At 74.0% G+C, this 55,640-nt stretch carries 50 protein-coding genes, 2 tRNA genes and 1 other RNA gene (2 of these 53 cut by a window edge); 37 read left to right on the forward strand and 16 right to left on the reverse strand.

The genetic code is table 11. The features are described 5' to 3' along the window. From ACH4SE_RS09365 to ACH4SE_RS09405, 9 genes are all read left to right on the forward strand, one after another. Positions 1-921 carry the 3' portion of a S41 family peptidase gene (locus tag ACH4SE_RS09365; protein ID WP_398542727.1) on the forward strand. Its footprint begins 336 nt before the window's first position, so only the last 921 of its 1,257 coding nucleotides appear in the window; the start codon falls outside the window, past its left edge; its stop codon occupies positions 919-921. Between the two features lie 18 nt (positions 922-939). Continuing rightward, positions 940-1,416 carry an SsrA-binding protein SmpB gene (smpB, locus tag ACH4SE_RS09370; protein WP_398542728.1) on the forward strand — a complete coding sequence of 159 codons (477 nt, stop codon included), beginning with the start codon at positions 940-942 and terminating at the stop codon, positions 1,414-1,416. 105 nt (positions 1,417-1,521) lie between these two features. Continuing rightward, positions 1,522-1,891, forward strand: a transfer-messenger RNA (tmRNA) gene (gene ssrA, locus ACH4SE_RS09375). Positions 1,892-2,077: 186 nt separating this feature from the next. Next, a complete protein-coding gene (locus ACH4SE_RS09380) occupies positions 2,078-3,442 on the forward strand; it encodes a nitrate/nitrite transporter (protein WP_398542729.1) in 1,365 nt (454 codons plus the stop codon). A gap of 130 nt (positions 3,443-3,572) precedes the next feature. Next, entirely contained in the window at positions 3,573-4,721 is a 1,149-nt protein-coding gene (locus ACH4SE_RS09385; protein ID WP_398542730.1) for a uroporphyrinogen-III synthase, read from the forward strand. 926 nt (positions 4,722-5,647) lie between these two features. Beyond that, positions 5,648-6,235, forward strand: coding sequence for a CGNR zinc finger domain-containing protein (locus tag ACH4SE_RS09390; RefSeq protein ID WP_398542731.1), 588 nt, complete (start codon positions 5,648-5,650; stop codon positions 6,233-6,235). Positions 6,236-6,865: 630 nt separating this feature from the next. Continuing rightward, the gene (locus ACH4SE_RS09395) at positions 6,866-9,145 is read left to right on the forward strand and encodes a HelD family protein (protein WP_398542732.1); all 2,280 of its coding nucleotides are present in this window, start codon (positions 6,866-6,868) and stop codon (positions 9,143-9,145) included. Positions 9,146-9,685: 540 nt separating this feature from the next. Then, a complete protein-coding gene (locus tag ACH4SE_RS09400; protein WP_398542733.1) occupies positions 9,686-11,137 on the forward strand; it encodes an NAD-dependent malic enzyme in 1,452 nt (483 codons plus the stop codon). A gap of 213 nt (positions 11,138-11,350) precedes the next feature. Next, the gene (locus tag ACH4SE_RS09405) at positions 11,351-11,632 is read left to right on the forward strand and encodes an HU family DNA-binding protein (protein ID WP_398181029.1); all 282 of its coding nucleotides are present in this window, start codon (positions 11,351-11,353) and stop codon (positions 11,630-11,632) included. A 100-nt stretch (positions 11,633-11,732) separates the two neighbouring features. Here the strand turns inward: ACH4SE_RS09405 and murA are convergent, their stop codons facing one another. Continuing rightward, positions 11,733-13,106: a UDP-N-acetylglucosamine 1-carboxyvinyltransferase gene (gene murA, locus ACH4SE_RS09410; protein ID WP_398542734.1), complete on the reverse strand. Its 1,374-nt coding sequence runs from the start codon at positions 13,104-13,106 to the stop codon at positions 11,733-11,735. A 294-nt stretch (positions 13,107-13,400) separates the two neighbouring features. On the opposite strand from murA, the gene ACH4SE_RS09415 reads away from it, so the two are divergent. From ACH4SE_RS09415 to ACH4SE_RS09445, 7 genes are all read left to right on the forward strand, one after another. After that, positions 13,401-13,979, forward strand: a complete 579-nt coding sequence (locus ACH4SE_RS09415; protein ID WP_398542735.1) for a YqgE/AlgH family protein — start codon at positions 13,401-13,403, stop codon at positions 13,977-13,979. Positions 13,980-13,990: 11 nt separating this feature from the next. Further along, a complete protein-coding gene (locus ACH4SE_RS09420) occupies positions 13,991-14,290 on the forward strand; it encodes a DUF3039 domain-containing protein (protein ID WP_327290932.1) in 300 nt (99 codons plus the stop codon). 27 nt (positions 14,291-14,317) lie between these two features. Beyond that, positions 14,318-15,568 carry a hypothetical protein gene (locus ACH4SE_RS09425; protein ID WP_398542736.1) on the forward strand — a complete coding sequence of 417 codons (1,251 nt, stop codon included), beginning with the start codon at positions 14,318-14,320 and terminating at the stop codon, positions 15,566-15,568. A gap of 611 nt (positions 15,569-16,179) precedes the next feature. Continuing rightward, the gene (locus ACH4SE_RS09430; protein ID WP_398542737.1) at positions 16,180-17,799 is read left to right on the forward strand and encodes a beta-N-acetylhexosaminidase; all 1,620 of its coding nucleotides are present in this window, start codon (positions 16,180-16,182) and stop codon (positions 17,797-17,799) included. 284 nt (positions 17,800-18,083) lie between these two features. Then, entirely contained in the window at positions 18,084-18,956 is an 873-nt protein-coding gene (locus ACH4SE_RS09435; RefSeq protein WP_398542738.1) for an FAD binding domain-containing protein, read from the forward strand. Next, the gene (locus ACH4SE_RS09440; RefSeq protein WP_398542739.1) at positions 18,953-20,509 is read left to right on the forward strand and encodes a 2Fe-2S iron-sulfur cluster-binding protein; all 1,557 of its coding nucleotides are present in this window, start codon (positions 18,953-18,955) and stop codon (positions 20,507-20,509) included. The genes ACH4SE_RS09435 and ACH4SE_RS09440 overlap by 4 nt, the downstream gene beginning before the upstream one ends. Before the next feature lie 76 nt (positions 20,510-20,585). Then, on the forward strand, positions 20,586-22,904 hold the full coding sequence (locus ACH4SE_RS09445) for a xanthine dehydrogenase family protein molybdopterin-binding subunit (protein ID WP_398542740.1): 2,319 nt from the start codon (positions 20,586-20,588) through the stop codon (positions 22,902-22,904). A gap of 41 nt (positions 22,905-22,945) precedes the next feature. Here the strand turns inward: ACH4SE_RS09445 and ACH4SE_RS09450 are convergent, their stop codons facing one another. Together ACH4SE_RS09450 and ACH4SE_RS09455 are read right to left on the reverse strand one after the other, a co-directional pair. Next, positions 22,946-23,725 carry an isocitrate lyase/phosphoenolpyruvate mutase family protein gene (locus tag ACH4SE_RS09450; protein WP_398542741.1) on the reverse strand — a complete coding sequence of 260 codons (780 nt, stop codon included), beginning with the start codon at positions 23,723-23,725 and terminating at the stop codon, positions 22,946-22,948. A gap of 107 nt (positions 23,726-23,832) precedes the next feature. Continuing rightward, positions 23,833-23,904, reverse strand: a tRNA-Cys gene (locus tag ACH4SE_RS09455). A gap of 205 nt (positions 23,905-24,109) precedes the next feature. Here ACH4SE_RS09455 and ACH4SE_RS09460 point away from each other — a divergent pair. Further along, positions 24,110-25,597 carry an MFS transporter gene (locus ACH4SE_RS09460; protein WP_398542742.1) on the forward strand — a complete coding sequence of 496 codons (1,488 nt, stop codon included), beginning with the start codon at positions 24,110-24,112 and terminating at the stop codon, positions 25,595-25,597. A gap of 19 nt (positions 25,598-25,616) precedes the next feature. Here the strand turns inward: ACH4SE_RS09460 and ACH4SE_RS09465 are convergent, their stop codons facing one another. Next, entirely contained in the window at positions 25,617-26,042 is a 426-nt protein-coding gene (locus ACH4SE_RS09465; protein WP_398542743.1) for a MarR family winged helix-turn-helix transcriptional regulator, read from the reverse strand. Positions 26,043-26,139: 97 nt separating this feature from the next. Here ACH4SE_RS09465 and ACH4SE_RS09470 point away from each other — a divergent pair, with 97 nt between their 5' ends. Further along, entirely contained in the window at positions 26,140-26,784 is a 645-nt protein-coding gene (locus tag ACH4SE_RS09470) for an MBL fold metallo-hydrolase (protein ID WP_398542744.1), read from the forward strand. A 69-nt stretch (positions 26,785-26,853) separates the two neighbouring features. Here the strand turns inward: ACH4SE_RS09470 and hppD are convergent, their stop codons facing one another. Further along, on the reverse strand, positions 26,854-27,969 hold the full coding sequence (gene hppD / locus ACH4SE_RS09475; RefSeq protein ID WP_398542745.1) for a 4-hydroxyphenylpyruvate dioxygenase: 1,116 nt from the start codon (positions 27,967-27,969) through the stop codon (positions 26,854-26,856). A 130-nt stretch (positions 27,970-28,099) separates the two neighbouring features. Between hppD and ACH4SE_RS09480 the strand changes: the two genes are divergently transcribed. From ACH4SE_RS09480 to ACH4SE_RS09490, 3 genes are all read left to right on the forward strand, one after another. Continuing rightward, positions 28,100-28,576, forward strand: a complete 477-nt coding sequence (locus tag ACH4SE_RS09480) for an Lrp/AsnC family transcriptional regulator (RefSeq protein ID WP_398542746.1) — start codon at positions 28,100-28,102, stop codon at positions 28,574-28,576. 69 nt (positions 28,577-28,645) lie between these two features. Further along, positions 28,646-29,254, forward strand: a complete 609-nt coding sequence (locus tag ACH4SE_RS09485; RefSeq protein ID WP_398542747.1) for an ArsR/SmtB family transcription factor — start codon at positions 28,646-28,648, stop codon at positions 29,252-29,254. A 120-nt stretch (positions 29,255-29,374) separates the two neighbouring features. Next, positions 29,375-30,658: an MFS transporter gene (locus ACH4SE_RS09490; RefSeq protein ID WP_398542748.1), complete on the forward strand. Its 1,284-nt coding sequence runs from the start codon at positions 29,375-29,377 to the stop codon at positions 30,656-30,658. Between the two features lie 6 nt (positions 30,659-30,664). Here ACH4SE_RS09490 and ACH4SE_RS09495 read toward each other — a convergent pair whose 3' ends face one another. The 3 genes from ACH4SE_RS09495 to ACH4SE_RS09505 form a co-directional block, all read right to left on the reverse strand. Beyond that, complete coding sequence (locus tag ACH4SE_RS09495; RefSeq protein WP_398542749.1) at positions 30,665-31,453, reverse strand: S16 family serine protease; 789 nt, start codon at positions 31,451-31,453, stop codon at positions 30,665-30,667. 57 nt (positions 31,454-31,510) lie between these two features. Next, complete coding sequence (locus ACH4SE_RS09500; protein ID WP_398542750.1) at positions 31,511-32,296, reverse strand: IclR family transcriptional regulator; 786 nt, start codon at positions 32,294-32,296, stop codon at positions 31,511-31,513. Between the two features lie 241 nt (positions 32,297-32,537). Further along, positions 32,538-34,319, reverse strand: coding sequence for a DEAD/DEAH box helicase (locus ACH4SE_RS09505; protein WP_398542751.1), 1,782 nt, complete (start codon positions 34,317-34,319; stop codon positions 32,538-32,540). 269 nt (positions 34,320-34,588) lie between these two features. On the opposite strand from ACH4SE_RS09505, the gene ACH4SE_RS09510 reads away from it, so the two are divergent. After that, a complete protein-coding gene (locus ACH4SE_RS09510) occupies positions 34,589-35,956 on the forward strand; it encodes an FAD-binding oxidoreductase (protein ID WP_398542752.1) in 1,368 nt (455 codons plus the stop codon). A 36-nt stretch (positions 35,957-35,992) separates the two neighbouring features. Here ACH4SE_RS09510 and ACH4SE_RS09515 read toward each other — a convergent pair whose 3' ends face one another. Further along, complete coding sequence (locus tag ACH4SE_RS09515) at positions 35,993-36,475, reverse strand: SsgA family sporulation/cell division regulator (protein ID WP_398542753.1); 483 nt, start codon at positions 36,473-36,475, stop codon at positions 35,993-35,995. A gap of 270 nt (positions 36,476-36,745) precedes the next feature. On the opposite strand from ACH4SE_RS09515, the gene ACH4SE_RS09520 reads away from it, so the two are divergent. Both ACH4SE_RS09520 and ACH4SE_RS09525 read left to right on the forward strand, forming a co-directional pair. Next, positions 36,746-37,966, forward strand: a complete 1,221-nt coding sequence (locus ACH4SE_RS09520) for an RDD family protein (RefSeq protein WP_398542754.1) — start codon at positions 36,746-36,748, stop codon at positions 37,964-37,966. Between the two features lie 86 nt (positions 37,967-38,052). After that, positions 38,053-38,736, forward strand: coding sequence for an RDD family protein (locus ACH4SE_RS09525; RefSeq protein WP_398542755.1), 684 nt, complete (start codon positions 38,053-38,055; stop codon positions 38,734-38,736). 38 nt (positions 38,737-38,774) lie between these two features. Here ACH4SE_RS09525 and ACH4SE_RS09530 read toward each other — a convergent pair whose 3' ends face one another. Further along, complete coding sequence (locus ACH4SE_RS09530; RefSeq protein ID WP_398542756.1) at positions 38,775-39,071, reverse strand: MMPL family transporter; 297 nt, start codon at positions 39,069-39,071, stop codon at positions 38,775-38,777. Between the two features lie 353 nt (positions 39,072-39,424). Here ACH4SE_RS09530 and ACH4SE_RS09535 point away from each other — a divergent pair, with 353 nt between their 5' ends. Together ACH4SE_RS09535 and ACH4SE_RS09540 are read left to right on the forward strand one after the other, a co-directional pair. After that, a complete protein-coding gene (locus ACH4SE_RS09535; RefSeq protein ID WP_398542757.1) occupies positions 39,425-41,854 on the forward strand; it encodes an immune inhibitor A domain-containing protein in 2,430 nt (809 codons plus the stop codon). Between the two features lie 88 nt (positions 41,855-41,942). Then, on the forward strand, positions 41,943-42,245 hold the full coding sequence (locus ACH4SE_RS09540) for a hypothetical protein (RefSeq protein ID WP_398542758.1): 303 nt from the start codon (positions 41,943-41,945) through the stop codon (positions 42,243-42,245). Positions 42,246-42,259: 14 nt separating this feature from the next. Here ACH4SE_RS09540 and ACH4SE_RS09545 read toward each other — a convergent pair whose 3' ends face one another. Next, positions 42,260-42,835: an isochorismatase family protein gene (locus tag ACH4SE_RS09545; RefSeq protein ID WP_398542759.1), complete on the reverse strand. Its 576-nt coding sequence runs from the start codon at positions 42,833-42,835 to the stop codon at positions 42,260-42,262. Positions 42,836-42,997: 162 nt separating this feature from the next. Further along, a complete protein-coding gene (locus ACH4SE_RS09550) occupies positions 42,998-44,320 on the reverse strand; it encodes a nicotinate phosphoribosyltransferase (RefSeq protein ID WP_398542760.1) in 1,323 nt (440 codons plus the stop codon). 167 nt (positions 44,321-44,487) lie between these two features. Here ACH4SE_RS09550 and clpS point away from each other — a divergent pair, with 167 nt between their 5' ends. The 8 genes from clpS to ACH4SE_RS09590 all read left to right on the forward strand — a co-directional run bounded on the left by clpS (position 44,488) and on the right by ACH4SE_RS09590 (position 50,015). After that, positions 44,488-44,796: an ATP-dependent Clp protease adapter ClpS gene (gene clpS / locus ACH4SE_RS09555; protein ID WP_398542761.1), complete on the forward strand. Its 309-nt coding sequence runs from the start codon at positions 44,488-44,490 to the stop codon at positions 44,794-44,796. After that, positions 44,796-45,359, forward strand: a complete 564-nt coding sequence (locus ACH4SE_RS09560; RefSeq protein WP_398542762.1) for a DUF2017 domain-containing protein — start codon at positions 44,796-44,798, stop codon at positions 45,357-45,359. The genes clpS and ACH4SE_RS09560 overlap by 1 nt, the downstream gene beginning before the upstream one ends. Before the next feature lie 80 nt (positions 45,360-45,439). After that, entirely contained in the window at positions 45,440-46,957 is a 1,518-nt protein-coding gene (locus ACH4SE_RS09565; RefSeq protein WP_398542763.1) for an amino acid permease, read from the forward strand. Positions 46,958-47,030: 73 nt separating this feature from the next. Continuing rightward, entirely contained in the window at positions 47,031-47,450 is a 420-nt protein-coding gene (locus ACH4SE_RS09570) for a Mov34/MPN/PAD-1 family protein (RefSeq protein ID WP_398542764.1), read from the forward strand. 59 nt (positions 47,451-47,509) lie between these two features. Then, positions 47,510-47,623: a putative leader peptide gene (locus ACH4SE_RS09575; protein WP_398181125.1), complete on the forward strand. Its 114-nt coding sequence runs from the start codon at positions 47,510-47,512 to the stop codon at positions 47,621-47,623. Positions 47,624-47,776: 153 nt separating this feature from the next. Next, positions 47,777-48,055 (forward strand): MoaD/ThiS family protein, encoded by a 279-nt coding sequence (locus tag ACH4SE_RS09580; RefSeq protein ID WP_398542765.1) that lies wholly within the window; start codon positions 47,777-47,779, stop codon positions 48,053-48,055. Continuing rightward, a complete protein-coding gene (locus ACH4SE_RS09585) occupies positions 48,055-49,005 on the forward strand; it encodes a PLP-dependent cysteine synthase family protein (protein ID WP_398542766.1) in 951 nt (316 codons plus the stop codon). The genes ACH4SE_RS09580 and ACH4SE_RS09585 overlap by 1 nt, the downstream gene beginning before the upstream one ends. Positions 49,006-49,262: 257 nt before the next feature. Further along, positions 49,263-50,015, forward strand: a complete 753-nt coding sequence (locus tag ACH4SE_RS09590; RefSeq protein WP_398542767.1) for an MBL fold metallo-hydrolase — start codon at positions 49,263-49,265, stop codon at positions 50,013-50,015. A 114-nt stretch (positions 50,016-50,129) separates the two neighbouring features. Here the strand turns inward: ACH4SE_RS09590 and ACH4SE_RS09595 are convergent, their stop codons facing one another. Further along, positions 50,130-51,401 carry a PTS transporter subunit EIIC gene (locus tag ACH4SE_RS09595; RefSeq protein WP_398542768.1) on the reverse strand — a complete coding sequence of 424 codons (1,272 nt, stop codon included), beginning with the start codon at positions 51,399-51,401 and terminating at the stop codon, positions 50,130-50,132. 182 nt (positions 51,402-51,583) lie between these two features. Then, positions 51,584-52,825, reverse strand: coding sequence for a PTS transporter subunit EIIC (locus ACH4SE_RS09600; RefSeq protein WP_398543181.1), 1,242 nt, complete (start codon positions 52,823-52,825; stop codon positions 51,584-51,586). Between the two features lie 261 nt (positions 52,826-53,086). Between ACH4SE_RS09600 and ACH4SE_RS09605 the strand changes: the two genes are divergently transcribed. The 3 genes from ACH4SE_RS09605 to rdgB all read left to right on the forward strand — a co-directional run bounded on the left by ACH4SE_RS09605 (position 53,087) and on the right by rdgB (position 55,011). Further along, positions 53,087-53,320: a glucose PTS transporter subunit EIIB gene (locus tag ACH4SE_RS09605; RefSeq protein ID WP_398542769.1), complete on the forward strand. Its 234-nt coding sequence runs from the start codon at positions 53,087-53,089 to the stop codon at positions 53,318-53,320. A 274-nt stretch (positions 53,321-53,594) separates the two neighbouring features. Continuing rightward, the gene (rph, locus tag ACH4SE_RS09610; protein ID WP_398542770.1) at positions 53,595-54,332 is read left to right on the forward strand and encodes a ribonuclease PH; all 738 of its coding nucleotides are present in this window, start codon (positions 53,595-53,597) and stop codon (positions 54,330-54,332) included. A gap of 73 nt (positions 54,333-54,405) precedes the next feature. Beyond that, the gene (rdgB, locus tag ACH4SE_RS09615) at positions 54,406-55,011 is read left to right on the forward strand and encodes an RdgB/HAM1 family non-canonical purine NTP pyrophosphatase (RefSeq protein ID WP_398542771.1); all 606 of its coding nucleotides are present in this window, start codon (positions 54,406-54,408) and stop codon (positions 55,009-55,011) included. A 49-nt stretch (positions 55,012-55,060) separates the two neighbouring features. Here the strand turns inward: rdgB and ACH4SE_RS09620 are convergent. Both ACH4SE_RS09620 and ACH4SE_RS09625 read right to left on the reverse strand, forming a co-directional pair. Further along, a tRNA-Leu gene (locus ACH4SE_RS09620) sits at positions 55,061-55,144 on the reverse strand. A 44-nt stretch (positions 55,145-55,188) separates the two neighbouring features. Then, positions 55,189-55,640, reverse strand: partial view of an HNH endonuclease gene (locus tag ACH4SE_RS09625; RefSeq protein ID WP_398542772.1) — the 3' portion only. It continues 1 nt past the right edge of the window; 452 of the gene's 453 nt are visible here — the last part of the coding sequence; its start codon straddles the right edge of the window (only 2 of its three bases are visible, at positions 55,639-55,640); the stop codon is at positions 55,189-55,191.

A 55,640-nucleotide genomic window follows, 5' to 3' on the forward strand; every position in this document is an offset into this window, starting at 1 on the left:
AGCCGCAGCGGCGACCGCTGGTCGTCGTACTACACCGCGGAGGAGTACGCGGGCCTCCAGGAGGCGCTGAACGGCCGCTACGTGGGCGTGGGGCTGTGGGTGCGGCAGGTCGACGGCGGGCGGATCGAGATCGCCCGCGTCCAGCAGGCCAGCCCCGCCGCCTCGGCCGGCATCCGGGTCGGCGACGTGCTGGAGTCGATCGACGCCACCGCGTGCACGGGACTTGCGGTCACCGAGGTCGTCGCCGACCTGCGCGGCGACAACGTCCCGGGCAGCGCCGTGACCCTCGTGCTGCTGCGCGGCGACCGCCGGCTGTCCGTGACCGTCCAGCGGGCCACGCTGCCCACCGAGGCCGTCACCGTGAGCCACCCCGACGGACCGGAGGGCCCCGCCCTCGTCGCCGTCGGCGCCTTCTCGCTCGGCACCGGCAAGCAGGTGCGCGACGCCGTCCGGGCCGCCCGGCACGGCGTCCTGCTGGACCTGCGGGGCAATTCCGGCGGTCTGGTCGAGGAGGCCGTCGCCACCGCCTCCGCCGTCCTCGACGGCGGCCTGGTCGCCACCTACGACGTCCACGGCAAGCAGCAGGCGCTCTACGCCGACCCCGGCGGCGACACCGCGGTGCCGCTCGTGGTGCTCGTCGACGGCGGCACGATGAGTGCCGCCGAGATGCTGGCCGGCGCCCTCCAGGACCGCGGCCGCGCGGTCGTCGTCGGCTCGCGCACCTTCGGCAAGGGGTCGGTGCAGATGCCCAGCACCCTGCCGGACGGCTCCGTCGCCGAGCTCACGGTCGGCCACTACCGGCTGCCGGACGGCCGCAGCGTGGACGGCCAGGGCATCGAGCCGGACGTCCTGGTCACCGGAGGCGGCGACGCCCTCGCCGAGGCCCGCTCGGTAATGACTGGCCTCGGCACCCCCTCGTAGTGCGAGAATGGGCCCGCTATGGCAAAAGAGACCGGTCGCAAGCTGATCGCGCAGAACAAGAAGGCGCGGCACGATTACCACATCCTCGACACGTACGAGGCGGGCCTGGTGCTCACCGGCACCGAGGTGAAGTCGCTGCGCCAGGGCCGCGCGTCCCTCGTCGACGGCTTCGCGCAGCTCGACGGCGGCGAGGCGTGGCTGCACAACGTGCACATCCCGGAATACACCCAGGGCACGTGGACCAACCACAGCGCCCGCCGCAAGCGCAAGATGCTGCTGCACCGCGCGGAGATCGACAAGCTCCAGCAGAAGTACGACGAGACCGGCCACACCATCGTGCCGCTCGCCCTGTACTTCAAGGACGGGCGCGCCAAGGTGGAGATCGCGGTCGCGAAGGGCAAGAAGGAGTACGACAAGCGGCAGACCCTGCGCGAGAAGCAGGACCGCCGCGAGGCCGACCGTGCCGTCTCCGCCGCCCGCCGCCGCCGGCGCTGAGCCCTCCGGGGGAATACGCTGGCCGCGCCCGGCGCTGATCACGTACGATGGGGACAGCGCCACCGGGCCATGGTGAGTCCGGTGTGCACCTTGAAAACACCACATGGGGATGATCGGTTTCGACTGGGGATGTCGAAGCAGGGGAAGCGAGCCGAGGAAGCGGCAATGATCTCGTTAACCATATGTCGCAACCAATAATCGCCAACACCAAGCGCGATTCCTTCGCCCTCGCTGCCTAAGTAGCGACTTGCGAAGTGTCAGCCCGGGCGTGATCCCGACCCGGATCCTGGCATCATCTAGGGATCTAAACTTCTAGGACCGGTCACGGGTCCTGGAAGGAAATCAAACAGTGACTGGGCCCGTCGGCGGCTTGTCCGCGTGACCGCCGGGGCCGAGAAAAGCACAGCGGACTGCGCTCGGAGAAGCCCTGGTTCCGCACCACAGGACGCGGGTTCGATTCCCGCCATCTCCACTCATCCCATGCGCCGGACGGCGCCTCCCGCGAGCCGGGGGGCGCCGTTCGGCGTTTCCGGGTGCTCACAGGGGGCGTGGCGGGGGAATGAGAGCACGGTTGCGCTCGTGTCACGTCGGGGCATCAGGGGGTAACGCGGCGTTCCTATCGTCGGGAGCGACTACCCGGCGGAGCACACAGGGAGGCGCCATGAGTCGGTTGACGGGCCGGTGGATCGAGACCTGGGATCCCGAGGACGAGCGGTTCTGGAACGAGGGCGGGGGGCGGCGCACCGCGTTGCGCAACCTGGTCTTCTCCGTGCTCTCCGAGCACATCGGCTTCTCGATCTGGAGCCTGTGGTCGGTGATGGTGCTCTTCATGGGGCCCGAGTACCACGTCGACCCGGCCGGGAAGTTCTTCCTGGTCGCCCTGCCGACGCTGGTCGGCGGGGTGCTGCGGGTGCCGTACACCTTCGCCGTCGCCGTCTTCGGCGGGCGGAACTGGACGATCGTGAGCGCGCTCCTGCTGCTCGTGCCGACCGTCACGGCGGCCGCCGTCATGCACCCGGGGGTGTCGTACGGGACGCTCATGCTGGTCGCCGCGCTCACCGGCGTCGGAGGCGGCAACTTCGCCTCCTCCATGACCAACATCAACGCCTTCTTCCCGCTGCGCGAGAAGGGCTGGGCACTCGGCCTCAACGCCGGCGGCGGCAACATCGGCGTCGCCGCCATCCAGCTCGTCGGGCTGCTGGTCATCGCGACCGCGGGCGCCGGGCACCCCCGCACCGTGCTCGCCGTCTACATCCCCCTCATCGTGGTGGCCGCGCTGCTGTCCGCGCTGTTCATGGACAACCTCGCGCCCGTGCGCAACGACACCGGCGCCGCCGTGGACGCCGCCAGGGACCGGCACACCTGGATCATGGCGCTGCTCTACATCGGCACCTTCGGCTCCTTCATCGGCTACAGCTTCGCCTTCGGCCTCGTGCTCCAGAACCAGTTCGGCCGCACCCCGCTGCACGCCGCCTACCTCACCTTCATCGGGCCGCTGCTCGGCTCGCTGATCCGGCCGTTCGGCGGGCGGCTCGCCGACCGCTTCGGCGGCGCACGCATCACGCTGTGGAACTTCCTGGCCATGGCCGCCGCCACCGGCGTCGTCATCGCCGCCTCCGCGCGCGAGTCGCTCGGCCTCTTCCTGCCCGGCTTCATCGCCCTCTTCGTGCTCAGCGGCCTCGGCAACGGCTCGGTGTACAAGATGATCCCCGGCATCTTCCAGAAGAAAGCGGAAGCCGCAGGGCTCACCGGTGAGGCCGCCGCCGCGCACGCCCGCCGGCTGTCCGGCGCCTCCATGGGCCTCATCGGGGCGGTCGGGGCCCTCGGCGGCGTCGGCATCAACCTGGCCTTCCGCGAGTCCTTCCTCGACGCGGCCGACGGCACCCCCGCCTTCGTGTCCTTCCTGGCCTACTACGCGGTGTGCTTCGCCGTCACCTGGGCCGTATACCTGCGCCGCCCCGCCCGCACCACCGCGGCCGGGGAACAGGCCACTCCGGCGACCGCCGCGGCGTACGCCGAGGTGTGAACGACACCCACCACGTAACACCCGGGAAATCCCGGCGAACCGAACCCGACACCCCGCCTTGGGACGATGCCGTTCCCGGGCGGGGTGCCGGGGCGCAACAGCAGACCGAATGGGCAAGGTGGACGAGACGATGGAGCCGACTTCCCCCACGGCGGTGCCGCCCCTCGCGGGCTTCACCGTCGGCGTGACCGCGGCCCGCCGCGCCGACGAGCTCGCCGCACTGCTCGAACGGCGCGGCGCCGCCGTGCTGCGCGCGCCCGTCCTGCGGATCGTGCCCCTGTCCGACGACGGGGAACTGCTCGACACGACCCGGCAACTGCTCGACGACGCCCCCGACATCGTCGTCGCCACCACCGCCATCGGCTTCCGCGGCTGGATCGAGGCCGCCGACGGATGGGGCCTCGGCGAAGCGCTGCTGCGGCGGCTCGGCGAGGTCGAACTCCTCGCCCGCGGCCCCAAGGTCCGCGGCGCCGTCCGCGCCGCCGGGCTCACCGAGGCGTGGTCGCCCGCCTCGGAATCCATGGCCGAAGTCCTCGAACGGCTCCTCGACGAGGGCGTCGACGGCCGCTGCGTGGCCGTCCAGCTGCACGGCGAACCCCTGCCCGGCTTCAACGAGTCCCTGCGCGCCGCCGGCGCCCGCGTCGTCGCCGTCCCCGTCTACCGCTGGATGCCCCCGGAAGACCTCGCGCCCGTCGACCGCCTCCTCGACGCCGTCACCTCCCGCGCCCTCGACGCCGTCACCTTCACCAGCGCCCCCGCCGCCGCGTCCCTCCTCGGCCGCGCCACCCAGCGCGGGCGCCTGGACGCCTTCCTCGACGCACTCCGCACCGACGTTCTTGCCGGCTGCGTCGGGCCCGTCACCGCCCTGCCCCTCCAGGCCCACGACGTCCCCACCCTCCAGCCCGAACGCTTCCGCCTCGGGCCCCTCGTCCAGCTCCTCTCCCGCGAACTCCCCGGCCGCGTCCGGCCGCTCCCCGTCGCCGGCCACGAGGTCCAGGTCCGCGGCCAGGCCGCCCTCGTCGACGGCGCCCTCCGCCCCGTCCCGCCCGCCGGCATGGCCCTCCTCCGCGCCCTCGCCCGGCGCCCCGGCTGGGTCGTCTCCCGAGCCGATCTGCTGCGCGTGCTACCGGGGGCCGGGCGGGACGAGCACGCCGTCGAGACGGCGATGGCCCGGCTCCGCGCCGCGCTCGGGGCTCCCCGCCTCATCCAGACCGTCGTGAAGCGCGGCTACCGGCTCGCTCTCGACCCCCACGCCGACAAATACGCCCCTCCCGCCTGAGCCACCCCGCCTTCCCCGCCGGACCCCTCCCCGGGGGGCCGCGCCTTCCCCGCCGCGGGGGGGGGTGCTTGCGCCTGGCGGCGCGCTGCTTCGGGCGGTGCGACGGCGGGCGGTGCCGCTTCGGGCGGTGCCCGGTTGCCGGTGCGTTGGCGGCTGACCCGCCGCCGGGGTTTCCCGCGCCTGGCGGCGCCGCGCTCGGGCGGTGCCCGCCCGGGGTGCGTGGGCGGCTTGCCCTCCGCGGGGGGTTCCCGCGCCTGGCGGCGCCGCTGCGGGCGGTGCCCGCCTGGGGTGAGTTGGCGGCTGGCCCGCCGCCGGGGTGCCCGCGCCTGGCGGCGCGGGGTGTTCCCACCCCCACCACCCGTGCAGATTCGACGTCGGCTGACGGCCTTCTCGTGGGGGCGCATTCGCCGTCGGGGGCGAACCGCAGTCCCTGAAGGACTTCACCCCCACCGGCAGGCAGCCGCCCACGAGACGCCGGGAGGGGGACGATCCGGGGGTGCCCCCGCAGGAATGCGCACCCACTCCCTCAACGCCTACGTCATGACGTCAGACGCGCATTCCGAGGAGGTACCCCCGGAGTGGCACCCGACCCCACCCCCGCACAGAGTGCGCCCGATGCCCCGCCGGGCAACCCGGGGGCGCGAGGAACTGCGCGACCAGCCCCCACCGGCAGAACGGCGAACTCCCACCGCAAGTGGCACCCCCTCAGGGGCGCGAGGAACTGCGCGAGCAACCCACCACCGGCGGAACGGCGAACCGCCACCGCAAGTGGCACCCCCTCAGGGGCGCGGGGAACTGCGCGCTCAGCCCCCACCGGGGACAGGGCCGCGCGGCCCACCGCAAGTGGCACCCCGCGGCGTCACGGATCTAGCCCCCCGGCAAGGGACGCGGCACTCTGGGGGGCGACGCAGTGGGAGGAGGGGACAGTGGGGGAACTGAGGTTCGACGGGGGGCGCGTCTGCCTGGACCTCGTCGCGACGCGCGCGGCCCGCCCGGTCGGCGAACGCCTGGACCGCGCCGACCGCGTCGTCGAGTGGCTGTACGGGACGGGCCTGGTACCGCCCGGGACCGCCCTGCCCCCGGACGCCGACTGGGCGGCCTGGACCCGCGGCCTGCGCGAGCTGCGCGCGCTCGTGGAGGACCTCGTGGAGGCCCAGCTCGCCGCCGTCTCACCCCCGCCGGAGGCGGTCTCGCGGCTGAACGTCCTCGCCCGCCAGGCCACCCCCGTGCCCCGCGCGGCCGTGGGAGCGGACGGCACCCTGACCCGCACCCTCGCCGCCCCCCTCGACGCCGGGTCGCTGCTCGCGGCGGTCGCACGGGACGCGGTGGACCTGTTCACCGACCCCCTCGCGCGCTCCCAGCTGCGCCGTTGCGAGGGCGAGAACTGCTCGCTGGTCTACCTCGACACCTCCCGCGGACGGCGCCGCCGCTGGTGCAGCAGCGAGGTGTGCGGCAACCGCGAGCGCGTCGCCCGGCACCGCCGCCGCACGGGCCCGGCGCTGCGGAACGCCTGAGCGGACCCCGCCGGCCGGGCGGCGCCCGCAACAGCCGCCCCGCCGGGTCCGGCCCCTGCGGCAGCTGACCGTCCGCCGTGGTCACCGGCACCCCCTGCCGTGGCGACCGGCAGCTGACCGCCCTGCCGTGCCCGCCGGCACCCCCCGCCGTGGCGACCGGCAGCCGACCGCCCTGCCGTGGCATCCGGCACCCCACCGCCGTGCCCACCGGCACCGCCCGCCGTGGCCACCGGCACCCCCTGCCGTGGCGACCGGCAGCTGACCGCCCTGCCGTGGCATCCGGCACCCCCCTGTCGTGGCCACCGGCACCCCCTGCCGTGCCCACCGGCACCCCACCGCCGTGGCCACTGGCACCCCTGGCGTGCCCACCGGCACCCCCGCCGTGGCCACCGGCAGCTGACCGCCCCGCCGTGGCATCCGGCACCCCCCGCCGCGGCATCCGGCACCCCCCACCGTGCCCACCGGCACCCCCGTCGCGGGCCCGCCGGGGCGAATCCGCCGGGCCGGGCGGGCCGCCGGGTGGGCAGAAGCGCGCAGGTCGCGTACGGTTGCAGGCTGTCGTTCGCGCGGGACGGGACACCGCGCGCGGCGCAGGCATGACGTACGGACGAAGGACGAAGGGGGCCCTGCGTGGCCGCGCAGACCGCAGTTCAGGACCGGCAGGGGGGCGGCGGCGTCAGGGAGCGGGAGATCGCCGTCGAGCAGGACCACCTCGACCGGGTCTACCGCCGCCTCGAGGAGAAGATCCACGAGGTGGAGTTCCTGATGAGCGACGCCGCCAAGGCCGGCCACGTGGGCACGCCGGGCGCGCTGGCCGAGCGGGACGCGCAGGTCTATCGCGCCGGGATGCACCTCAACCGCCTCAACACCGAATTCGAGGACTTCCTCTTCGGCCGGATCGACCTGCTGCGCGGCAAGGACGGCCAGAAGGGCGCGGACGGCGCGTACACCTCCGTCGAGCCCGCCGAGGACGCGATCCGTCCCGACGCGACGGCCGACATCGCCGAGACCCTGCATATCGGCCGGATCGGCGTGCTGGACGCCGACTACACCCCGCTCGTCATCGACTGGCGCGCCCCCGCGGCGGCGCCCTTCTACCGGTCGACGCCCGTCGCGCCCGGGCGTGTCGTCCGCCGCCGGGTCATCCGTTCGAAGGGCCGACGGGTGCTCGGCGTCGAGGACGACCTGCTGCGCCCGGACCTGACGACGGGCCTGCCGGTCGTCGGCGACGGCGCGCTCATGGCCGCGCTCGGCCAGGCCAGGACGCACAGCATGCGGGACATCGTCGCGAGCATCCAGGCCGAGCAGGACATGGTCATCCGGGCGCCCGCCGCGTCCGTCACCGAGGTCACCGGCGGGCCCGGCACGGGCAAGACCGCGGTCGCGCTGCATCGTGCGGCCTATCTGCTCTACCAGGACCGGCGGCGCTACGCCGGCGGCATCCTGTGTGTGAGCCCCACGCCGCTGCTGGTGGCGTACACCGAGGGCGTGCTGCCGTCGCTCGGCGAGGAGGGGCAGGTCGCGATCCGCGCGCTCGGCTCGCTCGTCGACGGCGTGACCGCCGGCCTGTACGACGAGCCGGCCGTCGCCCGTGTCAAGGGCTCGCTGCGGATGCTCAGGGTGCTGCGCAACGCCGCCCGCGGCTGCCTCGACGCCGTGCCGGGGGCCCCCGAGAGGCTGCGGGTCGTGGCTTTCGGGCGGCGTATCGAGCTGAACGCCGGGGAGCTGGCCGCCGTGCGCCGCACCGCGCTCGGCGGCACCGCGCCCGTCAACCTGCTGCGGCCGCGCGCCCGCCGCCTCCTGCTGGACGCGCTGTGGCGCAAGACGGGGCGGACCTTCGACGACGCCGAACTCGCCGCCGAGGAGCGCCAGGGCTTCGACGAGGACATCGCCACGGAGCCGGACTTCACCGACTTCCTCGACGCGTGGTGGCCGCTGCTGGAGCCGCGCACGGTGCTCGCGGCGCTCGCCGACGACAAGCGGCTCGGCCGGTGGGCGCGCCGCACCCTCACGCCGCCCGACGTCCGGCGGGTCGCCCGCTCGCTGCGCCGCGAGGGCGTCAGCACGCACGACGTCGCGCTGCTCGACGAGCTGGCCGCGATCCTGGGGCCGCTGCCCCGGCCCGTGCGGCGCGAGGCCGACCCGCTCGACGAGCTGACCGGCCTGGAGGAGGTCACCACCTACGCCGACCGGATGTCCGGCGGGCGGCGCGGGCGCGCGGAGCGGCTGGAGGAGGAGCGCGCGGAGTACGCGCACGTCATCGTCGACGAGGCGCAGGACCTCACGCCCATGCAGTGGCGGATGGTCGGCCGCCGTGGCCGCGCCGCCACCTGGACGATCGTCGGCGACCCCGCGCAGAGTTCGTGGTCGGACGTCGACGAGGCCGCGCAGGCGCGGGACGAGGCGCTCGGGGCGCGTCCGCGGCGCCGTTTCACCCTCACCGTCAACTACCGGAACCCGGCGGAGATCGCCGAGGTCGCCTCGACGGTGCTCGCGCTCGCCATGCCGGGCACGCAGCCGCCGCGGGCGGTCCGCTCCACCGGGATCGCGCCGCGTTTCACCGTCGCGGGCGACGACCTCGGCGCGGACGTGCGGGCCGAGGTCGGGCGCCTGCTCGGCGAGGTGGAGGGTACGGTCGGGGTCGTCGTCGCCATGCACCGCCGTGAGGCGGCCCGCGCCTGGCTGGAGGGGCTGGGCGACCGTGCGGTGGCGCTCGGCAGCCTTGAGGCCAAGGGGCTGGAGTACGACGCGACGCTCGTCGTGAGCCCGGCGGAGATCGCGGAGGAGTCCCCCGCGGGCCTGCGCGTCCTGTACGTCGCCCTCACACGGGCGACCCAGCGGCTCTCCGTGCTGTCGACGCCCCTCGACTCCCCGGACCCGGCGGGTGTCCCGGACCTCCTCCTCCCCTGAGCAGGGGCTGCGCCCGGGCTGCCCCTTCCGGCGGGTGTCGCGACCGTCCGCCGGCGGTGGGCCGGCCGCGCGGTTCCCAGCGCCCCTGAACAGCGGTCACTCTGTGCGCAGAGGGCAGCCGTCAGGGGCGCGGGGAACCGCGCGCTCAGTCACAGCGGAAGGGAACGGTCCCGCGACGGCGGGAAGAGGCAGCCCGTGGGGCAGAGGGGCCCGCACCCCGGAAGGGGGCGGCCAAGGCCGGGCCGGCCGGGAAGAGCCGCGGAAACGGGCCCGTGCCGGGGCCCGACGGGGGGACCCGGCGAAGATGGGTGGCACCGACCCGCCATGCTCGCCTCGCGGCAAGTGGGCGCTCGAAGCGCCTAAGGTTGGGCCCGGGGGCTTGGATCGGGCCGGTGCCGTACCCAGGCTAACAAACGAATGCGGGAAGCTCTTCCCCGCCGCGGGGGTGAACCCCGGCGTTGCCGGAGATTCACATCGTGGAAGTAGTGTTCCACGGGTAATCACCCTCAGCACGACAGCAGTAACCGGAAGAAGGTCGTCATGGCAACGGCGCCAAGCGTCTCGTACTCGATCACCGTGCGTCTGGAGGTGCCGGCCGGCGGGACCGCGGTCAGCGCACTGACCACCGCGGTGGAGTCCTCCGGAGGTTCGGTCACGGGTCTGGACGTCACGGCGTCGGGGCACGAGCGGCTGCGGATCGACGTCACGATCGCGGCGAGTTCGACGGACCACGCCTCGGAGATCGTCCGGAAGCTGCGCGGCATCGAGGGTGTCGCGATCGGCAAGGTGTCGGACCGTACGTTCCTGATGCACCTCGGCGGCAAGATCGAGATGCAGTCCAAGCACCCGATCCGCAACCGTGACGACCTGTCGATGGTCTACACGCCGGGCGTGGCGCGGGTGTGCATGGCGATCGCGGAGAATCCGGAGGACGCCCGGCGGCTGACGATCAAGCGCAACAGCGTCGCCGTGGTCACGGACGGCTCCGCGGTGCTGGGGCTGGGCAACATCGGGCCGAAGGCCGCGCTGCCGGTGATGGAGGGCAAGGCCGCCCTGTTCAAGCGGTTCGCGGGGATCGACGCGTGGCCGCTGTGCCTGGACACCCAGGACCCCGACAAGATCGTCGAGATCGTCAAGGCCATCGCGCCGGGCTTCGCGGGCATCAACCTGGAGGACATCTCGGCGCCGCGCTGCTTCGAGATCGAGGCGCGGCTGCGCGAGGCGCTGGACATCCCGGTCTTCCACGACGACCAGCACGGCACCGCGATCGTGGTGCTCGCGGCGCTCACGAACGCGCTGCGCGTGGTCGGCAAGGAGATCGGCGACCTGCGGGTCGTCATGTCGGGTGCGGGCGCGGCCGGGACGGCGATCCTGAAGCTGCTGATCGCGGCGGGCGTGAAGCACGCGGTGGTGGCCGACATCCACGGCGTGGTGCACGCCGGGCGCGACGACCTGGTGGACGCCCCCGAGGGCTCGGCGCTGCGCTGGATCGCCGACAACACCAACCCGGAGGGCGTGACGGGCACGCTCAAGCAGGCCGTGGCGGGCTCGGACGTCTTCATCGGGGTGTCCGCGCCCAACGTGCTCGACGGCGCGGACGTTGCCGCGATGGCGGACGGCGCGATCGTCTTCGCGCTGGCCAACCCGGATCCGGAGGTGGACCCGGCGGAGGCCCGCCGTACGGCCGCCGTGGTGGCCACCGGGCGCAGCGACTTCCCCAACCAGATCAACAACGTGCTGGTCTTCCCGGGGGTCTTCCGCGGCCTGCTGGACGCCCAGTCGCGTACGGTCAACACCGAGATGATGCTCGCCGCGGCGCGCGCGCTGGCGGACGTGGTGGGCGAGGGCGAGCTGAACGCCAACTACATCGTCCCCAGCGTCTTCAACGACCGTGTCGCGGGCGCCGTCGCCAACGCGGTACGGGCCGCGGCGCGCGCGCAGGGGCCCGCGGTCTCGGCGGCCGTTCCGGCGGAGCCGGCCGCGGGGCTGTAAGGAAAGCGCCCGGAATCGTATTCCGAGCGTCGAACACCGGACGACAATCCGTCATCCCCGCCGTGCCGCAACGCTTTTTCCGCGACTCGCGCGGGCAGGCGATTGGCTTTCGGCCCATATATGGGGGCAGGATGCACACCTGGGCAGTGAGGCACACAGCAACAGCTTCGAGCTCGCGCCCCCATGGCAGAAAGAACACGGGAGTACACAGATATGAACCGCAGTGAGCTGGTGGCCGCGCTGGCCGACCGTGCCGGGGTGACCCGCAAGGACGCCGACGCCGTCCTGGGTGCCTTTGCCGACACCGTCGGGGAGATTGTGGCCAAGGGCGACGAGAAGGTCACCATCCCCGGCTTCCTGACCTTCGAGCGCACTCACCGTGCCGCCCGGACCGCCCGTAACCCGCAGACCGGTGAGCCGATCAGCATTCCGGCCGGTTACAGCGTGAAGGTCTCCGCCGGCTCGAAGCTCAAGGAAGCCGCCAAGGGCAACTGAGCTGCGCGCCCGGCCCCATTGGCCCAGGCAACGCCGTTGAAACGCGAGGGCGGCCTCCCCGGTCCGGGGAGGCCGCCCTCGCGCACGGTGCGGGCGCGGATCAGGCGACCGCGACCGCCGGGTGCTCGCCGGACGCCGGCGCGGGCACGCCGGGCAGCTCGATGTGCGCGCCCAGGCCCTCCAGCTTGGCCAGGAAGTTCTCGTAGCCGCGGTTGATCAGGCCGATGCCGTGCACCCGCGAGGTGCCCTGCGCCGCGAGCGCCGCGATGAGGTACGAGAAGCCGCCGCGCAGGTCGGGGATGACCAGGTCGGCGCCCTGCAGCTTCGTCGGGCCGGACACCACCGCGGAGTGCAGGAAGTTGCGCTGCCCGAAGCGGCACGCGCTGCCGCCCAGGCACTCGCGGTAGAGCTGGATGTGCGCGCCCATCTGGTTGAGCGCCTCGGTGAAGCCGAGCCGCGACTCGTACACCGTCTCGTGCACGATCGACAGCCCCGACGCCTGCGTCAGCGCGACCACCAGCGGCTGCTGCCAGTCGGTCTGGAAGCCGGGGTGCACGTCGGTCTCCAGCGCGATGGCGTCCAGCGGGCCGCCCGGGTGCCAGAACCTGATGCCCTCGTCGTCGATCGCGAAGGCCCCGCCGACCCGGCGGAAGGTGTTCAGGAAGGTCATCATCGAGCGCTGCTGGGCACCGCGGACGTAGATGTTGCCCTCGGTGGCCAGCGCCGCGCTCGCCCACGACGCCGCCTCCAGCCGGTCCGGGATCGCCCGGTGGGTGTAGCCGCCCAGGGTGTCCACGCCGGTGATGCGGATGGTGCGGTCGGTGTCCATGGAAATGATCGCGCCCATTTTCTGCAGGACGCAGATCAGGTCCTCGATCTCCGGTTCGACCGCCGCGTTGGACAGCTCGGTCACGCCTTCGGCGAGCACCGCCGTCAGCAGCACCTGCTCGGTCGAGCCCACCGACGGGTACGGCAGCCGGATCTTGCAGCCGCGCAGCCGCTGCGGGGCCTCCAGGTACTGCCCGTCGGCCCGCTTCTCGATGCGCGCGCCGAACTGCCGCAGCACGTCGAAGTGGAAGTCGATCGGCCGGCCGCCGATGTCGCAGCCGCCCAGGCCCGGGATGAAGGCGTGGCCGAGGCGGTGCAGCAGCGGCCCGCAGAAGAGGATCGGGATGCGCGAGGAGCCCGCGTGGGCATCGATGTCCGCGACGTTGGCGCTCTCCACCCGGGTCGGGTCCAGCACCAGCTCGCCCGGCTCGTCACCCGCCTCGACCGTCACGCCGTGCAGCTGGAGCAGCCCGCGCACCACCTTGACGTCGCGGATCTCCGGCACGTTGCGCAGCCGGCTGGGTTCACTGCCGAGGAGGGCGGCGACCATGGCCTTCGGCACGAGGTTCTTCGCGCCTCTGACCCGGATCTCGCCTTCGAGAGGGGTTCCGCCATGGACAAGCAGTACATCGGCGATGTCGGTCATGGATCTCGCGATCGTCGGAACGGTTCGGAACGGGTGCAGCCGTGGGACGGCGGGTGGAGCCACAGAACTGAGGAACAGGGGAAATGGTAATGCGCCCCGCGCGCCCCTCCCGTTGCCCGTGCCGTGGCGTACCGCCTGGCGGCCTACCCCGCCTACCCCGCCCCCCGCACGTCACGCATGCGGCCCGGCCGCCCCCGTACGCCCGTGCGTACCACCGGCCGGCGCGCCCGGGCGCCGCTCACCGGTCCGGGGGACGACTCCCCAGCGCGGCCCGCATGCGGGATCATGTGGACCATGACCGAGGTGTCCTCGCTCACCGGACGGCTGCTCGTCGCCACCCCGAAGCTGGCCGACCCCAACTTCGACCGGGCGGTCGTGCTGCTCCTCGACCACGACGCCGAGGGGTCCCTCGGCGTGGTCCTGAACCGCCCCACCCCGGTCGGCGTCGGCGACGTCCTCCAGCCCTGGGCCGCCCTCGCGGTGCTCCCGCAGGTCGTCTTCCAGGGCGGACCGGTCTCGATGGACTCCGCCCTGGGCCTGGCCGTCGTCCCCGGCGAGCCGCGCCCCGGCGAAGGGGTCGAGCTGCTCGGCTGGCGGCGCGTGCACGGCGCGATCGGACTGGTCGACCTGGAGGCCCCGCCCGAACTTCTCGCCGCCGAGCTCGGCAGCCTGCGCATCTTCGCCGGCTACTCCGGCTGGGGGCCCGGCCAGCTGGAACGCGAACTGGTCGACGGGGCGTGGTACGTCGTCGAGTCCGAGCCGGGTGACGTGTCCTCGCCGGACCCGGAGCGGCTGTGGCGCTCCGTGCTGCGCCGGCAGCGGAACGAGCTGGCCATGGTGGCCACGTATCCCGACGATCCCTCCCTCAACTAGTCTTGTCTCTTATGAGCACTCTTGAGCCCGAGCGCGGGGCGGGCACCGGCACCCTGGTCGAGCCGACTCCGCAGCTCTCCCATGGTGACGGCGACCACGAGCGCTATGCGCACTACGTCCAGAAGGACAAGATCATGGCGAGCGCGCTGGAAGGCACGCCCGTCGTCGCCCTGTGCGGCAAGGTCTGGGTCCCCGGACGCGACCCGAAGAAGTATCCCGTCTGCCCCATGTGCAAGGAGATCTACGAGGGCATGCCGCTCGGCGGCGGGGACAAGGACAAGTCCGGCAAGGGCAGCGGCGGCAACGCCTGACGCCCTTCCGGCGGACAGGGGAGGCCCGTGGAAGACGAGGGTGACGGAGGCGTGTTCGGTACGCCGGACGCGCCCGACGACGACTCCACCAGCGGCGAGCGCGTCCACGCGCTCGTCGCCCAGGGGCGCTTCGCGGAGGCGCACGCCGTGGTCGGCGACGCCTTCGTGGAGCGCAACGGCAGCGCGGGCTACCTGCTGCGCGCCTGGGTGCTCGCCCAGGAGCGGCGCGCCGCCGAGGCCCGCGAGGCCGTCGACTGGGCGCTGGCCCTGGCCGGACCCGCCGAGGCGGCCGACGTCTTCGTCCTCGCCGGTGTGGTCCTTCTCTCACTCGACGAGGTCCACGACGCGCTGATCGTCGCACTGCGGGCCGGCGGGGCGGATCCGGACGGCTGGGAGCCCGCCGTGCTGCTCTCCGACGTCTACCGGCGCCTCGGCCGCGTCCCCGACGCGGTCGCCGCCGCCCGCCGGGCCGTCGAGCTCGCCCCGCGCGAGGCCGAGGCGCAGGTCGCGCTCGCCCGCTCGCTCAGCGCCGGGCGCGGCCTCCTCGGCCGCATCCCGCGCCGGCTGCGCGCCGAGCACCGGGGCGCCGTCGAGCGCTCGCTGCTCCTCGGGGCCGACCCCGGGCAGCTCCAGGCGCCCCGCGCCGGGATCCTCACCGGCGGGGTCGCCGTCGCCGTGCTCTGGGCGATCCAGCTCTACCGCATCGAGACCGGCGACGACTGGCAGTTCGTCGCCGCGGGCGCGGTGCTCCTCGTGACCGCCCTGCTGCTCGTCGCGCTCGTGCGCCTGCACAGCCGGCGGACCGGCACCGGGGCGGTCGCGCGGATGCGCGGCATCCGCGCGACCGTACGCACCGAGCTGGCCGCCGACGACCGGCTGTGGCGGCTGCGCGCCGCGCACGTCGGGGCCGTCATCCCCGTCGCGCCCCTGCTCACCACCGGCCTCGTCGCCGACCGCGCCTGGCGGCGCGAGCTGTGGCCGCTGTGGGCGGCCGTGCCGGTCACCGTCGCCGGTGCCGCGGGGGTCGCGCTCGCCCTCGTGGGCGTGCACTGGTGGTACGGGCCCGAGTTCACCCGGCGGGTGTTCCTCTTCTCCTGGTTCGGGCGGCTCCAGATCGTCGTACCGGCCGTCCTGCTCGGGGCGGGCCTCGCGGGGGCGGTGGCCGGGGCGGCGACGCGGGCCACCTGGCGTGACCTCGCGATCGCCCATGCGGGGTGGCTCGCGGCGATGTGGGCGGTGGCCGGCACCGCGTCCTTCCAGGCGCGCCGGGCGGTCTGACCGCGGGTCCCGGAGGGGCTGCTGCTTGCGGTGGGCGGTTCGCCGTTCGCCCGGTGGGGGGGTTGCTCGCGCCGTTCCTCGCGCCCCTGAGGGGGTGCCGCTTGGGGTGGGCGGTTCGCCGTTCGCTTGGTGGGGGCTGGTCGCGCCGTTCCTCGCGCCCCTGAGGGGGTGCCGCTTGCGGTGGGCGGTTCGCCGTTCGCTTGGTGGGGGCTGGTCGCGCAGTTCCTCGCGCCCCTGGGTTGCCCGGCGGGGCATCGCGCCTTGGCTCGGGGGGTGGGGTCGGGTGCCACTCCGGGGGTACCTCCTCGGAATGCGCGTCTGACCTCCCCCGGTAGGTGGCGGGGAGTAGGTGCGCATTCCTGCGGGGGCACCCCCGGATCGTCCCCCTCCCGGGCCGGTGTGGCGGCTGCCTGCCGGTGGGGGTGAATGCGGTTCGGGGACTGCGGTTCGCCCCCGACGGCGAATGCGCCCCACAGGTGGACCGTCAGCCGACGTCGAATCTGCACGGGTGGTGGGGGTGGGAGCACCCCGCGCCGCCAGGCGCGGGAAACCACCGCGGCGGGCAAGCCGGCCACGTACCGGCCGTGGCGCCCCCCGGCGGCGGGGGGAAGATGGGCGGCGTGGACTTGATTCCGGTGCCGCACGCCGTGCGGGCAGACGCAGGGGAAGGGCGCTTCGCGCTGGGGGACGCCGTACGGCTGGAGGTGGGGCCCGGCGCGGAGCGCGCCGCGCGGTGGGTGCGGGGGGTGCTGGGCGCGGCCACGGGCGTGGAGTTCGGGGCCGGCGGGGGCGGTGTGCTGGCCCTCGGGGTCGAGGAGGGGCTCGGGCCGGAGGCGTACCGGCTCACGGTCACCCCGCAGCGCGTGGAGCTCGCCGGCGGGGACGGGGCGGGGGTGTTCTGGGGGGCGCAGACGCTGCGTCAGCTGCTGGGGCCGGCGGCGTTCCGGCGGGCGCCGCTGCCGGGGGGCGGCGGGTGGAGCGTGCCGGTGTGCGAGATCGAGGACCGGCCGCGTTTCGGGTGGCGCGGGTTCCTGCTGGACGTGGCCCGGCACTTCATGCCGAAGGACGGGGTGCTGCGGCACCTGGACCTGATGGCGGCGCACAAGCTGAACGTCCTGCATCTGCACCTGACCGACGACCAGGGCTGGCGGATGGAGGTGAAGCGCTTTCCGCGGCTGACGGAGGTCGGGGCGTGGCGGGAGCGGACGCTGGTGGGGCTGGCGCCGTCGCAGGTGTGGGACGAGCGGCCGCACGGCGGGTTCTACACGCAGGACGACCTGCGGGAGATCGTGGCGTACGCGGCGGAGCGGTACATCACGGTGGTGCCGGAGATCGACGTGCCGGGGCATTCGCAGGCCGCCATCGCCGCGTATCCGGAGCTGGGGAACACCGACGTGGTGGACACCGCGGCGCTGGGCGTGCTGGACCGCTGGGGGGTGAACCCCAACGTGCTGGCGCCGACGGAGGCCGTGCTGCGTTTCTACGAGGGCGTGTTCGGCGAGGTGCTGGACGTCTTCCCGAGCACGTTCGTGCACGTCGGCGGTGACGAGTGCCCGAAGGAGCAGTGGCGGGAGTCGGCGACGGCGCAGGCGCGGATCGCGGAGCTGGGGGCCGGGGACGAGGACGGGCTGCAGAGCGCGTTCGTCCGGCACTTCGACCGGTGGCTGGCGGAGCGCGGGCGGCGGCTCATCGGGTGGGACGAGATCCTGGAGGGCGGCCTGGCGGAGGGCGCGGCGGTGTCGTCGTGGCAGGGCTACGCGGGCGGCATCGCGGCGGCGCGGGCCGGGCACGACGTGGTGATGTGCCCGCAGACGCAGGTCTACCTGGACTGGCGGCAGGCCGGCGGCCCGGACGAGCCGGCGCCGATCGCGCACGTGCGGACGCTGGAGGACGTCTACCGCTTCGAGCCCGTGCCCGCGGAGCTGACGGAGGAGGAGGCCGCGCGGGTCATCGGCACGCAGGCGAACGTGTGGACGGAGGTGCTGGACTCGCCGCGCGCGGTGGACTACGCCGTCTACCCGCGGCTGTCGGCGTTCGCCGAGGTCGCCTGGTCGCGGCTGCCCGCGCCGGAGGAGCGGGACTGGGCCGGTTTCGAGGCGCGGATGCGTACGCACTACGCGCGGCTGGACGCCCTCGGCGTGGAGTACCGGCCGCCGTCCGGTCCGCGGCCCTGGCAGCGGCGTCCCGGGGTCGTCGGGCGCCCGAAGGACGGCCCGCCCCCGATCGTGTGACCGGGCCGCCCGGCGGCGGGAAATCCGCGAACTTCCGTGCTCCGTCCGGGGCAACCTGGCACGGTGGACGCATAAACCGGCGCAACACCGCGAAGGACGCCAAACATGGCACTGTGCCGATTTCCCCGGGAGACGTACGATCACCGGCGTGGCGGACGGATCGGTACGTCGTGGACCTGCGCGACGGCCCCTGGGGAAGATGTGCCAGAGTTGCCACGTCCGGGCTGTCAGCACGTACGGTACGGCTACCGCGTGACCGAGGAAGGCCGGGAAGGGGCAGCTGCGTGAGCGCGTATGCACAGCAGGCGGCGGAGATCGTCACGCTGCCGTCCTCGCTCGACGAGGCGGTGGCGGCGCTCGCCGCCATGCCCACCGCCGTGCCGGTCGCGGGCGGCACCGACCTGATGGCGGCGGTGAATTCCGGGCTGCTGCGCCCGGCGGCGCTCGTGGGCCTGGGCCGGATCGCCGAGATCCGCGGCTGGCAGTACGCCGACGGCGCCGCGCTGCTCGGCGCGGGGCTGACCCACGCGCGCATGGGCCGCCCGGACTTCGCGGCGCTCATCCCCGCGCTCGCCGCCGCCGCGCGCTCCGCGGGGCCGCCGCAGATCCGCAACGCCGGCACGCTGGGCGGCAACATCGTCTCGGCCGCGCCGACCGGTGACGCGCTGCCGGTGCTGGCCGCGCTGGAGGCGAGCGTCGTCCTGGCCGGTCCGGAGTCCGACCGGGAGATCCCCGTCAGCCACCTGCTGACGGGTATGGACCCGCTGCGTCCCGGCGAGCTGGTCGCCTTCGTGCGCATCCCGCTGCTGCACGCGCCGCAGACCTTCCTGAAGGCCACCGGCCGCACCGGCCCCGGCCGGGCCGTCGCGTCGGTGGCGCTCGTCGTCGACCCGGCCAGGCGCCAGGTGCGCTGCGCGGTCGGCGCGGTCGCGCAGGTGCCGCTGCGGCCGCTGGAGGCCGAGCAGTGGGTTGCCGGGCTCATCGACTGGGACGGCGAGCGCAGCCTCGCCCCCGAGGCGTGCACCGCCTTCGGGGAGTACGTGGCCGCCGCGTGCATCCCCGACCAGCCCGGTGTGGACCTGCCTCCGGCGGCCGTCCAGCTGCGCCGTACCGTCGCCGCACTGTCCCGCCGAGCGCTCGGGAGGGCCCTGGCATGACCGACCAGCCGCAGACGCCGGGCGGCGCCGGCAACTCCGGTGCCTGGCAGCCCGTTCCGGGCGGCGGGGACTACGACCCCGACCAGACCATGCACGTCTCCTTCGCCGCGCAGCTGCCGCCCGAGCCGCGCCCCGGCGAGGACCCGCTGAGCGCGCACGGCCCCGCCGGGGAGCCGGACGCCGCCACCACCTGGGCGATCCCGGTGATCCGGGACGAGGCCGAGGGCGACTCCGGCGAGTACTCCGTGGGCGCCTTCACCTCGCCCTGGGACCAGGCGCCTTCGCCCGCCGCGCCCACCACCCAGTCCTTCCCCGCCGGGATGTTCGGGCAGGGCGCCGCCGCCGCGCAGGCCGCGCAGGCGCAGGCCCGCGCCGAGGCGGAGGCCGCCGGGGAGGGCGCAGGCTGGGCCGAGCCGCCGCAGGAGCCGGCCGAGCCCGCCGCGCAGGAGTCCCCGTGGTCCGCCTTCACCGCGCCGGGGGCGGCGCCGTGGCAGCCGCCCGCCGAGACCGGATGGGCCTCGGCGGTCGACGAGGTGCCGGAGGCCCGGCCCGCCGCCGGGGGCTCCCCGGAGTCCGGCTACCCGGTCGGCTACGCCGCGCCTTACCCGCCGGAGGAGTCCGGTGCTGTGCCGGAGGGCGGTGCCGGGTACCCGGCCCGTGAGCCGGCGGCCGCGCCGGAGGACGCCCGCGGGTATCCCGCGCCCTACCCGCCGGAGGAGTCCGGCACTGTGCCGGAGGACGCGTCCGGTTACCCGCGAGGGGAGTCGGGGGCGCAGGAGGCTGCGCCCTACGCGCCGCAGGACGGCGCCGGGGACGGGGAGGCCGAGGGCGGGGCCGGCGGGCGCGAGTACGTCGCCGGGGCCGCGCCGCAGCCGCTGCCGGAGGCCGAGGCCGTACCGGCGGAGGACGACGGCGGGCCCGCGCCGGTGGAGCCGTCGCCGGAGGAGGACGGGGCCGGGCCGGAGCCCGCGGAGGAGGCCCCCGAGCCGACCCGCAGCGAGCACCCGGTCGCCTCCTACGTGCTGCGGGTCAACGGCGCCGAGCGCCCGGTCACCGACGCGTGGCTCGGCGAGTCGCTGCTGTACGTGCTGCGCGAGCGGCTGGGGCTGGCGGGTGCCAAGGACGGCTGCGAGCAGGGCGAGTGCGGTGCGTGCTCGGTGCAGGTCGACGGGCGGCTCGTGGCCTCCTGCCTGGTGCCCGCCGCGACCGCCGCGGGGTCCGAAGTACGCACGGTGGAGGGCCTGTCCGTGGACGGCCGCCCGTGCGACATCCAGCAGGCGCTCGCCGACTGCGGGGCCGTCCAGTGCGGCTTCTGCATCCCCGGCATGGCCATGACGGTGCACGACCTGCTGGAGGGCAACCACCGTCCCACCGACCTGGAGACCCGGCAGGCACTCTCCGGCAACCTGTGCCGCTGCTCCGGCTACCGCGGTGTGGTGGACGCCGTGCGCCAGGTCGTGGCCGCCCGCGACAGCCGCGACGCGGACGAACCGCCGCCCGCCGCCCGTATCCCCGCCCAGCCCGGACCCGCATCCCCGGAGAACGCCGTATGAGCGCGCGCCGCCTCCCCGCCACGTACGCCGCACCCGCACGCCCCCGTACGGCACCGCACACGACGGGAGGCGCGCGATGAGCGTCATCGACGGGCCGGGTCCGGCCGCGGAGACGGCGGTGGCCCCCGCGGGCGGCAGCCCGCACGGCATCGGCACGTCGCTGCCGTCCACCGACGCCGCGGCCAAGACGCAGGGCACCTACCCCTACGCCGCCGACCTGTGGGCCGAGGGGCTGCTGTGGGCCGCGGTGCTGCGCTCGCCGCACCCGCACGCGCGGATCGTCCGCATCGACACCACCGAGGCCGCCGCGATGCCCGGTGTGCGCGCTGTCCTGACGCACGAGGACGTGCCCGGTGACGCGATGCACGGCCGCCGGGTCGCCGACCGGCCGGTCTTCGCCACCGGCATCGTGCGGCACCACGGCGAGCCGATCGCCGCCGTGGCCGCCGACCACCCGGACACCGCGCGGCTCGCCGCGGCCGCGATCCTCGTCGAGTACGAGGTGCTGGAGCCGGTCACCGACCCGGAGAAGGCCTTCGCCGCCGAGCCGCTGCACCCGGACGGCAACCTGATCCGGCACATCCCGCTGCGCTTCGGCGACCCGGAGGCCGTGGGCGAGGTCATCGTCGAGGGCCTCTACCGGGTCGGCCGCCAGGACCCCGCGCCGATCGGCGCCGAGGCGGGCCTGGCCGTGCCGCGCCCGGACGGCGGGGTGGAGCTGTACGTCGCCTCCACCGACCCGCACGCCGACCGCGACATCGCCGCCGCGTGCTTCGGCCTGGAGGCCGACCACGTCAAGGTCGTCGTGACGGGCGTGCCGGGCGCGATGGGAGACCGCGAGGACTCCGGGATCCAGCTGCCGCTGGGCCTGCTGGCCCTCAGGACCGGCTGCCCGGTGAAGTTCGTCGCCACCCGCGAGGAGTCCTTCCTCGGCCACGCCCACCGGCACCCCACGCTGCTGCGCTACCGCCACCACGCCGACTCCGAGGGGCGCCTGGTCAAGGTCGAGGCGCAGATCCTGCTGGACGCGGGCGCCTACGCCGACGCGTCCTCGGACGCGCTCGCCGCTGCCGTCGCCTTCGCCGCCGGGCCCTACGTCGTCCCGCACGTCTTCGTCGAGGGCTGGGCGGTGCGCACCAACAACCCGCCCTCCGGCCACGTGCGGGGGGAGGGCGCGCTCCAGGTCTGCACGGCCTACGAGGGCCAGATGGACAAGCTCGCCGCGAAACTCGGCCTGGAGCCCGCCGAGATCCGCATGCGCAACGTCATGGCCACCGGCGACCTGCTGCCCACCGGGCAGACGGTCACCTGCCCCGCGCCGGTCGGCGAGCTGCTCAAGGCGGTCCGCGACGCCGACCTGCCGCCGCTGCCGGACGGTGACGACGAGTCGCAGTGGCTGCTGCCCGGCGGCACCGCGGGCGCGGGCGAACCGGGCGCGGTGCGGCGCGGTGTCGGCTACGCGCTGGGCATGGTGCACGTCCTCGGTGCCGAGGGCACCGACGAGGTGTCCACCGCGACCGTCCGCGTGCACGACGGCCGCGCCACCGTCATCTGCGCCGCCGTCGACACCGGCCAGGGGTTCGCCACGCTCGCCCGGCAGATCGTGCAGGAGGTGCTCGGCGTCGACGACGTCCGCGTGCTGCCCGCCGACACCGACCAGCCGCCCGCCGGCCCGGCCGCCCGCGGCCGCCACACCTGGGTCTCCGGCGGGGCCGTGGAACGCGCCGCGAAGATGGTCCGCACCCAGCTGCTCCAGCCGCTCGCCGCGAAGTTCGGCATGTCGGTGGAGCTGCTCACCATCGCCGACGGCAAGATCACCTCGTACGACGGGGTGCTCTCCACGACCGTCGCCGAGACGCTCGACGGCAAGGAGCTGTGGGCCACCGCGCAGTGCCGCCCGCACCCCACCGACCGGCTCGACGACAACGGACAGGGCGACGCCTTCGTCGGCCTCACCTTCTGCGCGATCCGGGCGGTCGTCGACGTCGACATCGAGCTGGGAGCGGTGCGGGTCGTCGAGTTCGCCGTCGCCCAGGACGTCGGCCGCGTCCTCAACCCGCGCCAGCTCGCCGCCCGTATCGAGGCGGGCGTGACGCAGGGCATGGGCCTGGCCCTCATGGAGGACCTGCGCGCGCCCCGCGGGGTGGTCAAGCGCCCCTCGCTCACCGGCTACGCGCTCCCGACCGCCCTCGACGCGCCCGACGTGCGCATCGTCAGGCTCGTGGAGGAGCGGGACGTCGTCGCCCCCTTCGGCGCGAAGGCCGTCAGCGCGGTGCCGGTCGTGACCGCGCCCGCCGCTGTGGCCGCCGCCGTCCGCGCCGCGACCGGCCGTCCCGTCTCCCGCCTCCCGATCCGCCCGCAGGCCGCCATCGTCAAGCCCCCGGCCACGGCGTGAACGCCGCCCCGCGCTGACGGCCCCCCGGGGCCCGGGGGCCTTCAGCCCACCAGGCCCGCGGCCATCTCCCGTACGGCTTCCAGGGCCTGGGCCTGGAGCCCGCCGCCGAAGGTCACCCGGGAGGCGCCCAGCGCGCCCAGCTCCCGGGGGGACGGGGTGCCCGGCTTGCACAGGGCGTTGACGGGGATGCCCACCGCCTCCGCGATCGGCCCCAGGTGGGTCGCGGGCGCCATGATCGGGTAGACGCAGTCCGCGCCCGCGGCCGCGTACCGCAGGGCGCGCTCGATCGCGGCCTGCGGGGTGCGGTCGCCGCGCAGGTACGTGTCGACGCGCGCGTTGACGACGAGCGCGCCGCCCGCCGCGGCGACCACCGCGGCGAGCCGGTCGGCGTGCTGCCCGGCGTCCACCAGCGTGCCCGTCGCCGGGTCGCTGTCCTCCAGGTTGCACCCCGCGGCGCCGGCCTCCAGCAACCGCTCCACCAGCTCCCCGGGGGCGAGCCCGTACCCCGCCTCGATGTCGGCGCTCACGGGCACGTCCACGGCCCGGGTGATCCGCCGGATCGCGGCGAACATCTCCGCCGCCGGGGTCTTCTGCCCGTCCGCGTACCCGAGCGAGGCCGAGATCCCCGCGCTCGGCGTGGCCAGCGCCGGGAAACCGGCGTCGGCGAAGACCCGCGCGGAGGCGGCGTCCCACGGCCCGGGCAGGATCAGCGGATCCCCCTGTGCCCGCCCGTGGTGGAGCCCCCGCAGGAGGGCTGCGTGCCCGCTCCCGGCGGGCGTGTCGGCGTTCTGCTGGGCGGTGTTCGTCCGGTGCGTCGTCATACGCCTGACGTTACGTCCTGCGCGGCCCGCGCCACTGGACCACTCGCCCCCGGAAAACGTGGGCCAATCCGGCGCGGCGCGGGGGCTCCGCGGGCGACGGGGAGGAGAGGCCGTGACCGGATTCGAACCGGTGTCACTCGATTTGCAATCGAGTCCCTGAACCACTCGGGCACACGGCCGTGCGCTGCTTGCTGCTTCTTCCCTGCGCTACGAGCATCGCCGGTGCGGGGAGCGGGGGTCAACGGAATGCGGGGCAGTGCCACACGACCGCAACGGCGCGTTCACAGGGGTTCATGCACGGGCGGCGGGGCACGGGACCCGGGGGGAGCGGGGCCCGGTCGCACGGCAGGGGTGACATGCGGGATCGCCCCTTACGCTGGGGCGATGAGCGTTGCAGGGGACAGGAAGGCCGAAACGGGGGTCGCGGCTGGTGAGGGGGCCGCGGAGGCCGCCGGCGACGGCGGGATACTCGGGCGCGACTACCGCGCCCTCACCCTCGGGGTCGTGTCGGTCGTGCTGCTCGTCGCCTTCGAGGCCACCGCGGTCGGTACGGCCATGCCCGTCGCCGCCCGCGAGCTGCACGGGCTCGGCCTCTACGCCTTCGGCTTCTCCGGGTACTTCACCACGTCGCTGTTCGCGATGGTCGTGAGCGGCCAGTGGTGCGACCGCGGCAGCCCGCTCGCCCCGCTCGCCACCGGGATCGCGGCCTTCGCCGCCGGGCTGGTGATCAGCGGCACCGCGAGCGCGATGGGCGTGTTCGTGCTCGGCCGGGCGGTGCAGGGCCTCGGCGGCGGCCTGGTGATCGTCGCGCTCTACGTGGTGGTGGGCCTGGCGTATCCGGAGCGGCTGCGGCCCGCGGTGATGGCGTCCTTCTCGGCCTCCTGGGTCGTGCCGTCCATCGTGGGACCGCTCGTGTCCGGGACGGTCACGGAGCAACTGGGGTGGCGCTGGGTCTTCCTGGCCATCCCGGTGCTGGTGGTGCTGCCGCTCGCGGTGATGCTCCCGGCGCTGCGGCGTACGGCGGCGCACGCGGGACGCGGCGGGGCGGGCGGGGACGCGGCGGGGCGGCCGCGGATGGACGGGCGGCGGATCGGGCTCGCCGCGCTGCTGGCCTGCGGGGCCGTGCTGCTCCAGTACGCGGGCCAGGACCTGCGGCCGCTGTCGGTGCTGCCCGCGCTCGCCGGGGCGGGCCTGATGGTGCCCGCGGCGCTGCGGCTGCTGCCCCGCGGCACCTTCCGGGCGGCGCGCGGGCTGCCCACGGTCGTCCTCATGCGCGGGCTCGCCGCCGGCACCTTCGCCGCGGCCGAGACGTTCATCCCGCTCATGCTGGTGACCCAGCGCGGGCTGTCCCCGACGCTGGCCGGCCTCTCCCTGGCCGGCGGCGGCCTGACGTGGGCGCTCGGCTCGTACCTGCAGGCCCGGCCGCGCTTCGAGCCGGTGCGCGAGCGGCTCGTCCAGGTGGGCATGCTGCTCACCGCGGGCGCCATCGCGGTGGTGCCGCTGGCGCTGGACCACGCGGTGCCCGCGGGGGTCGTGGCGGTGGCGTGGTGCGCGGGCGGCATGGGCATGGGGATGACGATCTCCACGCTCTCGGTGCTCATGCTGCGGGTGTCCCGACCGGCGGACACCGGCACGAACTCCGCGGCCCTCCAGGTCGGCGACGCCCTCGCGAACGTCGTCCTCGTCGGCGCCGCGGGCTCCGTCTTCGCGGCCCTCGGCGGCGGCTCGGTGGCCCCCGCGGTCCACACCGCCGCGCACACCGCCTCCCACCCCGCGGCCTTCGCCGCCGTCTTCCTCCCCGCGGCCGCCCTGGCCCTCTGCGCCGCCGGGATCTCCCGCCGGCTGCGCCCGCCGGGCCTGCCTTCCGCGTGACGGGGTCCGCCGGCCGCGTCTACCTGGCCCTCAGGTGCGCGTCCAGGCGTGCCAGCAGGGGCAGCGCCCCGGCCAGCGCGCTGCGCTCCGCGGGGGTGAGCGCCTGGGTGATCGCGGTGCCGAGCCAGTCCGCGCGCCGGCGCCGCTCCTCGGCCAGGCGCTCGCTGCCGGCCGGCGTGAGGTGCAGCAGGAGCTTGCGCCCGTCGTGAGGATGGGCCTCGGTGCGCACCAGCCCCCGGCCGGCGAGGTCCCTGACCGCGCGGGCGGCCGCCTGGTGGCTGACACCCCGCCGCTGTGCGATGTCGGCGGTGGTCAGCGGGCCGTCGCGGTCCAGGTGGCCCAGGACGGCGGCCTCGCCGGGGGGCATCGTGTCGGCGGCGCGTACGGTGCGCACCAGCCGTCCGACGGTCAGGCGGAGTTCCTCGCCCAGCTGCTCGTCGTCCATGCCGCCAGCATACCGACAGCCAGGCTGTACACCTAGGGTGTGGAACATGGTTGTACAGTTTACGGAGAAGAACCGGCCGCCCCGGAAAGGAACCGTCGTGCAGCTCACCAAGCACGCCCATGCCTGCGTCACGATCGAGAAGGACGGCACCCGCCTGGTCATCGACCCCGGCACCCTCACCCCGGACGCGGCGGAGGCCGTCGGCGGGGCCGACGCCGTGCTGATCACCCATGAGCACTTCGACCACTTCGACGAGAAGCTCGTCGCCGCCTCGCTGGAGGCCCGGCCGGAGCTGGAGGTCTACGGCACGGCCGCCGTCGCGGCCGCCCTGGGCAGCCACGGGGGCCGAGTGCACACCGTCGCCGCGGGAGACGCCTTCACGGCCGGCTCCTTCACCGTCACCGTCCACGGCGACCTCCACGCGCCGATCCACGCCGACATCCCGCGCCCCGACAACGTCGGCTACCTGCTCGACGACGGGGCCCTCTACCACCCCGGCGACGCGTACTTCGCCCCCGGGGCCGACGTGCGCACGCTGCTGCTGCCGACCAGCGGGCCGTGGACCAAGCTCGGCGAGGCCGCCGACTACGTCCGGGCGGTCGGGCCGGAGCGCGTCCTCCAGATCCACGAGCTGATGCTCAGCGACCTCGGCCAGGAGTCCACCGCGCGCATCCTCGGCGAGGGCGGCCTCACCGGCGTCCCGATCGGCCGCCTCGCGCCCGGCGCGACCGTCCGGCTGTAGCCCGCGGGACCGGTGCGCGGGACCGGTGCGCGGGGCGGTCCGCCCCGCGCACCGCCCCGCGCCGTCGTCTCACAGGTTGCCGCGGCGCTCCTGCTCGCGCTCGATCGCCTCGAAGAGGGCCTTGAAGTTGCCCTTGCCGAAGCCCATGGAGCCGTGCCGCTCGATCATCTCGAAGAAGACGGTCGGGCGGTCCTGGACGGGCTTGGTGAAGATCTGGAGCAGGTAGCCGTCCTCGTCGCGGTCGGCGAGGATCTTCAGCTCGCGCAGCTCGTGGAGCGGGACACGGGTGTCGCCGACCCAGTCGCCGAGGGTGTCGTAGTAGGAGTCGGGGGTGTCGAGGAACTCCACACCCGCGGCGCGCATGGCGCGGACCGTGGCGACGATGTCGTTGGTGGCCAGCGCGATGTGCTGGACGCCGGGGCCGCCGTAGAACTCCAGGTACTCGTCGATCTGCGACTTCTTCTTGCCGGCCGCGGGCTCGTTGAGCGGGAACTTGACCTTGCGGGTGCCGTCGGCCACGACCTTCGACATGAGGGCGGAGTACTCGGTGGCGATGTCGTCGCCGACGAACTCCTTCATGTTCGTGAAGCCCATGACGCGGTGGTAGAACTCCACCCACTCGTTCATCCGGCCGAGTTCGACGTTGCCGACGCAGTGGTCGACGGCCTGGAAGTAGCGCCGGGCGGGCGGCTCGACGAGCGGTCCGGCGGCGTCGTAGCCGGGCAGGTAGGGGCCGTCGTAGCCGGTGCGCTCGACGAGCGTGTGCCGGGTCCGGCCGTACGTGGCGATCTCGGCGAGCACCACCGTGCCGTTGTCGTCCTTCAGTTCGTACGGCTCCGCGAGGCCGGTCGCGCCGTGCCCGACGGCGTGGGCGTAGGCGGCGCGGGCGTCGGGCACCTCGATCGCCAGGTCGATCACGCCGTCGCCGTGGGCGGCGACGTGCTCGGCGAGGAAGCGGCCCCGCTCGGTCGCGGGCTTGATGACGGAGGTGAAGACGAAGCGCGCGCCGCCCGACTCCAGGACGTAGGAGGCGGTCTCGCGGCTGCCGTTCTCCGGCCCGGAGTACGCCACCCGGCGCATCCCGAACGCGGTGGAGTAGTAGTGCGCGGCCTGCTTCGCGTTGCCCACCGCGAAGACGACCGCGTCCATGCCCTTGACGGGGAAGACGTCCGTGGTCTCAGTCATGCCCACAGCGTCTCCCCGGCCCTCAGGGTGCGCAACAGTTCCGGTTTTCCCTGGACAAGCTGCTCAGCCGAAGCGACGATCGACGGGTCAATCTGTGCAGGATGACCATGCGGAAGGCCGGTGGGCGGGGATGGGGATCGACGGACTGGACGGGCGGCTCATCGTGCTGCTGGACCAGGAGCCGCGGATAGGTGTCCTGGAGGCCTCCCGCCGCCTCGGTGTCGCCCGCGGCACCGTCCAGGCCCGCCTGGACCGGCTGCGGGCCCAGGGGGTCGTCCGGGGCTTCGGCCCCCAGGTCGACCCGGCGGCCCTCGGCTACCCGGTGACCGCCTTCGCGACGCTGGAGATCCGCCAGGGCCTCGGCCCCGACGTCCGCGCCCACCTCGCCTCCGTGCCCGAGGTCCTGGAACTGCACACCACGACGGGCGAGGGCGACATGCTCTGCCGCCTCGTCGCCCGCTCCAACGCCGACCTCCAGCGCGTGATCGACCGCGTCGTCGGCTTCGAGGGCATCGTCCGCGCCTCGACGGCGATCGCCCTGGAGAACCCGGTCCCGCTGCGCGTCATCCCCCTGGTGGAGCAGGCGGCGCGGGAGGCGCGTCCGTGACCCGGGCGTGCAAAGGTTCCTTTGCACGATCCGTTGCAAAGGAACCTTTGCACCTCTAGCGTGGTCCACGTGACCGACGGATCCGCGGCCGGCGTGCCGCGCCAGGACGACGTACCCCCGCTCGACCCGCGGTCGCTGCGCGGCCTCGCGCACCCGCTGCGGGTGCGGCTGCTGGGGGCACTGCGGGAGTTCGGGCCCGCCACCGCCTCCGCGCTCGCCGGGCGGCTGGGGGAGTCGAGCGGGGCGACCAGCTACCACCTGCGGCAGCTCGCCGCGTACGGGTTCGTCGTCGACGATCCCGGGCGCGGGACGGGGCGGGAGCGGTGGTGGCGGGCCGCGCACCGGGGGAGCCGGGTGGACAGCGTCACGGAGTTCATGCGGCACCCCGATCCCGAGGTGCGCGGGGCGATCAACACCCTGCTGTACGCGCAGGCCGTGGCGCACTCCGAGGAGCTGGGCACCTGGCTCGGCACCATGGGGGAGTGGCCCGAGCAGTGGCAGGAGGCCTTCGACGTCAGCGACTACACCCTCCACCTCACCCCGCTGCTCGCCCGCGAGCTGGGGGAGCGGCTGCACGCGCTCGTCGACTCCTACCGCGACCGGCTCCCCGAGGCGGAGGCGGCGGACGCCGCCCGGGTCCGCGTGCACGTGCACGCCTTCCCGCGCCACGCGGACTAGCCGCACGACGCCGCCCCGCGCCCCACCACCGCGCCGGGGCGGCGCGGAGCACCGCCCGTCCGCGGCGCCCACCCGGCGCGCGGGCGGTCCGTACGCGACCCACGTCCCGGGGGGGAAAACATGCCCACCACCGACCGCGACCGGCGACCGCTGGTCCTGCTGCTCACCGCCAACGTCATATCCGTCAGCGGCAACATGCTGACGATCGTCGCCGTCCCGTGGTTCGTGCTCCAGACCACCGGCAGCCCGGCGCGCGCCGGGCTCGTCGCCTTCGCCTCGACGCTGCCCGTGGCGGTCGCGGCGCTGCTCGGCGGACCGCTCGTCGACCGGCTGGGGCAGACGGTGAGCAGCGTGGTGTCCGACGCGGTGTGCACGGTCGCGGTCGGGGCGATCCCCGTGCTGCACATGGCGGGCGCGCTGTCCTACGGGGCGCTGCTCGCGCTCGTCGCCGTCGCCGGGCTCTTCCACGCGCCCGGGGAGACCGCGCGGGAGGTGCTGATGCCGCGGCTCGCGGAGGTGGCGGGCACGACCGTGGGACGGGCGTCGAGCGCCTACGAGGGCGCCGCGCGCGGTGCGCGGATGCTCGGGGCGCCGCTCGCCGGGGTGCTCGTCGCGGCGCTCGGCGCGGCCGACGTGCTGCTGGTGGACGCCGCGAGCTTCGCGGTGTCCGCGCTGCTCATCGGCCTGGGCGCGCGCGCCCACGGCAGGCCCCGCGGCGAGGACGCGGAGCCCCGGGAGCTGGGGTACGCGGCGCAGTTGCGCGAGGGGTACGCGTATCTGGTGCGGGCCCGGCTGCTGTTCGCGGTGGTGGTGATGGTCATGGTCACCAACGCGCTGGACCAGGCGTGGTCGGCGGTGCTGCTGCCGGTCGACGCGCGCGAGCACCTCGGCGGGGCGTACGCGATCGGGCTGGTGTCCGGGGCCACGGGCGGCGCGGCGCTGGTCGGTTCGCTGCTCTACGGCGTCTACGGGCACCGGCTGCCGCGCCGCGGGCTGTTCATCGGGGCCTTCCTGGTCGCGGGCTTCCCGCGCACCGCGGTCGCCGCCTTCGTGCCGGGGCTCCCCCCGCTGGTCGCCGTCACGGCGGCGTGCGGGATCGCGGCGGGTGTGCTCAATCCGATCATCGGTACGGAGATGGTGCGGCAGGTCCCGGAGCGGCTGCGCAGCCGGGTCTTCGGCGCGACCACGTCCGGGTGCCTGATGGCCATGCCGCTCGGCGGGCTCGCCGCCGGCTACCTGGTGCAGTACGCCGGGCTGCGCGGCACGCTCGCCGCCGTCAGCGCCGCCTACCTGCTCACGACGCTGAGCCCGCTGGTGCTGCCCGCCTTCCGCCGCTGGGACGCCCCGCACCCGCACGCGGCACCGGCCGCGGGCCGGGGGGCGGTGTCCCCGGACGCGGTGTGAGGCGCCTCAGCAGGTGGGCGTCCGCCGGCCCGCCGCGAGCGCGTCCAGCGCGGACAGTGCGCCGTCCAGCGTCTCGACGGGGACGAGCCGCAGCCCCTCGGGCAGCCGGGCCCTGGCGTCCGCGCACTCCGCGCGCGGGACCAGGAAGACGGTGGCGCCGTCGCGCCGGGCGGCCTGCTCCTTGAGGGGGACGCCGCCGACCGCGCCGACCCTGCCGTGCGCGTCGATGGTTCCCGTCCCGGCGATGACGCGGCCGCCCGTGAGGTCGCCGCCGTGGCCGTCGCCGGCGATCTTGTCGATGATGCCGAGGGTGAAGAGCAGCCCGGCGCTGGGGCCGCCGACGTCCTCGAGCCGCAGCTCCACCTTCACCGCCGAGGGCGACAGGTGCAGGTGGTTCAGGGCCGCGGACGTCGCGTCCTGCTGGGAGGCGGTCATCTCCTTCAGGTTGGCCTTGTCGATCTCCTCGGTCGTGCGTCCGCTGGGGTAGACCGCCTCGCGCGGCATCGCCGCCTGGTCGTCGGCGAACCACGCCCTGGCCACGTCCGTGAAGTGCACCGAGGAGGACGGCGAGGTCGCCTGGATGGTGACCAGCCGCAGCTGCCCGCTGGTCTCCCGCACCGGGGCCCCGCTGACCGTGATGACCGGCGTGCCCGCGTTGCTGCCGAGGACGTCGGCGGTGAGCCCGGGCTCGGCGATGACCACCGGCAGCGGGGCGAGGGCGGCCACGGCCAGCAGGGCGGCCACGACCGCCGAGCACGCGGCGAGGATCACGGACCGGCGGGAAAGCGTAGGCATGCGCCCGACCTTATTTCACCCGGGCGCCGGCCCCGAATCCGCGGCCCCCGCCGGGCCTCAGCGCAGTGCCTCGGAGACCTCCGTCGCCGCCTCCACCACACGCGGGCCCACCCGTTCGGGTACCGCCTCGGCGAGCATCACCACGCCGACGCTGCCCTCCACGCCCGGCACCCCCAGCAGCGGGGCCGCGGCGCCGCTGGCGCCCGCCTCCAGCTCGCCGTGGGTGAGGACGTAGCGGACCCGGTCGGTCGCCAGGCCCGTGCCGACGGTGGCCGTGCCCGTACGCACCAGGGTGCCGCGCTCGTCGCCCGCGCCGCCCGGTCCTTCGCCGTCGCCGTCCTCGTCCTCCAGGCTGTCGGCGAAGCGCTCCCAGCGGCTGCCGTCCGCGGTGGGCTGCATGCCGCGCCCGGCGAGGATGGCCCGGCCCGCGGCGCCGCGGTCCAGCGGGTGCCGGAAGCCGGTGCGGTAGGCGACGTGGTAGTCGGTCCAGGTCGGTTCGACCACGGCGACGGCGAGCGCCTCGCTGCCGTCGACGAGGGTGAGGTGCGCGGTCGCGCCGATGTCCTCGGCGAGCGAGCGCAGCGCGGGCAGCGCCGCCTCCCGCAGCAGCGGGTGCACCTGGTGGGCGAGACCGAGCACACCGAGGCCCACCCGGGCCCGGCCGCCGAGGTCGCGGCGGACGAGTGAATGCTGCTCCAGGGTGGCCAGCAGGCGGTAGACGACCGTCCGGTTGACCCCGAGCCTGGACGCCAGTTCGGTGACGGTCAGCCCGTGATCGGTGTCGGCGAGCAGTTTCAGGACCCGAAGGCCCCGGTCCAGTGTCTGAGACGTCTCGGCGGTCACGACGCCCCTCCCTCATAGAATCGGCGGCGCCTGCCGGGGGGATGCACCGCCGGTCCCGCGACGGTGCGCGGAGAGGCCGCCGGATGTCGGCTTACCGGCTGCGCTCCGCGGCGGCTCTGCCACGGCGCGTGCGTGATCGGCACGGTAGCGGGCGTGTACCGCTCAGCGGAAGAGGCCGTCCACAATCCGGGCGGTGTGGTGACGCCTCGTTGCTTTTCATATCGCTGTAACACAGCCGAAATCATCGCATTCGGGTGGCCCACTCCTGCACCTTCTTGATCCGTTCGCCGAGCTGGCCGGCGGTCGCCTCCGCACTCGGCGGACCGCCGCACACCCGGCGCAGCTCCGTGTGGATCACGCCGTGCGGTTTGCCGCTCTGATGGTTGTACGCGGCGACCAGGGTGTTCAACTGCTTTCGCAGTTCCAGCAGCTGCCGGTGCGAGACGACCGGGCGGCGCTCCGCCGGCAGCTCCAGCAGATCGGCCTCCTCGTCCGGTTTGCGCCGGCTGTGCGCGATCTGCCGGGCCTGCCGCCGCTGGAGGAGTATCTGCACCTGGTCGGGCTCCAGCAGGCCCGGGATCCCCAGGTAGTCCTGCTCCTCCTCGCTGCCCGGATGCGCCTGCATGCCGAACTCGGCGCCGTCGTAGAGCACCCGGTCGAAGACCGCGTCGGACTCCAGCGCCTCGAAGGGCAGTTGGTCGTCCTCGGTGGCCTCGTCCTGCTCCCGCTCGGCCTCGGCGAGCAGCTGGTCCTCCTCGGCGTACGGGTCGTCCTCGCCCGCCTTCTTCGGCTTGTCGAGCACGTGGTCGCGCTCGACCTCCATCTCCGCGGCGAACTCCAGCAGCGTCGGGATCGTGGGGACGAAGACGGACGCCGTCTCGCCGCGCCGCCGCGACCGTACGAAACGGCCCACCGCCTGCGCGAAGAACAGCGGCGTGGAGATCGTCGTGGCGTACACCCCGACCGCCAGCCGCGGCACGTCCACGCCCTCCGACACCATCCGCACCGCGACCATCCAGCGGTCCTCGGACGCGCTGAACTCCTCGATCCGCTTGGACGCGCCCGCGTCGTCGGACAGCACCACGGTCGCCCTGTGCCCCGTCAGCTCGCGCAGCAGCTTCGCGTACGCCCGCGCCGAGTCCTGGTCCGTGGCGATCACCAGGCCGCCCGCGTCCGGGATGCCCTTGCGCACCTCCGTCAGCCGCTGGTCCGCGGCCCGCAGCACGTTGGGCATCCAGTCACCTGCCGGCGACAGCGCCGTACGCCACGCCTGGGCGGTGGCGTCCTTCGTCATCGGCTCGCCCAGCCGCGCCGCGATCTCGTCGCCCGCCTTCGTGCGCCAGCGCATGTTGCCGCTGTAGGACATGAAGATCACCGGCCGCACGACGTGGTCGGCGAGCGCGTTGCCGTAGCCGTACGTGTAGTCCGCGGAGCTGCGGCGGATGCCGTCGTTGCCCTCCTCGTACGTCACGAACGGGATCGGGTTGGTGTCCGAGCGGAAGGGCGTGCCGGTCAGCGCCAGCCGCCTCGCCGCCGGCTCGAACGCCTCCAGGCACGCCTCGCCCCACGACTTGCTGTCGCCCGCGTGGTGGATCTCGTCCAGGATCACCAGCGTCTTGCGCTGCTCGCACCGGTTGCGGTGCAGCATCGGCCGCACGCCGACCCCCGCGTACGTCACGGCCACGCCGTGGAACTCCCGCCCCACCGGGCCCGCGCTGTACTGCGGGTCCAGCCGGATCCCTATCCGCGCCGCCGCGTCCGCCCACTGCGTCTTGAGGTGCTCGGTCGGCGCCACGACGGTGATCTGCTGCACCAGGTGGTTGTGCAGCAGGTACGACGCGAGCGACAGCGCGAACGTGGTCTTGCCCGCGCCCGGGGTCGCCACCGCCAGGAAGTCCCGCGGCTGGCGCGCCACGTACGCGTCGATGGCGCCCTGCTGCCACGCCCGCAGCTTGTTCGCCGTCCCCCAGGGCGCGCGGCCGGGGAAGGCGGGGGACAGGTGGTGGGGGTGCGAGGTAGTCACGGTCTCCGGCGGGGGGTGGAAGCGGCGGCCGGCCCTGCCGGCCCGTAGGACCGCCTCAGCGTAACGGCCTGCGGCCCGGCCCTCGCCCCCGACGCTCGGCCCCCCGCCCCCGTGCGACCGACGTCACACCGCGCCGCGCGGGCGGCCCGGCGCGCGGCTCCCGCGCCCCCGCGGGGCGAGCGCCCCGCGGCGGGCCGCGCCCCCGGGAGCGGGGCCCTGCGCGGGGCAGGCCCTGGTGCGGCGGGCGCCGCGGATGCGAAGGTGGGGGAATGGGTGAGGTCATCGAGGAGTTGGCGGCCGGGCTGCCCGGCGGGGCAGTGATCACGGACCCCGCGGTCGCGGGGGCGTACTCGGCGGACATGGCGGGCTTCTCCGCGGCGGGCACGCCGCTGGCCGTCGTGCTGCCGCGGACGGCGCAGGAGGTCCAGCACGTGCTGCGGACCGCGTCCGCCCACGACGTGCCGGTCGTCCCGCAGGGGGCGCGCACCGGCCTGTCGGGCGGCGCCAACGCCGTGGACGGCTGCATCGTGCTGTCGCTCGCGAAGATGGACCGGATCCTGGAGATCGACCCCGTCGAGCGGATCGCGGTCGTCGAACCCGGCGTCGTCAACGCCGTGCTGTCGCGCGCGGTCGCCGCACAGGGGCTGTACTACCCGCCGGACCCGTCGAGCTGGGAGCAGTGCACGATCGGCGGCAACATCGGGACGGGCGCGGGCGGCCTGTGCTGCGTCAAGTACGGCGTCACCGCCGAGTACGTGCTCGGACTGGACGTCGTCCTGGCCGACGGGCGGCTGGTGACGACCGGGCGGCGGACGGCCAAGGGCGTCGCGGGGCTGGACCTGACGCGGCTGTTCGTGGGCTCCGAGGGCACCCTCGGGGTCGTCGTCAAGGCGGTGCTCGCGCTCAGGCCCGCGCCGCCCCAGCAGCTCGCGCTGGCCGCCGAGTTCCCCTCGGCCGCCGCCGCGGGCGCCGCGGTGTGCGCGATCATGGCGGGCGGCCACGTGCCCTCGCTGCTGGAGCTGATGGACGGCACGACCGTGCGGGCGGTCAACGCGATGGCGAGGATGGGGCTGCCGGAGTCCACCGAGGCGCTGCTGCTCGCCGCGTTCGACACCCCGGACGCGGCGGCCGACCTCGCGCGGGTCGCGGAGCTGTGCACGGCCGCGGGTGCGACCGAGGTGGTGCCGGCGGAGGACGCGGCGGAGTCGGAGATGCTGCTCCAGGCGCGGCGGCTGTCGCTCACCGCACTGGAGAAGGTGTCGACGGCGATGATGATCGACGACGTGTGCGTACCGCGCGGGCGGCTCGCCGAGATGCTCGACGGGGTCGCCGCGATCGCGGCGAAGCACGGCCTGACCATCGGGGTGTGCGCGCACGCGGGCGACGGCAACACCCACCCCGTGGTCTGCTTCGACCGCCACGACGCCGACGAGACCCGGCGGGCCCGGGAGTCCTTCGACCAGATCATGGCGCTCGGCCTGGAGCTCGGCGGCACGATCACCGGCGAGCACGGGGTGGGGCTGCTCAAACGCGAGTGGCTGGCCCGGGAGGTCGGCCGCACCGGCATGGAGCTCCAGCGCGGCATCAAGGCCGTGTTCGACCCCAAGGGCCTGCTCAACCCCGGCAAGGTCTTCTGACGCCGGCCCGGCGCGGGCTCCCCCGGACGGGGAGCCTCACGCACCGGCGTCGGGGGCGTCGTCCGAGGAGTCCTGCCACGGGTCGCGCAGCCACAGGTCGTCGCCCGCCGCCGGGGCGAGCAGCCGCTCCAGGCCGTCGTCCATGCCCAGTTGCTCGTGCTCGGTGCCCGGCGGCACCGCCCGCAGGGTGCGCTCCAGCCAGGACGCGACGGGTGACGACGGCGCCTCCAGCAGCGCCTCGCCGTCGGGCGAACTGAGCGCCATGCACAGCACGCTGCGGCCGCCGGCCTTCGTCGGCCAGATCCGCACGTCGCCGTGCCCGCAGGGGCGGAAGACACCCTCCACGATCAGCTCGCGCGCGAACGTCCAGTTGACGGGCACGTCGGAGCCCACGTGGAAGGTGATGTGCACGGCGAACGGGTCGTCCGTGCGGTAGACCAGCCGGGCCGGCACCGGGATGCTGCGCTCGGGCGACAGCACCAGGTGCATCTCGAGTTCGCGTTCCACCACGGTCTGCATCGGGTCGACGTCCTTTCCTTGGCGCGGTGGCCCCAGTTGGCGGGTGTCGCGATCGGGGCCTGCACCTGGAGAGAGCGCGTGCCTCCCTCACCATTACGCGACTTCGCGGTTTCCGGTTCAAAATTCTCGAAGAGGGGGCGCGCGTCGGCGCGGACGGGTAATGACGTGGCAGACGGGGTGGCGCGCGGTGGCGCGGGCCCAACCGACCCCCGGTTCTGGTATGTCTGGACGCTGTATCCCCTGGCCGAGCAGATACGGAAGCTGTGACCCATGAGCGCTCCCCCTTCTGGTCCCTCAGGTCCTTCCGGCGCGGCCGGGGCCGGCGGCTCGTCGTCTCCGGCGCCGGGCTACTACCCGGACCCGTCGATTCCGAACTACATCCGGTACTGGAACGGCACGTCCTGGGTGCCGGGGACGAGCCGCCCCGCGCCCGCTTCCGCCGCACCGGCCGCCTCCTCCGCACCCGCCCCGCCCACCGGGCCCGCCCTGGACGAGTCCGGTCCCGTCTTCCTGGACGCCGATCCGACCGCGCCCGCCGCCGTCCAGGGAGAGCCGGAGCCCGCCCCTTCCGCTCGCCCGCCCGCGCCGGCCCCCTCCGCCTTCCCGGCTCCCCCGGCTCCTGCCACCGGGGGCCCGGTGTGGCCCGGCCCCACGGCGTCCCGCCCGCCGGCCGCCGCGTCCGCCCCGGGACCCGCGCCCACCGCGCCGGTGTGGCCGGCGCCGGCCGCGAACCCGCCGGGCGGCGGCCTGCCGCCCATCTCCTGGGGCGCGCCGGACGGGCCCCGGCCGCTCGTGCCGCAGCCGCAGGCGCCCGAGCAGCCCTCGTGGACGACGCCCTCGCCCGTCGGGCCGCCCTCGCCCGCGCACCCGGTGGCCGCGCCGCCCGCGGTGCCGCAGCAGGGCCCGGCGCCCTGGGCGGAGCAGGTCCAGGAACTCGCCAGGGACGGCGGCGCCGCGGTGCCGTGGCGGCCGGTCGCCGCCGACCCCTTCGCCTCCGCGCGCGGCCACGACCGCCCCGGCGGCCTGTGGCGCCGCCTCACCGCGCGGCTCGTCGACACCGTGCTCTTCGCGGCCGTCACGGCGGTGGCCGCGGTGCCGCTGGGCTCGGCGGCGTACCACCACGCCAAGGACAAGGTCGACGCGGCCAGGCTCACCGGGGAGACGGTCAGGGTGTGGCTCCTGGACGCCACGACGGGCGCGGAGGCGGGCGCCGTCCTGCTCGTCGCCCTCCTGGCGGGCGTGCTCCTGGAGGTGCTGCCGACCGCACGGTGGGGCCGCACCCCGGGCAAGAAGCTGATGGGCCTGAAGGTGCTCGACATCGAGGGCCAGCTCCCCCCGAGCTTCGGCGCCAGTCTGCGCCGCTGGGCGCTCCGCTCGGTCCTCAACGCCCTCGCCGTGGGCGTCGTCGGCGTCGCCTGGGTCCTCTTCGACCGCCCCTGGCGCCAGGGCTGGCACGACAAGGCCTCCCACACGTTCGTCGCCGCCGCCTGACGCGCCGCCCGGAGGGCCGACGGCCGGGTCCCCCGGATGGATCTTGGCGGCGGGCGCACCGTCAGCTCGCGGGTTTCACTCGGGTCATGAGCAGTGATCAGCCGCCGCCCACCCAGCCGCAGCCGCCCGGCAACCCGTACGGGAACCCCCCGCCCGGGGGCGGCAACCCGTACGACAACCCCCCGCCCGGGGGAGGGGGCGGCGGGCAGTGGGGCGGCGACCCCTGGGGGAACCCCCCGCCGCCGGGGAACCCGTACGGGAGCCCCCCGCCCGGCCAGGGCGGCCCCCCGCCCGGGTACGGCGGAGGGGGCGGCGGCGGTCAGCAGCCCCTCCCCGGGATGCCCCCGCTCGCGGACCCGGGCAAGCGCGTGATCGCCCGCATCATCGACATCGTCGTCGTGCTGATCCCCGCGGGCCTGCTGGACTGGGCGGCCGGCGGCGTCAACGGCAGCGACTGGAGCTACGGGCGCTCCGCGATCGGCGGCGTCTTCACCGCGGGCCTGGGCTTCCTCTACGAGTGGTACATGACGAAGTCCACCGGCCAGACGGTGGGCAAGAAGCTGATGGGCCTGCGGGCCGCGATGCTCTCCGACGGCAGCGTGCCGGGGACGAACGCGGCGGCGGCGCGCGCCGCCGTGCTGTGGCTGCCGGCGTTCTGCTGCAGCTGCTTCTGGTTCCTGCTGATCGGGATCACCGTGGCGTTCGACAAGCCGTACAAGCAGGGGCTGCACGAGAAGGCGGCCAGGACCGTGGTCGTGACCGCCGTCTGATGGGGCGCCGGACGCAGGGGACGGCGGCGCCCCGGGTCTCAGCGCCGCAGGCTGTGCTCGCCGACCCGCCGGGGCTCCGCACCGCCGGGCACCCGGGAGCGGGGCAGCGGTACGGCGGTGGGCCGCAGCGGCGCCGGACGCGCGGCGGCGCGGCGGCGGGCCACGGCCGGCATGGTCACGGCGACGGCGACGAGCACGCCGAGCACCAGTCCGGCGGCGGCCACGGCGGCGACGGCGGCGCCGGAGCGTACGTCGGACAGCAGCAGAGCCGCGAGGGTGGACAGGACGACGGTGAGGGAACCGTAGACGAGTTGCGCGGTCGTCGGACGTGGCATCGGAAGGACCGTCCTCGGGTACGTCGAAGCGGGGGCACGCTGACGGGTGGCTCGTGTTCGGCATGCCCGGGGTCACCACCCGGTAAGCACAACCTAACCGCCGGCGCGGTGCACGAGGGGGCGCACGGGGTCGCACGCGCGTCCGATGCCGTGCGGGACGCGGGGCGGGCGGGGGGCACGGCCGGAGGGAACGTCACCGCGGGCGCCCGGTACGGGGGTCCGCGGGGCCTGACGTCCGCTCAGCGGTGCCGTGGAGCCGGTAAACGTACTGTCCTGCCATGCCCAAGTCAAGATCTGTTTTTTCCCCCGGCACTCCGGTGCAATGGCCTTTCCCAAGGGGAGGTCAATTTATCTTGAAGATTCAGCGGAGGATCACCCACACCGCCGCCCTGTCCCTGGCCGTCGCCGTCCTGGGGGTGCTGCCCACCGCCACCGCGGCGGGTGCGGCCGGGGCGGACCGGGCCGGCGCGCCGGCGGACGTGCCCGCGGCTTCGTCCCACGACCCGGCGGGCAACCAGCCCCACGACCTGCCGGGCCCCTTCACCGAGCAGCAGGACGCCGAGCGGTCGGCCGCGCTCCAGCAGGTCGTCGCGGGCCGGGCCACCGTGCAGCAGATCGGCGGCTCGCAGGTCGTCGACCTCGGCCGCGGCGCGGGCGCGAAGGGCGGCAAGGGCAGATCCAAGTACGTCGAGCTGGGCCGGGAGAAGACCGACAAGATCTTCACCATCCTCGCGGAGTTCGGCGACCAGGTGGACAGCACCAGCACCTACGACCCGGACGGCCCCGACGGCCCCGAGCAGCCCGTCACCAAGTACGGCGGCGACCCGGGCCCGGCGCACAACGAGATCGCCCGGCCGGACCGGTCCGAGGACAACAGCACCGCCTGGCAGGCCGACTACGACCAGGCGCACTTCCAGGACCTCTACTTCGGCCACGGCTCCGGCAAGGACTCGCTCGCCACCTACTACGAGCGCCAGTCCTCGGGCCGCTACTCCGTCGACGGCGAGGTCTCCGCCTGGGTCAAGGTGCCCTGGAACGAGGCCCGTTACGGCTCCAACTACTGCGGCGCGAGCACCTGCTCCAGTGCCTGGGACCTGATCCGCGACGCGACGGCCGCGTACGTCCAGGACCAGAAGGCCCAGGGCCGCACCGACGCCCAGATCGCGGCGGACCTGGCGCAGTACGACCAGTGGGACCGCTACGACTACGACGGCGACGGCAACTTCAACGAGCCCGACGGCTACATCGACCACTTCCAGATCGTGCACGCCGGTGTCGACGAGTCCGCCGGCGGCGGCGTGCAGGGCACGGACGCGCTGTGGGCGCACCGCTGGTACGCGTACGGCACCGACGTCGGCCGCACAGGCCCGGCGGGGAACCGCGCGGGCGGCACCCAGATCGGCGACACCGGCATCTGGGTCGGCGACTACACCCTCCAGCCGGAGAACGGCGGCCTCGGCGTCTTCGCCCACGAGTACGGCCACGACCTCGGCCTGCCCGACGAGTACGACACCACGTACATCGGCGAGAACAGCACGGCCTTCTGGACGCTCATGTCCTCCGGGTCCTGGCTCGGCACGGGCGGCGACGCCATCGGCGACCGCCCCGGCGACATGAACGCCTGGGACAAGCTCCAGCTGGGCTGGCTCACCTACGGCACGGCCGAGGCCGCGACGCGCTCCACCACCAAGCTGGGCGTCGCCGAGTACCACACCGAGGACAAGCAGGCACTGATCGTCACCCTCCCGGACAAGACGGTGACCACGACGGTCACCCCGCCGGCCGAGGGCGGCAAGCAGTGGTGGTCGGGCAGCGGTGACAACCTGTCCAACACGCTCACCCGCCCGGTGGACCTCACCGGCAAGGCGTCCGCGTCCCTCACCCTCAAGGGCTGGTGGGACATCGAGGAGAACTACGACTACCTCTACACCGAGGTCTCCACGGACGGCGGCGCCAACTGGACGCCGATCGACGGCACCGCCGACGGCAGGGCGCTGCCCCGCGACGGCGGCGGCTACCCGGCGCTGACCGGCACCAGCGGCGCGTACGAGGACCTGTCCTTCCCGCTCGACGCCTACGCCGGCCGGCAGATCCAGCTGCGCTTCCGCTACCTCACCGACGGCGGCGTCGCGCAGAAGGGCTTCACGGCCGACGCGATCAGCGTCACCGCGGACGGCTCGGCGGTCCTCAGCGACGGCGCCGAGGGCGACGACAACGGCTGGACGGCCAAGGGCTTCACCCGCATCGGCGCGTCCATCACCGACGACTACCCCGAGTTCTACATCGCGGAGAACCGGCAGTACGTCTCCTTCGACCAGACGCTCAGGACCGGCCCGTACAACTTCGGCTGGCTGAACACCGCCCCGCAGAAGGCCGAGCACTTCCCGTACCAGAACGGCCTGCTCATCTGGCTGTGGGACACCTCGCAGGCCAACAACGACGTCGGCCTGCACCCCGGCCAGGGCGAGATACTGCCGGTCGACGCGCACGCCAAGGCCGAGAAGTGGTCGGACGGCACGCTCATGCGCAACCGCATCCAGGCCTACGACTCGACCTTCAGCCGGTACCCGACGCAGGGCCTCACCCTGCACAGCAACGGGACCGCGGCCACCGTCGGGTCCAAGCCCGGGGCGCCGGTCTTCGACGACCACCACGGCACCTACTACGACCCGGCCAACCCGTACGGCAGCGTGCAGGTGCCCGACACCAACACGCGCATCACCATCCTGGCCCAGCCGCTGGACGGCAGCACCGTGACGGTGCAGGTCGGCCCCGCCCGCTGAGCCCGTCACCAGGGGTCTGACCTGCGGTGACGATGCGTTCGGCCGCCGTCTGCTGGTGGACGGCGGCCGAACGGCGCACGATGTGACCATGGCGGTCGGAGGCTTCAGCAAGCTGCCGGGCGGCACGGTGGTCGTGGCGCTCGCGCTGCCGCACCCTGCCGACGCGTCCCACCGGCTGCGCGTCGTGGTGCACGCCGTCAACCGGCAGCGCGCCCTCACCCGGCTCAGCAACCTCGGCTTCCGCGGCGCCCGTCTCACCGGCAACGCGGAACCGCCCACGCCGGACGAGATCAGCGCCGTCCTGCACCACCCGGACGGCCTGGTCTGGCGCGACTACCGTGCCAGGACGTCCGACCCCTGGCACCCGATATCCGCGCTCGACCGCGTCTGAGCGCGGACGCGCACTCAGGCGTCGACGAGCTCCACGCCCGCGCCGCGCAGCTCGCCCAGCGCCCGCTCGACGGTCTCCGGCGCCACACCCGCGGTCAGCCGCAGCAGCACCCGGGTCCCGAACCCGGCACGTGCCGCGTCCAGCGCGGTGGCCCGCACGCAGTGGTCGGTCGCGATCCCCACGACGTCCACCTCCGCGACGTCCCGCGCCCGCAGCCAGTCCGCCAGGGTCGTGCCGTTCTCGTCCTGCCCCTCGAAGCCGCTGTACGCGGCGGCGTAGGCGCCCTTGTCGAAGACCGCGTCCACCGCTCCCGAGGCCACCGCGGGCGTGAAGTTCGGGTGGAAACCGACCCCCTCCGTCCCCGCCACGCAGTGCGGCGGCCAGGACGTCACGAAGTCCGGGTGCTCGGAGAAGTGGTCCCCCGGGTCGATGTGGTGGTCGCGGGTCGCCACCACGTGCCGGTAGGTCCCGGCGGACTCCCCGATCAGGTCGGTGACCCCGGCGGCCACGTCCGCCCCGCCGGCGACCGCGAGGCTGCCTCCCTCGCAGAAGTCGTTCTGCACGTCGACGACGATGAGTGCGCGGTGCATAGTGCCCTTCCGGCGGATGGATGGATAAGGCCTGAGCGTGAGGATTCTCCCGCACCCCCGGACGGCCCGCACGCCGGGGTGTGCGTGTCCCCTCCAGGACGCGGCCGGCCGGCCCGTGCGCCCCCTCCGCGGACGGCCGGGGACCCGGGCGCCGCCGCGCGGTCAGAGCACCTCGGTGGGGAGGACGGGCTCGCCGCGCGAGAGCTGGGTCGCGGACAGCGGCAGCGAGGCCCTGGCCTCGATGTGGCGCAGCCGGGCCGCCTCCAGGGGCTCGCGCCCGACGATGTCCCCGCGCCGGACGAGGGGCACGAGCAGCTGCCGGCCGGCCAGTTCCTCCGGAACCGGACCGCTGCCGACGACCTCCGCGGACGCGACACCGTCCGCGTCCACCCGCCGCGCGGCCCACTTGCGGCCCCCCACGCTGGTCTTGCCGCCCATGGACTTCTTGGCGACGGGCACGAGCGGGCCGCCGTTCCCGCTCTCGCGGGCGACGAGCTTGTAGACCATGGAGCAGGTCGGGTGCCCGCTGCCGGTGACGAGCGAGGTGCCGACACCGTAGGAGTCGACGGGCGCGGCGGCGAGCGAGGCGATGGCGTACTCGTCGAGGTCGGAGGTCACGACGATCTTCGTGTCCTTCGCCCCGAGGTCGTCGAGCTGCTGCCGCACCCGGTGGGCGAGCAGCAGCAGGTCGCCGGAGTCGATGCGGACCGCGCCCAGCCCGGGGCCGGCGATCTCGACGGCGGCGCGCACGGCCTCGGCGACGTCGTAGGTGTCGACGAGCAGCGTGGTGCCGCGGCCGAGGGACTCGACCTGGGCGGTGAAGGCGTCGCGCTCGGTGTCGTGCAGCAGCGTGAAGGCGTGCGCGCTGGTGCCGACGGTGGGGATGCCGTAGCGGAAGCCCGCCGCGAGGTTGGAGCTGGTGCGGAAGCCGCCGACGTAGGCGGCGCGGGACGCGGCGACGGCCGCGAGCTCGTGGGTGCGGCGTGCGCCCATCTCCAGGAGGGGGCGGCCGCCGGCGGCGACGGCCATGCGGGAGGCGGCCGCGGCGATGGCCGAGTCGTGGTTGAGGATCGACAGGACGACGGTCTCCAGGACGACGGCCTCGGCGAAGGTGCCCTCGACGCGCAGGATCGGCGAGCCGGGGAAGTAGACCTCGCCCTCGGGGTAGCCCCAGATGTCGCCGGTGAAGCGGTAGCCGGCGAGCCAGTCGAGGGTGTCGTCGTCGACGACCTGCTCGCGGCGCAGGAAGTCCAGGACGGGCGTGTCGAAGCGGAAGTTCTCGACGGCGTCGAGCACCCGGCCGGTGCCCGCGACGACCCCGTAGCGGCGGCCCTCGGGCAGCCGCCGGGTGAAGGCCTCGAAGACCGAGCGGCGGTGTGCGGCGCCGCTGCGCAGGGCCGCCTGCAGCATGGTCAGCTCGTAGCGGTCGGTGAAAAGCGCGGTGGACGGCACGTCCACCGGCAGTCCCAGCTCTGCTGTGCTCATGGCACCGATGCTACCCCCGATTTCGTCAGAGTGACGAGATCTCTGCCGTGTGCGGCCCCTCACACGCCGTGCGCGCGGGGTGCGCGGAGGAGGCAGCGTTGTGCGCGCGCGTCCGGCGACGGCACGCCCATTTGTGCGAGAGCCCCCACCGGCGGCAGCATGGACCTGTGAGTGTCGCGCCCGTCGAGCCCGTCGAGACCCGCCCCGCGTCGAGCGAAGCGCCGTTCGAGGTGCCGGAGCCGGACGTCCCCTGGGTCACGCTCGTGCACAACGACCCCGTCAACCTCATGAGCTACGTGACGTACGTCTTCCAGACGTACTTCGGCTACTCCAAGGACAAGGCCACCAAGCTCATGGAGGACGTCCACTACAAGGGGAAAGCCGTGGTCTCCAGCGGCACCCGCGAAGAGATGGAGCGCGACGTGCAGGCGATGCACGGCTACGGACTGTGGGCGACCCTGACGCAGGACCGCTGATGGCCCGCCGCCGCGCCCGGCAGGGCGTCTTCACGGCTGTCGACGGCGGAGGCGTCGCGATCCTGCTGGACGAGGACGAGATCTCCATCCTGCGCACGCTCGCCGTGCAGCTGCTGGAACTCATCGGCCCCGGCCCGGGCGCCGCCGGCGCCGACGCCGACCCGCTGGCCGAACTGTTCTCCGAGGGTCCCAGCAAGCCGCCCGAGGACCCGGCGCTGGCCAGGCTCTTCCCGGACGCGTACGAGGACGGCGGCTACGCCGCGGAATTCCGCCGCTTCACCGAGAACGACCTGCGCTCCCGCAAGCGCGACGACGCCCTCGCGATGGTGCGCAGCCTCGACCGCGACGGCTCCGAACTGCGCCTGCCGGCCCCCGAGGCCCGCCAGTGGCTCGGCGCGCTCAACGACCTGCGGCTGACCATCGGCACGTACCTCGACGTCAGCGAGGACGACCAGAACGGCCTCTACCAGCTGCCCGACGGCGACGAGCGCAAGCCCATGGTGATGGCCTACCTGTGGCTCGGCAGCCTCCAGGAGTCCCTCGTCGAGGCCCTCACCGGCTGACCCCGGGGCCCGCTCCGCCACCCCCCCCGGGTGGCGGAGCGTGGATTCCGGCGTACCGCCCGCGTGGTACTGATCCGGGCATGACGGACGTGAAGGACGTACCGCCCGGCACCCCCGCCCCCGGCGGCGGCACGGGCGCGGCAGGGGACCCGGACGCGGCCTACGAACGCGGGCTCGGCAGCCGCCAGATCCAGATGATCGCGATCGGCGGCGCCATCGGCACCGGGCTCTTCCTCGGCGCCGGCCGCGCCATCCACCAGGCGGGCCCGAGCCTCGTCCTGATGTACGCGGTCGCGGGCGCGGCGGTCTTCGCGATCATGCGCGCGCTCGGCGAACTGCTCACCTACCGCCCGGTGTCCGGCTCCTTCGCCGACTACGGCCGGGAGTTCCTGGGCCCCTTCGCGGGCTACGTCACCGGCTGGACGTACTGGCTGATGTGGGTGGTGACGGGGATGGCCGAGGTCACCGCCGCGGCCACCTACGTCCAGTACTGGTGGCCGGACGTGCCGCAGTGGGCGGCGGCCGGCGGCTTCCTGGTGGCGCTCTTCGCGGCCAACCTGATCTCGGTCAGGCTCTTCGGCGAGGTCGAGTTCTGGCTGTCGATGATCAAGGTGACCGCGATCGTCGGGATGATCCTGATCGGCGTCGCCGTGATCACCCTCGGGGTGTCCGCGGCCGGCGACACCGCCTCGGCCGGGCACCTGTGGCGCGACGGCGGCTTCTTCCCCAACGGCGTGGGCCGCTCGCTGCTGACGCTGCAGATCGTCATGTTCGCCTACATCGCCGTCGAGCTGGTCGGCGTCACCGCGGGCGAGGCGCAGGACCCGCGCAGGACGCTGCCCAAGGCCATCAACACCCTGCCGTGGCGCATCGTGCTCTTCTACGTCGGCGCGCTCACCGTCATCCTGTGCGTGGTGCCCTGGACGCACTTCCAGCCCGGCGTGAGCCCCTTCGTCGCCGCCTTCGCCGTCATCGGCATCCCCTTCGGCGCCGGCATCGTCAACTTCGTGGTGCTGTCGGCCGCCCTGTCGTCCTGCAACTCCGGCATGTACTCCACCGGCCGCATGCTGCGCGACCTCGCCGTCAACGGCCAGGGCCCGGCCTTCTTCTCCCGCCTCACCGGCCGCCGCACCCCCGCGGCCGGCACCGCCGCCTCGGTGGCCCTGATGGGCGGCGGCGTGTGGATCAACTACGTGGACCCCGAAGGCGCCTTCACCTACATCACCGCCTTCGCGACGGTGGCCGGCGTGTGGACGTGGGGCGTCATCCTCGGCTCGCACATCCGCTACCGCGCCGCCGTACGCGCCGGGCGGGCCGCCCCCGCGTGGTTCCGCGCGCCCGGCGGGGCCGCCGCCAGCTGGGCCGCGCTCGTCTTCCTCGCCGCCGTGCTGGTGATGACCGGGGCCGACAGCCAGGCCCGCGTCTCGCTCTACGGGGTGCCGGTGTGGTTCGCGCTGCTCGCGGCCGGCTACCGGGCGCTGCGTCGGCGCAACCCCGCCGCCTTCGCCCGCCGCCCGCACCTGCCGCCGCGGCCCGCCGGCCCGGCCGCGCCGGGCGCCCCGGAGGGCCCTGCCGCGCCCGACGCGGCGGCGCTGTGAGCCCGGGGCGGCGGGGCTGTGAGACCGGCCACCGGCGGGGGAGGGGCGCGGGGGAGCGCTGTACTTTTCTTGCATGCTGACCATCACCCAGGAGCTGCACGACGCGATCGTGGCCCACGCCCGCGCCGACCACCCCGACGAGGCCTGCGGCATCGTGGCCGGCCCCGAGGGCAGCGGCCGCCCCGAGCGCTTCGTCCCCATGCTGAACGCCGCCCGCTCCCCGACCTTCTACGAGTTCGACTCCACCGACCTGCTCAAGCTCTACCGGGAGATGGACGACCGGGACGAGGAGCCGGTGATCGTCTACCACTCGCACACCGCGACCGAGGCCTACCCCTCGCGCACCGACATCTCGTACGCCAACGAGCCCGGCGCGCACTACGTCCTGGTGTCCACCGCGGAGGAGTTTTCGGAGCCGCAGTTCCGCTCGTTCCGCATCGTGGACGGCACGGTGACCGAAGAGCCGGTCAAAGTAGTGGCTTCGTACGCCTGACGTCCCGGATACCGAGACGAGGCCCTGGGGCCGGTGGCGGGAATCGATACGATGAGCCCATGGTTTCCTCCGACGTGAGCGACAAGGCGCCGGGCTCGCTGCTCGTGGCGCGGCTGCACGTCGACCTGTGCCGCCGCACCAGCGCGGCGTGTCCGTCCGCCCCCGGCGACTGACGGCGCGCCCCGCCGCACCGCGCCCCGGGGCCGAAGGGCCCCGTACCCGCACGACCGCACGAACCCCGTACGGCCCGCACAGCACCGCAGCCAGCCCGCGTCGCCACCGCGACACGACCCCCGCATGCCCCACGCACTCACTGGAGCGAACGAATGGCCATCGAGGTCCGCATCCCCACCATCCTCCGCACCTACACCGACGGCGAGAAGTCCGTGGAAGGCACCGGCAGCACGCTCGACGAGCTGCTCACCGACCTCGACACCCGGCACGCCGGCCTGCGGGCCCGGGTCGTGGAGGACGGCGAGCTGCGCCGCTTCGTCAACGTCTACCTCAACGACGAGGACGTCCGCTTCCTCAAGGGCATCGCGACCGACGTCAAGGACGGCGACAGCGTGACGATCCTGCCCGCCGTCGCCGGGGGCATGGCCTGATGCGCTACGACAGCCCGCTGGCGGCGGTCGGCAACACGCCGCTGGTCCGCCTGCCGCGCCTGTCCCCGTCCGGCGAGGTGAGCGTCTGGGCGAAGCTGGAGGACCGCAACCCCACCGGCTCCGTCAAGGACCGCCCGGCCCTGCACATGATCGAGCAGGCCGAGGCGGACGGTCGGCTCACCCCCGGCTGCACCATCCTGGAGCCGACCTCCGGCAACACCGGCATCTCGCTCGCGATGGCCGCCCGCCTCAAGGGCTACCGCATTGTGTGCGTGATGCCGGAGAACACCTCCTCCGAACGGCGCGAGCTGCTCACCATGTGGGGCGCGGAGATCATCTCCTCGCCCGCCGCCGGCGGCTCCAACACCGCCGTGCGGGTCGCCAAGGAACTGGCCGCCGAGCACCCGGACTGGGTCATGCTCTACCAGTACGGCAACCCGGCCAACGCCGGCGCGCACTACGCCACCACCGGTCCGGAGATCCTCGCCGACCTCCCCACCATCACCCACTTCGTCGCGGGCCTGGGCACCACCGGCACCCTCATGGGCGTCGGCCGCTTCCTGCGCGAGAAGGTCCCCGGCGTCGCGGTCGTCGCCGCCGAGCCGCGCTACGACGACCTCGTCTACGGCCTGCGCAACCTCGACGAGGGCTTCGTGCCCGAGCTCTACGACGAGTCCGTGCTGACCACCCGCTTCTCGGTCGGCTCGCAGGACGCCGTCCGCCGCACCCGCGAACTCCTCGCCCAGGAGGGCATCTTCGCCGGGGTCTCCACCGGCGCCGCCCTGCACGCCGCCCTCGGCGTCGCGGCCAAGGCGCAGCGCGCGGGCGAGCGCGCCGACGTCGTCTTCGTCGTCGCCGACGGCGGCTGGAAGTACCTGTCGACGGGCATCTACACCGCCCCCAGCGACGAGGCGGCCGTCGCCGCCCTGCACGGCCAGCTCTGGGCCTGACGCCCCGGCGCACGTCCCGGGGCGCCGCCCCCGGGACGCGCGCCGCGCCGGGCCTGCCGCACAAATCACCAAGTGCGGCCGTACGGGACGTAAAAGAACCCCCGGACTGGTGATTCCGCCCACACACGGGTACCACGGTGGCCCCGTGCGGCGTGCCGCGCCTTACCCTCGCAAGACATGGCGGACCGCTTCCGCCAATACCCCCACGCCCTCAGGAATGGGGTGAATGCGGCGCGCCCACGGAGGTGTTTCCCGGAATGAAGCTCACCGTCGTCGGCTGCTCGGGGTCTTTCCCGTCCGCGGACTCGGCCTGTTCGAGCTATCTCGTCGAGGCGGACGGCTTCCGGCTGCTCATCGACATGGGAAACGGCGCCCTCGGCGAACTCCAGCGGCACGTCGGCCTGTACGACCTGGACGCCGTCGTGCTGAGCCACCTGCACGCCGACCACTGCATCGACATGTGCGGCTACTTCGTCGCCCGCTACTACCGGCACGACGGCGGCCCCGCCCCCGTCATCCCTGTCTACGGCCCGGCCGGCACCGAGCGGCGGCTCAACATCGCGTACGGCGACGTACCCGACGAGAAGTGCATGAGCGAGGTCTTCGACTTCCGCACCCTCACCCCCGGCCGCTTCGCCCTCGGCCCCTTCGACATCACCACCGACCTCGTCAGCCACCCCGTCGAGGCCTACGGCTTCCGGCTCGGCTACCAGGGCCGCACCCTCGCCTACTCCGGCGACACCGGCCCCTGCGCCGCCCTCGACGCCCTCGCGGAAGGCGCCGACCTCTTCCTGTGCGAGGCGTCCTTCGTGCACGGCAAGGAGGACATCCCCGACCTCCACCTCAACGGCCTGGAGGCCGGCCAGATCGCCGCCCGCGCCGGCGTCTCCCGCCTGGTCCTCACCCACATCCCCCCGTGGACCAGCCCCGCCGTCAACCTGCGCGACGCCCGCACCGCCTTCGACGGCCCCGTGGAACTGGCGAAGGCGGGCGCGGTCTACCAGCTGTGACACAGCCGGCAGGCCACGCCCGCCTCACACCCGCCCGCCCTGCGCGCCCGGCAGGTGCGCAGCAGGCCCCCGTACCCGTACGGGGCCCGGCCGGACGCCGGGGCGGGTGGTCCGTTACTTCGTGAGGTCCTCGATCTCCTCCTCGGGCTCGCGGCCCGGGGTCTTGAGGTCGAACCTGAGGATCGCGAACCGGAAGACCACGTAGTAGACCACGGCGAAGACCAGGCCGATCGGGATGATCAGCCAGGGCTTGGTGGCGTGGCTCCAGTTGATCGCGTAGTCGATCAGGCCTGCGGAGAAGTTGAAGCCCGCGTGCACACCCAGGCCCCAGGTGATCGCCATCGACGCCGCCGTCAGCACGATGTGGATCACGTACAGCAGCGGCGCGATGAACATGAACGAGAACTCGATCGGCTCGGTGACACCGGTCACGAACGAGGTCAGGCCGATGGAGACCATCATGCCCAGGACGGCCTTGCGGCGCTCCGGGCGGGCGGTGTGCGCCATGGCCAGGGCGGCGGCCGGGAGACCGAACATCATGATCGGGAAGAAGCCGGACTGGAACATGCCCGCGCTGTGGTCGCCCGCCAGGAAGCGGGGGATGTCGCCGTGCACGACGGTCCCCGACGCGTCGGTGAAGTCGCCGATCTGGAACCAGGCCACCGCGTTGACGAACTGGTGCATGCCGACCGGGATCAGCGCGCGGTTCACGCCGCCGAAGATCGCGGCGCCGCCGGCACCCAGCCCGGTCATCCAGTTGCCGAAGTGCGTGATGCCGTCGCCGATGGGCTCCCACACCAGGCCGAAGAACACGCCGACGAGGAGGCCGACGAAGGCCATCAGGATCGGGACGAGGCGGCGGCCGTTGAAGAAGCCCAGCCAGTCGGGAAGCTTCGTACGGTGGAAGCGCTGCCACACGACCGCGGACAGCAGGCCCATGATGATGCCGCCGAGCACGCCCGGGTCGTTGTAGACCGCGGCGACGTCCTGACCCTTGTTGGCGGTGGTGTTGATGATCGCGTCGTGGACGGGGAAGGCCTGGAGCACCTTGGTGTAGACCAGGAAGCCGACCAGGGCGGCCAGCGCCGTCGAGCCGTCGGACTTCTTCGCGAAGCCGATGGCGACGCCTATGCAGAACAGCATCGGCAGGGCGCCGGTCAGCGCGCCGCCCGCGTTCGCGAAGACGGACGCGACCTTGTCCCAGTGCAGCCCCTTCGCGCCGAAGACATCGTCCTGGCCCAGCCGGACCATGATGCCGGCGGCGGGCAGGACGGCGATCGGCAGCTGAAGGCTGCGGCCGACCTTTTGCAGCCCCTGGAAGAGGCCGGATCCCCGCTTCTTTGCGGGGGCCGCCGGAGTGCCGGCGGTGGCCGTGGCCGTTGTCATCAGATTCCTCCGTGGTCTATACCACTCAGTGGTGTAGACCAGTTTTACACGACCCCTACGGGTAAAGGAATGCGGGATTCCGGGTGCGCTGCGTCACACCGCTCACGCACAGCGAAGACCCCCCGGCCTGCTGACCAGGGGGTCTCACGTACGGTTCGGGCCGCCGTCACACGGCGTGGCGGCTACCTGACGTTGTCGCGCTCCATCTGCTCGCCCAGCTCCTCCGGCTCGCGGCCCGGCGTTTTCAGATCGAAATACTGGATCGCCGCGCGGAAGAGCACGTAGTACACGACCGCGAAGCCCGCGCCCACCACCAGGATCAGCCACGGCCTGGTCGCCAGGTTCCAGTTGATGACGTAGTCGATCAGGCCCGCGGAGAAGCTGAAGCCGTCCTTGACGCCCAGGGCCCAGCACAGCGCCATCGACACGCCCGTGAGCACCGCGTGGATCGCGTACAGCAGCGGCGCGACGAAGAGGAACGAGTACTCGATCGGCTCGGTGATACCCGTCACGAAGGACGTCAGTGCGACCGACAGCATCAGGCCGCCGATCTCCTTGCGGCGGTGCGGCCTGGCGGTGTGCGTCATCGCCAGCGCCGCCGCGGGCAGCGCGAACATCATGATCGGGAAGAAGCCGGTCTGGAACTGCCCGGCGGTCGGGTCGCCCGCCAGGAAGCGCGGGATGTCGCCGTGCACGACCGTGCCGTCCGGCTTGGTGAAGTCGCCGAACTGGAACCACACGAAGGTGTTCAGGAACTGGTGCAGGCCCACCGTGAGCAGCGCGCGGTTGGCGACACCGAAGACGCCCGCGCCCCACGCGCCGAGGTCCACCAGCGTCTTGCTGAAGCTCGTCAGGGCGTCGCCGACCGGCGGCCAGATGAACAGGCAGATCACGGCGAAGACGATCGCCACGCCCGCCATGACGATCGGCACGAGGCGGCGGCCGTTGAAGAATCCCAGCCAGTCCGGGAGCCTCGTGCGGTGGAAGCGCTGCCAGAAGTAGGCGGTCAGCAGGCCCATCACGATGCCGCCGAAGACACCCGGCGTCTGGAACTCGGCGAGCGTCGTCGTCCCGTCCTTCAGCGTGCACGCCCCCGCGAGCTGGCCCAGCTGCGTGAACGTCGCGCCCTGCGGGCACTCCTTCGGGAAGCGGGTGAGGATGCCGAAGAAGACCAGGTAGCCGGCCACGGCCGCGAGTGCCGTCGAGCCGTCCGAGCGCTTGGCCATGCCGATGGCCACGCCCACGCAGAAGAGCAGGGGCAGGCCGAAGTTGCCGTCGAGCAGCGCGCCGCCCGCGCCCACGAAGACCTTCGCGACGCGGTCCCAGCCGAGGCCGTCCGGGCCGAAGACGTCGTCCTGGCCGAGCCGGTTGATGATGCCGGCCGCCGGCAGGACGGCGATCGGCAGCTGGAGGCTGCGGCCCATCTTCTGCAGGCCCTGGAAGAACCTGCTGCCCCAGCTTCGGCGGACGGTCCCGCCCGCGTCCGCCTCCGCGGCGCTCACCGGGTGGCTCCGCGGGTGCGCCGCTCGCGTACAGTGGTGTAGACCACTTGGGGCTGCGGGTGACCGGCATCCATGATCGACATGGTGGTCCATGGGGCGGCTCACCGCCCGTGAAGTTGGGCCAACCGTGCGTTACCGTGACATTACGGACCCGCGGTGGGTCAGGGAAACAGGGAGACACCAATGGCCACGAAGGCAGAGAAGATCGTCGCCGGGCTCGGCGGAATCGACAACATCGAAGAGGTCGAGGGCTGCATCACGCGGCTGCGCACCGAGGTCCGCGACCCCGCGCTCGTCGACGAGGCCGCGCTCAAGGCCGCGGGCGCGCACGGCGTCGTGAAGATGGGCTCCGCCATCCAGGTCGTCATCGGCACCGACGCCGACCCCGTCGCCGCGGACATCGAAGACATGATGTGACCCTGCCGGGGGCGGCCGCGCACGCCCCCGCCGGGCACGCCGCGGCGGCCGCGCACCCCGCCGCCGGGCAGCGAGCCCCTTCCGCGCGCCGCCTCACGGCACCCTCCCTCCGCGGGGCCCGGGGGCGTCCCCCCGGCCGGCACGGCGAAGACGCGCCGGCCGGCCCCGCGAAGGGGACGCGGGCCGCCCCGCGCAAAAGGCGGCACCCGCGCGGCGGAGGGGCGGCCGGGCACGGCCGGCGGAGGGCGGGGACCCGCACGGATAGGGTGCGGGGATGTCACGTAACGACGGCCGCAGGCCGGATGAGCTTCGAACCGTCACCATCGAACGAAGCTGGAGCAAGCACGCCGAAGGCTCCGTCCTCGTGTCCTTCGGCGACACCCGCGTCCTGTGCACGGCGAGCGCCACCCAGGGCGTCCCCCGCTGGCGCAAGGGCAGCGGCGAAGGCTGGGTCACCGCGGAGTACGCGATGCTGCCCCGCGCCACCAACACCCGCGGCGACCGCGAGTCCGTCCGCGGCAAGATCGGCGGCCGCACCCACGAGATCTCCCGCCTCATCGGCCGCTCCCTGCGCGCGGTCGTCGACTACAAGGCCCTCGGCGAGAACACCGTCGTCCTCGACTGCGACGTCCTCCAGGCCGACGGCGGCACCCGCACCGCCGCGATCACCGGCGCGTACGTCGCCCTCGCGGACGCGGTCGCCTGGATGCAGCACAACCACTTCATCAAGGCCAAGTCCCGGCCGCTGACCGGCACGGTCGCCGCCGTCAGCGTCGGCATCGTCGACAGCGTGCCGATGCTGGACCTCGCCTACACCGAGGACGTCCGCGCCGAGACCGACATGAACGTCGTCTGCACCGGCGACGGCCGCTTTGTCGAGGTCCAGGGCACCGCCGAGGGCCAGCCCTTCGACCGCGCGGAACTCGACGCGCTCCTCGCCCTCGCGGTGAACGGCTGCGCCGAGCTGACCGCGGCCCAGAAGGCGGCGCTCGAAGCCGTCACCGAGGCCTGACCCGACCCGCGCGCGTACCGCGTACGCCCCCCGTACGCGGTACGCGCCCGGCGCGCCCGGGATAATCGGGCCCATGACGCGCCGCCTCGTACTCGCCACCCGCAACGCCCACAAGGTCACCGAACTGCGGGCGATCCTCGCCGGCACCGGACTCGACGTCGACCTCGTCGGCGCCGACGCCTACCCCGAGATCCCCGACGTGAGGGAAACCGGCGTCACGTTCGCGGAGAACGCGCTCCTCAAGGCCCACGCCCTCGCCCAGGGCACCGGCCTGCCCGCGGTCGCCGACGACTCGGGCCTGTGCGTGGACGTCCTCGGCGGCGCCCCCGGCATCTTCTCCGCCCGCTGGGCCGGCCGGCACGGCGACGACACCGCCAACCTCGACCTGCTCCTCGCCCAGCTCTCCGACATCGCCGACGAGCACCGCGCCGCCCACTTCGCCTGCGCCGCCGCCCTCGCCCTCCCCGACGGCACCGCCCGCGTCGCCGAGGGCCGCCTCCCCGGCACCCTCCGCCACACCCCCGCCGGCACCGGCGGCTTCGGCTACGACCCCGTCCTCCAGCCCGACGGCGACACCCGCACATGCGCCGAGCTGACCCCGGACGAGAAGAACGCCATCAGCCACCGCGGCAAGGCCTTCCGCGCGCTGGCCCCGATGGTGGCCGAACTCCTGGGCTGAGGGGGCGTACGGCCTGCGCTTCGCGCCTGCGAATCGCAGGCCGTCTCGGTGCGGCGGAAGGGATTCGAACCCTCAAACCCGATCAAGGGCCACAGAACCTAAATCTGCTGCGTCGCCGTTGCGCCACCGCCGCCGGTTGCCCGGCCATTCTAGCGGTGCCCTTCCGCCGACATCAGCTCACCCGTCCTCCCGGTGCCGTACTCCACGGCACCAGGTACCCGTGACCGCATGGCAGTTGGGACACAGCAGGCGCAGGTTCGCCAGCCGGTCGTCGCTCCGGTCGCCGTTGATGTGATCGACCTCCAGTGTCATCGGCCTCCCACGCCACATCGGCCCCGTACCGCACCGGGCGCACATCTCCACGACGCCCATCTGCGCCATGGCACGCCGTAGTACGGCGGTCCGCGTCCGGCTGCCGCCCCCGTGCCTCACCAGCACCTCCGCCGCCGGCCGCACGCGTTTGGGCCCCGGCCTGCCGCGCTGGTGGGCCTGCCCGAGGAAGTGCGAGTCATCGGCTCCCGCCGCCGCCATCTGCTCGCGCAGCCGCGCCCGCTGCCTGCTGCCGTCCGACTGGCCGAGACGCCGCAGCGTTCCGGCGATCGACACCGAGGCGGCGACAGCCGCGCGCA

Source organism: Streptomyces sp. NPDC020983, assembly GCF_044333485.1.
Lineage (GTDB): Bacteria > Actinomycetota > Actinomycetes > Streptomycetales > Streptomycetaceae > Actinacidiphila.

Excerpts from the sequence above, each read along its gene's own strand:
- ACH4SE_RS09490 (WP_398542748.1), top strand. The coding sequence starts at position 29,375 with ATGCCCACCACCGACCGCGACCGGCGACCGCTGGTCCTGCTGCTCACC.
- smpB (WP_398542728.1), top strand. The coding sequence starts at position 940 with ATGGCAAAAGAGACCGGTCGCAAGCTGATCGCGCAGAACAAGAAGGCG.
- rph (WP_398542770.1), top strand. The coding sequence starts at position 53,595 with ATGTCACGTAACGACGGCCGCAGGCCGGATGAGCTTCGAACCGTCACC.
- ACH4SE_RS09515 (WP_398542753.1), bottom strand. The coding sequence starts at position 36,475 with ATGCAGACCGTGGTGGAACGCGAACTCGAGATGCACCTGGTGCTGTCG.
- ACH4SE_RS09400 (WP_398542733.1), top strand. The coding sequence starts at position 9,686 with ATGGCAACGGCGCCAAGCGTCTCGTACTCGATCACCGTGCGTCTGGAG.
- ACH4SE_RS09540 (WP_398542758.1), top strand. The coding sequence starts at position 41,943 with ATGGCGGTCGGAGGCTTCAGCAAGCTGCCGGGCGGCACGGTGGTCGTG.
- ACH4SE_RS09565 (WP_398542763.1), top strand. The coding sequence starts at position 45,440 with ATGACGGACGTGAAGGACGTACCGCCCGGCACCCCCGCCCCCGGCGGC.
- ACH4SE_RS09600 (WP_398543181.1), bottom strand. The coding sequence starts at position 52,825 with ATGGGCCGCAGCCTCCAGCTGCCGATCGCCGTCCTGCCGGCGGCCGGC.
- ACH4SE_RS09510 (WP_398542752.1), top strand. The coding sequence starts at position 34,589 with ATGGGTGAGGTCATCGAGGAGTTGGCGGCCGGGCTGCCCGGCGGGGCA.
- ACH4SE_RS09380 (WP_398542729.1), top strand. The coding sequence starts at position 2,078 with ATGAGTCGGTTGACGGGCCGGTGGATCGAGACCTGGGATCCCGAGGAC.
- ACH4SE_RS09405 (WP_398181029.1), top strand. The coding sequence starts at position 11,351 with ATGAACCGCAGTGAGCTGGTGGCCGCGCTGGCCGACCGTGCCGGGGTG.
- ACH4SE_RS09420 (WP_327290932.1), top strand. The coding sequence starts at position 13,991 with ATGAGCACTCTTGAGCCCGAGCGCGGGGCGGGCACCGGCACCCTGGTC.
- ACH4SE_RS09430 (WP_398542737.1), top strand. The coding sequence starts at position 16,180 with ATGGGCGGCGTGGACTTGATTCCGGTGCCGCACGCCGTGCGGGCAGAC.
- ACH4SE_RS09385 (WP_398542730.1), top strand. The coding sequence starts at position 3,573 with ATGGAGCCGACTTCCCCCACGGCGGTGCCGCCCCTCGCGGGCTTCACC.
- ACH4SE_RS09525 (WP_398542755.1), top strand. The coding sequence starts at position 38,053 with ATGAGCAGTGATCAGCCGCCGCCCACCCAGCCGCAGCCGCCCGGCAAC.
- ACH4SE_RS09495 (WP_398542749.1), bottom strand. The coding sequence starts at position 31,453 with ATGCCTACGCTTTCCCGCCGGTCCGTGATCCTCGCCGCGTGCTCGGCG.
- ACH4SE_RS09415 (WP_398542735.1), top strand. The coding sequence starts at position 13,401 with ATGACCGAGGTGTCCTCGCTCACCGGACGGCTGCTCGTCGCCACCCCG.
- ACH4SE_RS09440 (WP_398542739.1), top strand. The coding sequence starts at position 18,953 with ATGACCGACCAGCCGCAGACGCCGGGCGGCGCCGGCAACTCCGGTGCC.
- ACH4SE_RS09570 (WP_398542764.1), top strand. The coding sequence starts at position 47,031 with ATGCTGACCATCACCCAGGAGCTGCACGACGCGATCGTGGCCCACGCC.
- murA (WP_398542734.1), bottom strand. The coding sequence starts at position 13,106 with ATGACCGACATCGCCGATGTACTGCTTGTCCATGGCGGAACCCCTCTC.
- ACH4SE_RS09450 (WP_398542741.1), bottom strand. The coding sequence starts at position 23,725 with ATGACGACGCACCGGACGAACACCGCCCAGCAGAACGCCGACACGCCC.
- hppD (WP_398542745.1), bottom strand. The coding sequence starts at position 27,969 with ATGACTGAGACCACGGACGTCTTCCCCGTCAAGGGCATGGACGCGGTC.
- ACH4SE_RS09520 (WP_398542754.1), top strand. The coding sequence starts at position 36,746 with ATGAGCGCTCCCCCTTCTGGTCCCTCAGGTCCTTCCGGCGCGGCCGGG.
- ACH4SE_RS09560 (WP_398542762.1), top strand. The coding sequence starts at position 44,796 with ATGGCCCGCCGCCGCGCCCGGCAGGGCGTCTTCACGGCTGTCGACGGC.
- ACH4SE_RS09580 (WP_398542765.1), top strand. The coding sequence starts at position 47,777 with ATGGCCATCGAGGTCCGCATCCCCACCATCCTCCGCACCTACACCGAC.
- ACH4SE_RS09595 (WP_398542768.1), bottom strand. The coding sequence starts at position 51,401 with ATGACAACGGCCACGGCCACCGCCGGCACTCCGGCGGCCCCCGCAAAG.
- ACH4SE_RS09550 (WP_398542760.1), bottom strand. The coding sequence starts at position 44,320 with ATGAGCACAGCAGAGCTGGGACTGCCGGTGGACGTGCCGTCCACCGCG.
- ACH4SE_RS09480 (WP_398542746.1), top strand. The coding sequence starts at position 28,100 with ATGGGGATCGACGGACTGGACGGGCGGCTCATCGTGCTGCTGGACCAG.
- ACH4SE_RS09585 (WP_398542766.1), top strand. The coding sequence starts at position 48,055 with ATGCGCTACGACAGCCCGCTGGCGGCGGTCGGCAACACGCCGCTGGTC.
- ACH4SE_RS09465 (WP_398542743.1), bottom strand. The coding sequence starts at position 26,042 with ATGGACGACGAGCAGCTGGGCGAGGAACTCCGCCTGACCGTCGGACGG.
- ACH4SE_RS09460 (WP_398542742.1), top strand. The coding sequence starts at position 24,110 with ATGAGCGTTGCAGGGGACAGGAAGGCCGAAACGGGGGTCGCGGCTGGT.
- ACH4SE_RS09605 (WP_398542769.1), top strand. The coding sequence starts at position 53,087 with ATGGCCACGAAGGCAGAGAAGATCGTCGCCGGGCTCGGCGGAATCGAC.
- rdgB (WP_398542771.1), top strand. The coding sequence starts at position 54,406 with ATGACGCGCCGCCTCGTACTCGCCACCCGCAACGCCCACAAGGTCACC.
- ACH4SE_RS09530 (WP_398542756.1), bottom strand. The coding sequence starts at position 39,071 with ATGCCACGTCCGACGACCGCGCAACTCGTCTACGGTTCCCTCACCGTC.
- ACH4SE_RS09545 (WP_398542759.1), bottom strand. The coding sequence starts at position 42,835 with ATGCACCGCGCACTCATCGTCGTCGACGTGCAGAACGACTTCTGCGAG.
- ACH4SE_RS09590 (WP_398542767.1), top strand. The coding sequence starts at position 49,263 with ATGAAGCTCACCGTCGTCGGCTGCTCGGGGTCTTTCCCGTCCGCGGAC.
- ACH4SE_RS09445 (WP_398542740.1), top strand. The coding sequence starts at position 20,586 with ATGAGCGTCATCGACGGGCCGGGTCCGGCCGCGGAGACGGCGGTGGCC.
- ACH4SE_RS09575 (WP_398181125.1), top strand. The coding sequence starts at position 47,510 with ATGGTTTCCTCCGACGTGAGCGACAAGGCGCCGGGCTCGCTGCTCGTG.